The following is a 57,671-nucleotide window of genomic DNA, read 5'->3' on the forward strand; positions in this document are numbered from 1 at the left end:
CCATCTTTCTCGAATGATTTGGTAATGATAAACCCTTCTAATCCTGGTAAAGAAATGTTAGAATTCAATTGCACGCATCTCCTTTTTGTGGTTGTTTGTTTATTGGTCTAAACAAAGTCTAACAAAATTAGGAGATTGCGTGTTTTTATTTGTCTGAATTTTTTCTGTACCCCAACATATATTTTAGAGCCATATTTTAGAGCCTTTTTTTATTTTTTCGTCCAAATAAAAAGCCTGATATTAATGTCCTTTAAAAACATTAATATCAAGCCTGCACTATTTCCCCGACAGTAAATCAATCACACCTCTCGTCAACTGACTCGCTGCCTTATTTTCTTCCTGTATCATCTGATAAATCTCCTGCCTGTGGATATCCACATGTTTAGGAGCATCAATCCCAAGTTTGATCTGATCCCCATCCACGCCAACAACTTTAATAGTAATGTCATCGCCAATTTGGATGGATTCACCGATTTTCCGCGTGAGTACTAGCATGGGCCTGTCCCTCACTTTCTGGCTGGAGTGGGTGCTTCGTTTTATAATTTGTATCGGTTAGAACGACCTGTTTTCCCCTATTATTTTTCACATTGATGACTACAGGTGCCTGCAGATTCAAGGTGGAATTTTTCAGAGAATCATGTAATGTCACGATCGAATAAACGGTAACATCCTCTGGTTTTTCAATCTCTAATTGACTGACGGTTCCCTGATCTAAATCAAACTCGTAATCCTGATAAGTAAAATACGGAACGGTTAAAACAAACGCCAATTCCCGTGTATGTACAGACTGCAAAATTTGAAAGGCCTGATTGTCGGGCAGGTTTAATAGCGTATATTCCTGTTCGTCCTGGAATCCCGGCAGGCCATTTTCAAAAGTAATCACCTTTTCCTGATCAATATTTATTTCGCCAAAATATAACGTATCAATTTTCATTTTACACCACTTCTTTTATAGAATTTGAGCTCTTATCTCTAAACCTTAATGGAGACAAAATCAATTTGCAAATCCGCATGCTGTTTCAATTGTGTTTCCACTGAACCAGGCTGATAATTGATGATGGGCTTTTGCGGCTGCACTGATATACTTGGTTCGTTCCGTTTGAATTCTGTCGTTACCTCAGCTGGATCAAAGTTAATTTTCACTGCGTTATGTGATGGAATCCAGCCGATGTTGAATTCCTTCATCGGTTCATATGCATTTCGTTTGGCCTGACTGGCAATAGGGTTGCCACCATTTTCGATTTTCATAAGTTCATCGCCTTCACGGGCCCGGCGTGCGGTTCCTTCCATAGCTGCCTGACGTCCGTCCTGGCCCAAGTTTCTGGCAAATTCAACAGGATTCACCATGCCCATGTCCCGCCAGGCCTGTGTTTGATCAATTGAGAGCTTGCTTGGTGTTTTTTGAATTTGCATATCCGCTTTCGGCTGTTCAATCGACAGGGTCGCCTTTCGCTGTTCGATTGATTGTGCAGCAGGGGTTTTATTTAGCTGGATTTTAGCATCCTGTGATTGAATACGTATTTGTGGTATGTTCAAGTTTATCCCTCACAATCCCAATTCAGATATGGAAAAAGCTATCTGATCAAGGCAGATAGCTCTTATCTTAAGAAATCCATTAATGTCGGCTGAATGATCCGGGCCCCTGTGGATAAAGCTGCCCGATGGACACTTTCCTGCGACTTCAGGTTCATAATCACTTTTTCCACATCTACATCTTCATTGTCCGATAAAACCTGGGTAGTGGTGATTTCCTGTGAGTTCAGGCGATTCTCAATCATGTCAACACGATTCATCCGGGCCCCGAGACTGGCACGTTCATTGACCACCTGATTAATGAAGCCATCGATGTTTTCAATGTGGTCATCTAATTGGTCACCGGTTTCTCCGGTTTCTCCACTTTCCAAATCTGTGGCGAAGTTTTCCAGGGCTTCCATCATGGATTGACCACTCTCGGAATCAACGAAAATATTGGATGGGTTCGTATTGACGCGAATTTTCACACCATCTGATACTTCAATGTTTACCGCCGCACTGTTTGCATTTGCAGTATCCAGATTTCCGTCCTTATCAAACCGGGGATTCGTAGTGGATGTCCCATTAAAAATATGTTTGTCATTCACCTTTGTATTTCCTAAATCGATCAGATGCTCTTTTAATTGGCGCACCTCTTTGGCAATATTTGCACGCTGGCCTTCTTCATACGAATCATTACTGGCCTGAACAGCCAGCTCCCTTGTCCTTTGAAGGGCCTTCGTCATTTTGTCCATGGCCGCATCGGAGTTGTCCATCCACGTATGAACCTCACCTAAATTACGCTGATACTGCTGGACTTCCGTTAGCTCTGTGCGATAATTCATACCCTTCATTGCCACAACAGGATCATCCGAGGGTTTGGTCACCTTTTTACCTGTACTGAGTTGCTCCTGATATTTTCCCATTCGTTCATAGCTGTTGCTTACATTCCGTAAAAAATTACTGCTGAGCATCGATTGCGTTACGCGCATGGGTCATTCACCTACCTTCCTACCAGTCCCATTTGGTTAATAATTCTGTCCAGCATTTCATCCACTGCAGTCATATTCCGTGCGGCCGCGTTATAGGCGTGCTGAAATTTAATCATGTTGGACATTTCTTCATCCAGAGACACCCCGCTGACTGATTGGCGTCTCGTTTCAACGGCCTGCTGCAGGGTACTCGCATTATCCGCCATACGGTTGGCCTCCTGAGCCTGGACCCCTAAGTCACCAATCATACCTTCATAGTAGCTTTGGACGGATGTGTTTTCACCTAAGAATGCGTTCACTTTTCCTTTAACATCAGCCAGAGCCTGAGCATTTTCCCCATTACCGAAGTATGAGCCTGCCTCGACCTGGTCCGGTGCCAGAGGATTGCCACTTTCATCGACTAATAAAGCGGCAGCAATATTGTCTTCACTGCTTTTAACGTCTGATGTCAGATCCATTTCCGATGCATAGCCAATATAGTCATCTGTTGAATAGGATCCTGTGTCAAAAAAGGCTCCACCCTGCTTTGGTAATCCATCTGTATTTTCTGTCAAAGTGTATCCTTTCTGATGCTGAATGTTAAAAGAATCTGCGAAAGCATAGGCTATCTTATCAATATCCTCAAGCATAGATACATAGATTCCTTCTGCTTCCTTTTGTCCGCTGTCAGTTTCGATCTGATAACCATGAGATTCAATCAGGCCTTTTAACTTTCCGTTCGATGAAAAATCAGATGGCGTAAAATCTTCCTGACCGATTTTATTTCCATCCTTATCCATCTGGTTAATTTGGATATTCGTTACAAGCCTCTGCCCGCTGTCATTATTTTTCACGGCAACATCCAGCTGATTGGCCACATTGTCCTTTGTTAATAGCGCGCCACCTTCTATCGCCTTCACTTCACTGTTCTGAAGCGTGATGGAAGCTATCCCCTGTGCAATATCCTTCGCGCTGTCACTGCTGGAGTTATACTCTACATCAATATTCACCATATTGGAGAGCTCATCAATCAGACGGTCACGCTCATCATACAAGTCATTAGGGAGATATCCATGGGGCTCTACGGCCTTGATTTGATCGTTCAAATCTTTTATCTGGCTGACAACCGAATTAATATCCTTCGTTGTTACGTTAATCTCATTTTCCAGATCCTTTTGCACAGCTGTTAAGGAATCGGATATGTAGTTGAAAGTATCCGCGACGGCAATCCCGCGCTGCTGAACAACGGAACGGGCACCTGAATCTTCAGGGTTTCCGGCAAGGTCATTTAAAGACTGCCAAAACTGGTCCATAGTGTCCGATAAGCCTGTTTCACTCGGTTCATTCATAATCTGCTCCATTTGGCTTAAAGCGTCTGCCCGTGATTCCCAGTAGCCGGTTTTATTATTTTCGGCCCGATATTGCAAATCAATAAACTGGTCCCGCACGCGCTGAACCGATCCTGCTTCCACTCCCTGTCCAATCTGTCCTTCAATTTCCGGACGGTTTCTTCCCATCGCCGGATAAGGACTGGTCTGTTCAAAATTCACCCGCTGGCGGGAGTATCCGGGGGTATTGGCATTGGAGATATTATGGCCAGTTGTACTTAAGGCACTCTGCTGGGTAAATAAGGCACGTTTGGCGACCTCTAATCCACTGAATGTTGAAGACATGCAAATTTCCTCCTAAGCTTTCGAGTCAAATACGGATCGGTTCTGGGCCGGATTTCCGAATTTCTGATTATCACTGTAATTCATATTTTTCATGGTAGGCTGAAGCATATCCAGGGATAACTCCACAAACTGCAGGGACTGCTGTAGTAAATCCTTATTCAGCTGCTCCTGCTGCTTCAATTCCGCTACGGTTACAACCATATTTTCAAAGATGGCATTGAGTTCGTCCTTCTCCTCACCATCCTCCAAAGTTTTCAGCATTTCTGACACCGTGTGTTCATGGCCGGCCAGTCCCTGCTGTAAGAACCATTGCTCCGTTAAGGCTACTCGTTTTTCTTCAAGTTGACGGACAGCTTGTACATGTTTATTTTCATTGACCAATAGCTTCTGGAAGGCATCGATCTTTCCTTCCTTCAATAAATCTGTTTTTTCATAGGAAAGCTTTAATAGACTTTCATGCAATGACTTTAACTTTGACATGATGGTGATCACTTCATGTGCTGACAAGCTGTCGTCCTCCTTATCCGCGGTTCGTCCAGAAATCAATCATTTTCTGTGCGGTTTCCTGATAGTTGATTTTATAATTTCCTGTTTGTACGTCATGCTTAATCTGCTGCACCTGCTTCTGACGGGCTTCTTTTACCTCATTGCCCTTCAGCATATTCTGTGCCTGGCTGGAAATTTCCAGTTTATCAGCAGCTGGCTTTGCCTGATTCGTGGCTTGCTGCTGCTTCTGATACTGTTTTTGATACGGATTCAGATGAGTCGAGTTGGATCCGTTAATTTTCATACATTTCACCTCTTTAATTACCGTTCCGTTCTTCTATTCAGTATATCGGCTAAGACATGAAAAAGTTTAATTAATGGCGCCTGAATTTTTGGTCCACATTAAAATACGTCCGGGATTTATCTTTCCCCTGTTGTTCCTTTATCGATTCAGCTGCTTCTTCCCTGGCTAAATCCCGCTGCAATTCATCACGGCAGTTCCCGCAGATTTTCCCTTCCTGAATAGGGTTCCCGCATCGTTCACAATCATAAGCGAGGTTGGGAAATTGACTGGTATGGAGACGTCTTTCCTTTACAAATTTCATAATCAGACGTTCCTCTACACCTGTTGCCTCAGCTACTTCAGAGAGTGTAGCCCGGCGATTTTCTTTTTTTCTTATATAACTATAAACCTTTTCAAAGGCTGCTTCCTCTTCCTTATAACATTGATCACAGACGCTTCGTGCTCCTTTAACAAACAACGCTCCACAGTTTGGGCAATTCGCTAATTCCCCCATGAGCTCTCCCTCCGTTCATTTCTCTATCTCTATTATATCTATAATATCGTCAGGGAACAAAAAATTCTTTAGCTTCGAATTAAGGTAAAGCTGTACACCTCAGGAGTGCCGTTGGATTTCAGGATGAAAGCTGCCCAGTGCAGGGTCGCACCGGTTGTGTAAAGGTCATCAATGAGGAGGACGGGGGACTGAACCGTTTGAGAAATCTGAAAAGGATTGGGGGACTTCAGCCGTTCAGCACGGGATTTTTTCGCCTGTTTTTCATTTTTTATTCTTGTCAGGGCAGGAGTTTGGGGCAAGTTCAGTAAACCCGCAATGGCTTCCGCCTGATTAAATCCTCTTTCCTTTTGTCTGGCTTCACTTAACGGAATCGGCACGGCCGTCAACTCCTGCTTTTGTAATTTTTCCTTATAACGCTTCTGAATGCTGTTCTTAAACATATGGACCAGCTCATAATCGCCGCGATATTTCCACTTGGCCATCACTTCCTTCATAAAAGGAGAGTAGCTGTAGACGGATACATTCCGCTTTAACACCCCTGAAAGGTTCGGATGGGATCTCCATTTCAGGCAGTCCGGGCACAGGTTCTCCTTTTCAGAGGGCCTTGAACAACCAGGACAGACGGATCCTTCAATCAAAGGGAGTTTTTCCTGACAATCTGCACAAAGCGGAGGGGGTTCTGCAAAAAATCGGAAAACATTCCCCCACGTAATTTCCGGAATCATTTCTTCATGACACCATAAACAGTACATCTCACTTCCTCCTTGCCAGCCGGTTCATCATCGTAATCATCTTCCTGGCTCCTTTCATTCCTTTCGTTAATCCCTGATGGAAGAAGACCACATCCCCATCAGGGTCCGCTGCATTTCTGCCGGCACGTCCGGCAATCTGTACGAGTGCGGCTTCATCAAAGACGTTGTGCCCCGCATCAATCACAGCCACATCAATGGAAGGAAACGTCACCCCGCGCTCCAAAATTGTCGTTGTGATTAAAGCGTTCATCTCGCCCCTGCGATAGTTCTCAATTTTATTGATTCGATCAGGGTCGGCTGCATCCACACATTCGATGCCCCTCATTTTGGACAGGTTTTCAGCCATCTCAATGGTTGGGACGAATAACAGGAATCGTCTTTTCTGGCGGTGCTTTTCCTGAATCCAGGCTTGAATCGTCTTAGGAAGCTTATTTTTGGAAAGAAGCTTTGCGAAACGGAAGGTGGAAACAAAACGGGGAATCGGGAGCGGATGCCCATGATAACGGGCGGGAACAAACACGACAGGTACCCACTGCAGCCGGGCCTTCCATTTCAGCCCTTTTCTTGGAGTTGCCGTTAAGTAAATCAGACTGGAGGATGTGCGCCTCGCCCGCTCAGAAGCAAAGAACAGGGATTTATCCGCATGGTAGGGAAAGGCATCCACTTCATCAATGATCATTACATCAAAAGCCGCTTCAAACCTGAGCAGCTGATGGGTCGTGGAGATTACAAGCTGAGCACCCTCCCTTTTTTCTTCAGACCCGCCGTACAGGGCCGAAATGGCTACATCGGGAAATGCCTCCCTAAACCGGGGAACAAGTTCGCGGACGACATCAGCCCTTGGTGTGGCCAGGCAGATTCGGTCTCCTCTCGTGATGGCGTCCGTTAATCCTTCAAACAGCATCTCGGTTTTCCCGGCTCCACACACCGCCCAGACCAGCAGCTGCTCACGGTCGGCCATGGCTACTTTAATTTTTTCGGAGGCGGCTTCCTGGAATTTTGTCAGGCTCCCATCCCATTGACAAGGATTCTCAACCTTTGGACTTGGCATTTCCGGGCCTGTCCATCTGTATAAGGGCTCAAACGTACTGACACGCCCCATTTCTATACATTTACGACAGTAGACAGCCTGGATGGGCCCTTGAGGAATTTTTCCAAGCCAGTGACGGCTCTGATTGCCGCAGCGTTTGCACACATGTCCGGTTATTGTTTCCTCAATGCCCGGGATTTCCTGAATATATTGTTTTATTATGAGATCCTGGAATTCTTCATCTGAGGCGGGGATTTCCTGTCGCAGTAAGAGCTTGGATTGGCAAAATACGGTGATTGGATATAAAGGGTGATCTGAGGGGATTAGCTCCGGGGACTCAGGAGAGTGTTCTGGTACAATAGTATTCATTTTTCAACACTCCTTTTGGGGATATAAGAGGAAAAGGGTTATTTAAGTGACTGCGGAAAGTTTTTTGTATATCTTTTCAATGAGAGGATTAATAGCAGACCCTGAGACGCTGCTCAGAGTCTGCATCTTGAAAGGATAAATCATATAATTGCTATTTATTTTTCATACCAGGTCAGTCCGATGGCGCCTTCCCCTAAGTGGGTTCCAATAACAGGGCCAAAATAGCTGATTTTGCAGGTTACGTTCTCATATTTGCTCTCCAGATCCTGCTTCCACTGCTTAGCTTCATCCTCGCGCTGGGAATGAATCACACAGGCTTCAATCTGTTTACCGCTACTGGCGTCCTCATCAAAAAGCTCACGCACCCGGTTTAAGGCCTTTTTACGTGTGCGGATTTTTTCAAATGGTTCAATTTGTCCATCAACAAAGTGCAGGATGGGTTTTACCTGAAGGAGACTTCCCAGCATGGCCTGGGCTGTATTCAGGCGTCCTCCCTTATGTAAATTGGTTAAGTCATCCACCATAAAATAAGCTTTGTTTGAGGCTTTTACTTCATCTAGTCGGGCAATGATTTGTTCTGGAGGGGTGTTCTTTTCTGCAAGCTCAGCTGCTTCAAGGGCCATAAATCCCTGTGCCATACAGCTAATCTCAGAGTCATACGCATAAACATCTAGATTTTCAACTGTCTCTCCTGCCGCAACGGTTCCCTGCAGCGTTCCACTGATGCCGCTGGAAAGATGAACCGCAATGACCGCGTCAAAATCCTCACTCAGCTCCTCCAACTTTTCTCTCACTAAACCAATCGATGGCTGAGAGGTCTTCGGAAGCTCCTCCACCTCGCGCATCTTCTGGTAAAATTCATCTGTCTCAATATCTACTTCCTCCTGATAGGATTCATTGCCGAAAATCACATTCAGGGGAACCATATATATATTCCACTTATCACGGAGATCCTTGGGAATATAAGCCGTACTATCGGTCAGCACCGCCGTCTTCACCATATTCACTCATCCTTCCCATCTATTTTTAGAATTCTCTATCTCTCATTTCCATTTGTACGTTATACCTTTCTAATATTTTACACATATTCATTAGAAATTGCATTAATGAAGACGGAATTTTATTGGAAAATGTGGAATCAGGTGTGGGGTTAGGGCTGAGGCGGTGGGGATTAGGGGTGATTTGGAGGCTGGGGTTGAGGTTTGGATTATTAGTGAGATTTTGGGATGAATTGGATGGATTTGGGCTTAATTCGGAATGATCACGACAAACGCTGCACTTATTGGGTGAATTGGATGGGTTCCGGCTTAATTCTTAATTATCTCGACAGTTCCCGCTCTTCCTGGACGAATCGTACATTTACCGGACGAATTCTCTTCCTCCAGTATAAATTCTCCCATTTCTGGTTTAATCATTTACAAAATTGGTTCAATTATTTCAGAAACTGGACGAATTATTCTCATTTTAGGTTGAATAATTACTAAGACAGGATAAATCCCGATTTTATCGGTTTAATACTGCGAATCTGGCTTAATTCGACTCTAACAGGCCGAATACTTGTATACACACAGACTCACTCACGCTCCCAAGCCAAATCAGACGCTGGTCCCGCCCCGAATCCTGCAGCACTACCATCATTCAAGCACAACGAAAAAACAGACCCCAACAAAAGGGTCTGTTTTCCAATTGATCTCTATTTATATCTTACTGCACTTCCACCCAGCCGTTCTTAATAGCCTGTACAACGGCCTGGGTTCGATCGTTGGCGTCCATTTTCTGCAGAATATTAGATACATGGTTTTTGACGGTCTTTTCACTGATATACAGCGACTCAGCAACTCCCCTGTTGCTTTTTCCGTCTGCCAGCAGCTGCAGCACCTCACACTCACGCCTCGTAAGCAAATGAAGAGGCTTGCGGTGCTCGGCCCTTTTCAGAGCATTGGCCCCATTGTTTCCGTTCGCCAATCGACGGTATTCCTTTACAAGATTGTGAGTAATTTTCGGATGCAGGTAAGATCCACCGTTATAAACGACTTTTATGGCATCTATAAGCTCGTCCGTTTCCATCTCTTTTAGTAAATATCCCTGTGCTCCTGTTTTCAGGGCGTGTGTGACGTAATTTTCATCATCATGGATAGACAAAATAATAACTTTTAAATCTGGGAATTGATTCACAAGATTTTTAGTGGCTTCAACACCGTTAATCGAAGGCATATTAATGTCCATCAACACCACATCCGGATGATACGTACGAACTAAGTCTATTGATTGGTTTCCATCATCACCTTCAGCAACCACTTCGAAATCTTCTTCAAAATCCAGAATGCGTTTAATGCCTTCACGAAAAAGCTTGTGATCATCAATTAATACGATTCTTGCCCCCACTTCTCCTCGACCTCCTGACGAAATAAAGTAATTCCAATCCGGATATGTATATAACTAGCTTAACTGATTAGTTTTCTCTCTCTATCCTTTTATTATACATGAGTCTGTTCCAACAATCTAACCCTTATTTAAATCCTCAGTTAATTTTTTAGTGGAACCTGAATGATAATTTTCGTTCCTTTTTGTGGTTCGGTATTAATTTGAAGCGTTCCACCGAGCATTTCGATTCGTTCTCTCATTCCAATCAGACCAAAAGAGGATTTTTCCTTTTCCTCCAGGTCAAACCCTTTCCCATTATCAGCAATAAGAATGTTGACCTTATCTATTTTCATTTCCATATGAACCTGAATAAGGCTTGCCTCCGAATGTTTCACTGCATTTTGAACGGCTTCCTGCACTAAACGAAAGAAGGCTATTTCATATTTTGATGCCAGACGCTGCTCCTGACCTCTTGATGTAAATTTAATATGTATGCCACTATGCTCAGAAACGGAGTCTAAATACTTGTTCAGTGTAGGATAAAGCCCAAGATCATCTAATGCCATTGGTCGTAAATCATATATGATGCGGCGTACTTCATACAAAGCTGTTCGGACAAACTGTCGAACCTGCTGAACCTCTTTAATTGCCTCTTCAAGTCCGCGCTCACGGAACGTTCTTTCAATCAGATCTGATCGCAGCATGACATTGGCCAGCAGCTGTGCCGGGCCGTCATGAATTTCTCTGGACAGTCTTCTTCTCTCTTCTTCCTGAGCGTCAATGATTTTTAGTCCAAAAGTCTCTTTTTCCTTGGCGGTTTCAATCGTGTCATAGACGTCCTGCAGATCATCGGTCAAATAATTTAAAACAACAGAGATTTTCCCCAGTAAATTCTCTGCCCTCTCCACCGTATTGGATATGGAGATTAACCGTTGCTCCAATTCACTGCGACGTGTCTTTAACTGTTCTTCCTTTTCTCTTAAAACGAACAACTCTGATTGAAGTTTGTGGGTTTCATCATAAACCTCTTTCACTTCAGCTTCTGGGTATTGATGAAAATTTTTGCTCACTTCGGAAAGGCGAACGCGGGCTTTCTTCACCTGTTTTTCCAGTTCATCACCCTCGTCAATAACATTTACGGCATCCGCTTTGACCTGTTCCAATTCCTTTTCCACCTGTTCATACTCTTTACGGGATTGCTCGCCTATCTCAAAAATTTCATCCTTACTATTGGTCACAACTGAAACCATATCTTCCAAAACCTTGTTCAGAGCATTTGACTCGACTTTAGAGCTAGTCATTTCCATTCCTCCAATTACACATTACGATAGACCTATATCTTTTTGTGGGGATTGACTACAAAATTCTTTTTCATTTATATGTTTCCGTTCCTGTGCTATTCTTTTACTTAATCATACTTTTAAGTAAGACCTTTCTTTAAATAGCTTTTTTTCCTTTAAATATTTTTATAATAAATATTAGCGACCATTACCATTATATTCTAATTAAACAGGAGGTCTAAATCTTGTTAACTAAATATTTTACTATAAAACAGGAAGGCTCGCACGAAATCGTCATTCAGAAATCCCGTTTTATTGGCTATGTAAAGCGCACGGAAACAGAGGAAGAAGCACAGGCATTCATCCAGCAGATAAAGAAAAAACATCATGATGCGACTCATAACTGTTCCGCGTATATGATTGGAGAGCGGAATCAGATTCAGAAGGCTCATGATGATGGGGAGCCTAGTGGTACAGCCGGTGTTCCTATGCTGGAAGTTTTAAAGAAAAAAGACCTGAAAGATACAACCGTTGTGGTAACCCGATATTTCGGTGGGATTAAGCTTGGTGCAGGCGGACTTATTCGTGCTTATTCCAATTCGACATCAGAGGCGATTGACCATGTCGGTGTTGTTAAAAGACAGCTGATGAAGCAAATGAAGGTTACAGCTGACTATACCCTTTTAGGCAAGCTTGAAAACCAGTTACGTTCATCTGATTATTTGTTAGAAACCATCGATTATTTAGATAAGGTTACCTTCCACGTTTATGTAGAATCAGGAGAGGAAGAAGCATTTACAGACTGGATGGTCAATCTCACAAGTGATCAGGCCGACATCGCTGAAGGGGATGAAACTTATATGGAAATAGAAATTTGAGGCTGTTCGCAGGGTTAGTGCCACAGCCGATGATTTCAGGTTGATAATCAGTGGGAGATTTTCCACTGATTTTTTATTGTTAAGAAAGGTTAACGATTGATGACTTCCGAATAGAATTCAGGGATGAAATGGCCACGTGCGGTTCCATATTACACTCAACTCTGTGAGAGGCTGAATTAAATCGAAAAAAACCGACAATATTTCCCGGGAAATGCTGTCGGTTTATGTATGTTTAATTTTTCGAGTTTTTGTCGGCAAATGGTTTTCATTTCATAAAGTGAAACTTCCATCAGTGGGGGGGCTCCATCCCCCACTGATGGTTAGTTGAACTTATCAGGAATTTACTGGCCGTTTATCCCCAAATTAGTCTTGCTGGGGTATCCTCAAGACTAATTGGGGGGGTACGGCCAGTTAATGCGTGATAAAAAAAGGGCTGCCCTTGTAAAGGCAGCCAAATACAGTAGCGTCTAGTTATTCCATAAAATGATCGAGGATGTCTTTATTGTAATATACCAAACCCCTTCAGGCAATGGTTTCAGGGTTGAGAAAATCATGATGAAAGTGGCGGTTTTTTCATCATTTCAAGAGGCGATTTTCTCAACTTTATCCATTGTAAGGAAATAAAACACTATTTTTTCAAGTTATTTCATCTTTTTTCCTTTTCTTTTCCTTAAATAAACAGAAAACATGCCATAGATGAACACACCTGCCACGGCCCCAATCGTATCAATGATGACATCCCCTATATATGGAGTACGGTTTGGGGTGATTCCCTGATGAAATTCGTCGAACACTGCATAGAGTACAGTGAGCAGAAAGGACCAACTCACCATCCATTTTGCCGGAAGCGCTGTCGATTTTTGAAAAGCCAGTATAAACAAAAACACAAGGATGAAAAACACTCCAAAGTGGGCTCCTTTGCGAATGAAAAATTCGACAAACCCATTGATCCCCAGTGCTTGTACACTGACCTCACTGTGATGATAAACAAAGGAAATCCGGTCCACAATCGGAATTAAAAATGAGAAGTCCATATATTCACTAAAGAAAGGCTTAAGATTCTGTTGTTCATAAGGCTGTGATGACGAGAAGAAAATAATCCCCATCCATCCGACTGGAAATAGCCAGTACCACCATTTCCTCATTGTATCTAACTCCTGTCCCTGTTATTTCTTCATTTATTGTAGCAGATATTCCGCGACACCATGAAAACATTTCCACTTTTAATATTCATAACCGTCTTTAAATATTGCTTTCAGTGGTATAGACGACTGATTTGCTGTCCATAATGAAAGGTATATGAAATGATGATCGTGCAGGATGGTGGTTAGATGAAGAAAGTCATTTTCACTGGATTTTTGTTTATGTGTGGTGTGATTTTTTATTACGTAGATCCGATGCAGTTATTTTCTGTCGCAGATGATAAATTGAATGAAATTGTCGATGATGAGTTTGATCTGGATACACCTGAAAAGGAGGTTTCCAGTCAGCGGCAGGATCCATTCCAGCAAAATATTCAGAACAGGAAACTTAACGATACTGCATTGGACGAAGAGAGCTCAGCCCAATCCATTATTGATAACTATAAAGATACACTTCTTGATTTGAAAAAGCACGTAGAGGAAAAACTGAATCAATTACTGGAAGAGGCCCACCAGGAATATGAACAAGGAGATTCAGCCAATCTTCCCGGCTTATACCTGAAGTATAATCAGGCGATTCAGGAGTTGGAGCAAAAAACAGACCAATCCTTTCAGGAAGTTTACCAGCGGCTACAGGAGGAGTTAGAAGACAATGGCTATGATCCGGATAAAGCAGACGCAGTTAAAGAGGAGTATGAACAAATTAAAAAAGAAACACGCTCCGTAATGACAGAGCGTGTAATGGAGAAGTTTGAGGTGTAATCAAAGGCGGAAGCGCTCGGGGGTCTCTCCTGAATTTCCCGGCCACAAATCCTCCATCATTAAGAAAACCGCTGCGAAATGCAGCGGTTTTCCCATCAGGAGTCAGAATTAAAATCCTTGATCATATCATGAACCTTTTGCTGTTCTTCATCGGAAACCATTAAATACCAGATGGGACCAATAAACTGTCCGTCACCTTTTACCTGGTAATTGTTTATGTTTTTCCTTGTATTTCGGTAGTTTCTGAAAATATCCTTCATTTCATTGAATGTCATGTTGGTACTTACATTGTCTCCCATTACTTCCAGGATATCATCAATTTTTGTCACAGACCCTACACTTGCCCCTTTATCAATAATCGCTTCAATAACCAGGCGCTGGCGTAAGTTACGTCCGGCATCGCCATTCGGATCCTGCTTACGCATACGGGCATATCCCAGTGCTTCTGGTCCGTTCAGAGTGATTTCTCCTTTTTTATAGTGGTAGCCTTTGATGTAAGCTTTGCCATTATCAACCCATTCAATTGGATTATCCACGGTAATTCCACCAACCGCGTCGACAAGGTCACTCAATCCCTGCATATTGATTTTTACATAGTAATCAAGCTCGACATCCAGGAAATTTTCCACGGTAGCTACCGTCATATCTGCACCGCCATAAACATAGGAATGGTTTATTTTATCCTGTTTCCCGTAGCCCACAATCGGAACATACGTGTCACGGGGGATACTGACCATTTGCAGACTGTCGGTGTTTGGATTTAAGGACATAAGAATCAGTGTGTCTGCACGCCCGGTGTCATTCTCTCGTTCATCGACACCCATAAGCAGTATATTTAAAGTTTCCTGGCCTTCAGAAGCTTTTTTCTCTGAGGATTCATTGGATATACTTTCAACTTTCTCATGAATATCTTCTTTGACTGTATCTCTAACCTGATCATAAACATAAACAAAATAGACGCCAACAGCTAAAAAGACTGTTGCCAGCATCCATAAAAAGATTTTTAAGGGCCTTTTCCTGCGCTTTTTCGCCTGTATATATTCCGTACGTTTACCCATCTATCAGACACCTCATTTAAAAGTTAAACTGCAGTCTTCTACAAAATTAGACGAATAACTTCTTAATATGTTGCCATTTTTTTAATAATTAAGCAAGAAAATGTTCGACGCTTTAGCGCTTTAAAGCATGTGGGGACAGTCCCGAAAAAAAGCTCCCAGTGCGAGGGAGCTTTTTTCGGGACTTTATTTTTTCTGATTAAATTCGGTAATCATTTCATGGATTTTCTGACGTTCCTGGTCAGATACAATCAGGTAATAGATATCATCTATATAGGTTCCGTTCCCCTTCACCTGATAAGATGAACTGTTTTGACTGGCACTTCGGTAATCGGAAAAGAGATGTTTCATATCATCAAAGGTCATATTGGTTTCTACGTTCTTTCCAATGACATCGAGGAATTCATCGATTTTCGTAATGGAGCCAATCGATGCTCCTTTATCAATAATGGCACGGATAACCTCTCGCTGTCTTTCGTTACGGCCAAAGTCACCATTAGGGTCCTTATACCTCATACGGACAAAGCCCATTGTCTGCTCACCGTTTAACTCCAGTTCACCCTTGGCATAATGGAAGCCTTTCTCATAATAGCCAGAATCATACCAGTCCAGCTTATTTTGAACGGTAATGCCACCTAAAGCATCCACAAGTTCCACTAAGCCTTCCATATTCAGCTTCACATAATAATCCAGCTCAATATCAGCAAAGTTTTCCACCGTGGAAATGGTCATATCTGATCCGCCGAATGCATACGAGTGATTGATTTTATCCTTAAATCCCATGCCCTTTATCAGGGTACGACTGTCCCTCGGAATACTGATCATCTGCATTTTATTAATGTTAGGGTTGATGGACAAAATGATGAGCGTGTCTGCCCGTCCCTTGTCATGCTTTCGTTCATCTACCCCCATCAGCAGAATATTCAGTGTTTCCTCTTTGGTAATCTTTTCTTTTTGTTCCGGGGTGTGCTCAATACTGTCGACAGGCTTATGAATTTTCTTATCAACAGTGTCCTTTACATCATTCCAAATACTATATGCATAGGCACCTGTTCCGGCGAAAAGGACCAGAACAATGCCAAGAATTATTTTTAAATATTTTGATTTACGCGATTTCCTGCTTTTTTCACGCTTATCTTGTCTGCTCAATGAATTCACCTCATTCACCTCATCTAAGATTAAATGGGTAGCATGATAACTTAACTTACAATATAGTATTCTACCATTTTACAGGAATTGTAACAACATGCGCTTTAGCACTTTAAAGTATGTGGGGACAGTCCCGAAAATTTATGAAGGAATTTGCAAAAACATGTTGAAATGTATTAAAAAATGGAGGTGATGTTTTTTGCCGAGAAAGCTACGAGTTTGGCATCCGGGGGAAAATTATCATATTACGGCCAGGGGGAACCATAAGGAAAAAATATTTCTGGACACCCGGGATTATCGTAAATATTTGTCGTATCTCACCGATGCCCAAAAGAATTACCCTTATCGTCTTCACGCCTACTGCCTCATGCCCAATCATGTCCACTTGCTGATGGAGATGAGCGAAGTCCCACTCAGTCAGGTTATTAAAAACATCCATACACGCTATGCTATGTACTTTAATTTTAAGTATGATAAGGTTGGTCACTTATTTCAGGATCGCTTCAAATCCAAAATCGTTCATTCTTCAGATTATCTCCTGAAAGTCTCCGGTTACATTCATTTGAATCCTTCTAAAGCAGGGTTGCTAACTAAAGCAGAAAACTATCCCTGGAGCAGTTACTATTATTACCTTAATAATCCCCATCCATTATCTTCTCCACCATTGTTTCTTCCCGATATCCTGACGCAAAAAGTATTATCTTATTTCCCTGACAAAAATGGGCTCGATTATCATGGATTTGTAAATAGCCATTTAAATGAAGACAACGGTGAAGAACTTTTAATTGTAGAATAAAAAAGGTGGATGCGCCCGTTTGTCTAATTGCGGCCCCCAGTCAAGCAATCATCATAAGCATAAGCATAACTTCTCCTGGCTCAAAAGCAGCCTCTATGCTTATACCAAAGATAAGGCCGTTGCAATACCAGCAACGGCCTAAATAACACTTTAGCACTTTAACGCTGTATAAAATGTGGGGACAGTCCCCAACTATTAAACCCACCACATTTCCCCGACGGATTCTTTTACCATTACTGGCTTTAGGGTTTCGACAGCTTTGGTGAAGCCTTCATCCACTGACATTAGACCATCCTCATGTTCAATGCTCACCACATGGTCGTATCCGTACAGTCTTAAAGCACTTATCATATCGGACCATTCTTTAGAATCATGTCCAAATCCGACTGTGCGGAAATACCAGGCACGATCTTTCATTTCAGAATACGGTGTCATATCAGTAAGACCATTCCGATTCATATTGGGCTGATCAATAATGGTATCTTTTGCATGAAAATGATGAATGGCGTCTTCCCTTCCTAAAATTTTAATAGACTCAACCGGGTCAATTCCCTGCCACCACATATGACTCGGGTCAAGGTTAGCTCCTATAGCCGGACCACACGCCTCTCTTAATCGCAATAAAGTGGCAGGTGTATGTACCGAAAAACCTCCGTGTAATTCCAAGCCGATCTTCACATTATATTGTTCCGCCAAAACCGCTTTTTCCTTCCAGTAAGGGATTATCTTTTCTTCCCACTGCCATTTCAAAATTTCCTGATAATCATTAGGCCATGGAGATACAGGCCAATTCGGGTATTTAGCATCTTCATGGTCCCCCGGACATCCCGAAAATGTATTCACAACCTGCACACCTAATTTATTAGCAAGCTGTACTGTCTTATCAAACAACCGATCTCCCTCCAGGGCAATATGTTTTTGAGGGTGCAGAGGATTCGAATGACAGCTTAAAGCGCTTACAATTAAACCACGTTTCTCAATACTCTCCTGAAATTTCGCTAGCTTTCCCTCATCCTCCAATAATTCATCAACATTACAATGAGCATCTCCAGGATAACCCCCTGTTCCAATTTCAACAGCTTCAATTCCTTTACCTGCTACATAATCCAGCATTTCTTCAAAATTCTTATCAGAAAATAAAACAGTAAATACACCTAATTTCAAAGTAAGTCCCTCCTAATATTTTTCAGAATTGACTGAATTGTAATCCATTACATTATAGGTTAAAAGAATACTTGTAAAAAATCAATATTTTCTTCTTTTAAATTCAGTTCATCCGTACGTTTATGAAACATCAACCCCTCTCATCCCTTGATAATAAGGCTTATAATCCATTTGAGACTTTTTAAATACTCAAAATTCCTCACACCTGATTCAAAGAATTTTCAAAATTTTATTGACAAACATTCCGCTAAATTATATATTCGTGATGTAATCGATTACAATAATTTTCATTTTGTATGGATTCTGTGTATCTACATTACCACCTACATACTTAATAATCAGATGAAAAAAGGAAGGAAACATCATGGCAAATATTCAGGAAGTAGCACAGAAGGCTGGAGTTTCAGTAGCAACAGTTTCGAGAGTTCTTAATCAGCATCCAACTGTAACAGCAAAGACAAGACTTAAGGTTGAAACAGCAATTGAAGAATTAAACTACGAACCTAGCATGCTGGGCAGAAACTTACGGAATTCAGAGAGTAGGTTACTTCTTGTCCTTATTCCAAGTATTTCTAACCCGTTTTACACAGAAATTATTAATGGGATTGAGGACACAGCGATCACAAATGGCTATAATATTCTCTTATGCGATACCGACTCAAACCCGCAACGAGAGCATATCTATTTCAATATGGTCAAAAACAAATTAGCAGATGGAATTATTTCTATGGATCCCGCGGTAGATATGGAAAAATTAAATGGCTTAGCTATGCAATACCCTATTATTCAATGCAGTGAGTATGACGAAAAAGGAACGATTCCATATGTAACCATTGATAATCAACTTGCTGCTTACCGGGCTGTTAAGCATTTAATTAAACTGGGACATAAAAAAATTGCACTTATAAATTCAGACGAAAGGTTTCTATACGCAAGGGAACGCAGAGCAGGATACGAACAGGCCCTTCGTGAATTTAACTTACCTATACAGGAAAAATGGATCTACCACACAAATCACCTTGAATTTGAGTTCGGTCAGCAGGCGATGAGGAAGCTGTTACAAACCGACGAAAAACCTACAGCTGTTTTTTCAGTCTCTGACACTCTGGCTATTGGTGCTTTAAAAGAAATAAACGCGCATGAACTGAACGTCCCAGAAGATATCGCACTCGTTGGCTTTGATAAGATTAGCTTTTCAAATATGACCAATCCTACTTTAACAACTGTTTCCCAGCCAATGTACAAAATGGGATGTACCGCAGCAGACATGCTCATCAAGAAAATTCATAACAAGGATGTTGAAAGTGTCATTCTGGATCATGAATTAGTGATTCGAGAGTCGACCATGGGCTAATCCACGGTAAAACGGGTGTTCAAGAAACCCGTTTTTTAACAAAATAAAATGAAAACGATTACGTGGAAAACAAACATTTCTTAACTTTACAAAGGGGGAATTTTTCATGAAGAAATGGTTAACATTTTCATTAGCTCTTTTACTAACAATTGGACTTTTCGGTTGTTCTGGTGAAAGTTCAGGAGGTTCGGATGATAGCTCCGGTGATTCGGGAGATGATGAGGTTGTGCTTGGCATTGCCCTTCCTTCTGCAACACACGGATGGATGGGAGCACTCATTCAAAATGCCGAGGAAAAGGCACAGGAATTAGTGGATAATGGGACGATTGATGATTACGAATTTACGACTGCTGAAAACCCGGCAGATCAGGCAAATAATGTGGATGACTTAATTGCACAAGGGGTAGATGCTATTGTCATGCTTCCAATTGAGTCTGAAGCTTTGTCACCAGCAGGGCAAAAAATTGCTGATGAAGGAATACCATTAGTGGTTGTTGACCGTGAGCTTACCAATGATGCCGCTGATGTTCTTGTTAAAGGGGATAATACAGGAATTGGCGAAAACGCCGGTGAGTATTTTGTAGAGCAATTAAATGGAAGTGGTAAAGTTGTTGAAATCGCCGGGCCATCTAACTCTGTCACACAACAGCGCAGTGATGGTTTCCGACAGGCGATTGAAGGATCTGACATCGAAATTATAGCCTCTCAATCTGGAGAGTTTTCAAAAGAGACTTCCCTTCAGGTTATGGAAAACATTTTAACCGCTCAACCTGAAATTGACGCTGTTTATACTCAGGATGACGGGATGGCTCTTGGTGTTATTCAAGCTATTAAAGAAGCTGGCCGTGAAGACATTCAATTTGTAACAGGGGCTGCAGGAAGTAAGGAAGTTTATGAAAATATTAAAGAAGATGGATTAATTTCCGCAACCTTCCTCTACTCACCGCTAATGGTTAGAGACGGTGTAGAAGTTGGGGCAAGCCTCGCGAATGGAGAAGAACCAGAAAGTAGTGAAGTGATTCTCGAAGCCACACCTGTTACCAAAGAAAATGTTGATGAGCACTATGATCCTGATTCTGTCTTTTAAAAATAATAAATAGGTGAAATACGGTAGATTCTCTATGTCTATCGTATTTCCTATTTCTTTGATTTTAGGAGGAAACAACATGGCGCAAGAGACCATTTTGGAAATGAACGGCATCAAAAAGTCTTTTAATCAGGTTGAAGTACTGCATGGGATAGACTTCTCGCTATATAAAGGGGAAATCCATGCACTCCTTGGTGAAAATGGAGCGGGAAAATCCACACTTATGAATATCCTGGGGGGCATCCATCAACCAGATGAAGGACAGATCTATTTAAACGGCCAGCCCATGACGATGGATAGCCCTCGTACTTCACAGGAGCAAGGCATTCGTTTTATACACCAGGAGCTTAACGTAGTCACTGATCTAACGGTTTATGAAAATTTGTTTCTGGGTTCAGAGCTTCGAAATAAATGGGGGCTTTTAGATGTCAAGGAAATGTGCAGACAAACCAATGATGTTTTAGGGAAACTGGGCATCTACGTACATCCTAAAACTTATGTAAGAGATTTGGAAACCTCTTATAAACAAATGATTGAAATAGCTAAAGCACTGTTAAGAGATTCGCAAATCATTATTATGGATGAACCGACCACGGCCCTAACAGACAATGAGGCGGAGCGATTATTTGAATTTATGGAGTCCCTTAAAGAATCTGGTATTTCCATCATTTATATCTCCCACAAACTAAAGGAGATACAAGCTGTCTGTGATCGATATACCGTCTTACGTGATGGTTCCTTTGCGGGAAATGGCAACATCGAGAATACGAATTTAAATGATATTACAAAATTGATGGTCGGAAAATCTGTATCTACGGATGCACTCTATCATCAAAACTCGGTCGGGGAAACCATTCTTAATGTTCACCGCCTATCGAATGAAAGTGATTTTCAACATATTAATTTTTCCGTTTCAAAAGGTGAAGTCGTTGGGTTTACAGGCTTAGCCGGAGATGGGCGTACAGAACTGTTTGAAAGTATTTTTGGTCTCAGGAAAAAAAACGACGGAGAAATTCAAGTTAACGGAAAAACAGTTAAAATCAGCCATCCTAAAAAAGCTTTACAGGCAGGGATTGGGTTTGTCCCGAAAAACCGTAAAGAAAATGCAATCGTGAAAGACTTAAGTGTTATTGAAAATATGAGTTTATCCTCTATTGGCCACTTCGAAAAGAATGGATGGATTAAAACCAGGGATGAACGTAACAAATTTGCAGACTATCAGAAAGAATTAAATATTAAAGTTCACAATCCTAAAATCAACATTGACTCTTTAAGTGGCGGAAATCAGCAAAAAGTGGTCATTTCCAAATGGCTTGAGGTTAACTCAGATATTATTATTTTTGATAATCCTACTCAGGGGATTGACGTAGGAGCAAAGAATGAAATTTATCAGCACATTATGAATCTGGCAGAACAAGGAAAAGCCATCATTGTTCTATCTTCTGAAGCTCCTGAAATTTTACGGATATGTGACCGGATTCTCGTAATGTTCCAGGGTGAAATTACAGGTGAATTTCGTCGTGAGGATGCAACAGAAGAACTATTAATGGAATATGCAACCGGGGCAAAGAAGGGAGAGAAACAGATTGGCTAATATCAAGACGAATGAAAACCAGACTTCCTCTAAGGGAATAAACTTTGGATGGATATGGAGCGAATATAGTGTCATTATCGCATTTATTATTATCTTTGCAGCTGCAACGATTATGAATGACCGGTTTTTGTATTTTGAAAATCAAATGAACATTCTTATGCAAGTATCTACAATTGGCGTTATTTCATTAGGGATGACTGTCGTGATGTTGTCCGGGGGGATTGACCTGTCCGTGGGTTCTGTACTTGCGATGGCAGGTGTATTTTCCATTCTTTCCCTAAACGCCTCAGAGAGCATTCTAATTGGTGTGATGACAGCACTTGCAGTGGGAGCGCTGGCAGGCCTGATTAATGGGCTGCTGGTTGCAAAAGGAAGAATTGCATCGTTTATTGCTACCCTTGGAATGATGGCCGGAGCCCGTTCCATCGCTTTATATTATTCAGATGGCGGCAGTATAGCATCTGAAGTCAGTTCATTTATGTATATCTCCAATAGCGCTCTTGGACCTGTGGATACACCAATCATTATTTTCTTAGGCTTAACATTAATTATTTACATCCTTATGCAAAAGACCCGTTTTGGACGTTATGTTTATTCTTTAGGAAGTAATGAAAAAGCGACACTCTTTTCGGCTATACGAGTCGATCGAATTAAAATTGGCGTTTATACTCTATGTGGATTTTTAGTTGGTATCGCAGCTTTAATTGAAACGTCTCGTTTAAATTCCATTTCTTCCTCCAGTTCAGGTAATCTTTACGAGCTTGACGCGATTGCAGCTGTTATTATCGGCGGTACTAGAATGACAGGAGGAAAAGGAAAAGTTATCGGAACTTTCTTCGGGGTACTGTTATTGGGTGTTCTCAATAATATGATGAATCTAATGAACATCTCCCCGCACTTACAAGGTCTGGTCAAGGGACTCATTATTGTCATTGCTGTACTTTTCCAAAAGAGAGATTAAGGAGGATTGGCTATGAATACGATTAAAGTAGGAATTATTGGTTGCGGATCGATCACACGCTTTAGGCATGCGCCTGAATATGCTGAAAATCCTTATGTGGATGAAATCGTTTTTTATGACCGGCATGTTGAACGTTCAAAGGCTTTAGCTGAAGAATTCGGTGGACGTTTTGTCGTGTCTGTTGAAGAACTATGGAATGATCCTGAAATCACAGCCATTAGTGACTGCTCTTCAAATGAGAACCACCATCTCAATACGTCAGAAGCACTTAGAAACGGAAAGCATGTGTTATGTGAAAAACCATTGGCGGTCAGTGTAGACAAAGCTGAGCAGATCCTGGAAGCTCAGCAGAAATCAGGAAAGAAGCTGATGGTCGATCATAATCAGCGTTTTACAAAAGCACATCAAAAAGCAAAAGAATTGATTGCATCTAAAGAACTTGGGGAAGTATTGACATTTAAAACTTCATTTGGGCATCAGGGACCCGAGCATTGGGGAGTAAATAAATCCAATTCTACATGGTTTTTTAAAAAAGAACGTTCCCATTCCGGAGTAGCCGGAGATTTGGGTGTACATAAAATTGATCTTATTCATTATTTGCTGGATGATGAAATTACAGATGTGCATTCTTTTACAGGGGCTCTCGACAAGGTGGATGAAAACGGAAAGCCCATCGAAGTGTGTGATAACGTAGTCTGTGCGTTAAAGACACAAAAAGGCCGTTTAGGTACCGCCTCCTTTTCCTGGACTTACTATGGTTCTGAGGATAATACCACAACCATTTATTGTGAAAAAGGAATTTTAAAAATCTATCATGATCCTGAGAATCAATTAATTGTGGAGACTAAAGATGGAGAAGTTATTCAGTATCAACTGGAACCTATTCAAACCAATGATAACCAGACAAAAACCGGAGTGATCGATGCGTTTATTGATGCAATTATCCAGGATAAAGAGCCCGTAGTAACAGGGAAAGATGCCGTCAGTTCACTAAAGGTACTGGAAAAAATACTCCAATAAAAAACCGGACGCTTCATGCGTCCGGTTTTTTATTGGCGCTTTAGAACTTTAAAACATGTGGGGACAGTCCCTAGCCTTTCACCGACCCGGCAAGTAATCCGCGGACGAAGTATTTTCCGAGAATCATATAAACGAGTAAGGTTGGCAGGGCGGCGATAAATGCTCCGGCCATTTGAACGTTCCATTGGACAATCTGGCTTCCGGACAGGTTCTGCAAAGCGACCATAACCGGCTGCTGATCAGACTGGGTAATCGTTACAGCGAACAGGAATTCATTCCAGATATTTGTGAACTGCCAGATCGCTACCACCACAAAGCCTGTAATCGACAGGGGAAGAATAATATGCCGGAAGATTCCTAAAAACCCTGCACCATCGATCCGGGCTGATTCCAGCATTTCATCCGGTATATTCGCATAAAAGTTCCGGAACATAAGTGTCGTTATCGGAAGGCCATATACGACATGAACAAAAATCAGTCCTAAAATGGAATTATATAAACCGATCGTATCAAGAAACTGAATTAACGGGATTAAAATACTCTGGTAAGGAATAAACATCCCAAAAAGAATAACGGTAAATAAGGTTTCCGATCCTTTAAACTTCCATTTGGAAAGCACATAGCCATTCATAGCTCCCAGCAGAGCCGATAATAATGTCGCGGGAATGGCCAGATAAAAGCTGTTCAAAAAGTTCGGCCCTAATTCTTCAAATGCCTGTACATAACTGCTGAAGTCGATTGAGGTTGGGAGTGCCCACATTTGTGACAATGAAATTTCATCAAGGGGCTTCAGACTCGTGACCAGAATGACGTAAACAGGCATTAAGAAGAATAATGCCAGAACGATGAGAATGAAATATTTTAATAGTCTTGCAAAGTAATGGGATGGTGTCGTCATTATGAATCAGCCCTCCTATTGTTCCACAAGTAAGGAACGATGAAAATGGCAACCGCAAGCAGCATGATAATGGCAATGGCCGCTCCGTGTGCATAATAGTTCCCTCTGAATGTGGTCTCGAACATATACAAGCCAGGTACGTCTGTGACAAAGTTTGCTCCAGGACCTGTCATAGCATAGATCAAGTCGAATATTTTCAGTGAAATATGGGCCATCATAATAACCACACTGGCCGTAATCGGGCGTAACTGCGGAAGGATAATCTTCCGGTAAATCTGAAGCTCACTGGCCCCATCCATACGAGCTGCTTCTCTCAGCTCCTCAGGAATTCCGCGCAGTCCTGCCAGATACATTGCAAGCGCAAAGCCTGTCATCTGCCAGGCAGAAGCAATCACAATGGACAGAATAGCGACCGGGACACCGAATTCTATTTGTCCCCATTGGAAGCCGGCTAAAATATTTGTATCTGTATACCATAACGGCTCTATGCCAAAGGTCTTTAAAAAGTTATTCACCCCTGTAGAAGGGTTTAACAGCCACTGCCAGACAACCCCGGTAACGACGAACGACAGAGCCATCGGAAACAGGAAGATATTCCGGAAAAACGATTCTCCTTTGATTTTTTTATCCAGTAAAATCGCCAATCCTAATCCGAGGATAATAACCGCACCGATGAATAATATGGTGAAAAAGAGCATATTCCGTAAATCTGACTGGAAGCGGAAGTCACTGAATAAATACAGGTAGTTTTTCAGGCCGGCAAAGGAAAAGTCCGGAACGATGGTATTCCAGTTACTTAATGACACATATCCTGTCCAGCTGATAAATCCATAAACGAATACTAAAATTAAAAGAATGGAAGGCGCAAGAAATCCTATTGCCAGCCACTGATCTTTGCTGAATTTCTGTTTCGTTTTCTGTTTTGTTGCCATCACCTTGCCTCCTTAAGTGGAATCGGAATGAGCGATTCCAGACGAAACCTTCATGCCCATTCAAAAGTAGGAAAGAAACACCCCATTCCCATCAAACCATGGGATGGGGTGTTTATAAGAGCCGTAATCGTTCAGCTCATTAAAACTCTGAAGAAGCATTGACTAATGCACTGACTAACTGATTAACGTCACGTTGTGTAACAAAGATATTTACAGCCTGGTTCATCTTCGTCAGGAACCCTTCAGGTGCAGCGGAGCCGTGCGCGATACTTGGCGCAAGGGCATCTGCATTCTTGAAGTCATCCATGGCATCTTTACCATATTCGTCATACTTGGATTCATCTGCATCCACCCGGGCCGGAATGGAGCCTTTTAATGGATTAAAGGTGTCCTGTCCTTCAACAGAAGCCAAGACCTTCAAAAATTCCTTCGTTTCTTCTTCATTTTCAATTCCTTTAGGCAAGCCGAATGTGTCGGTGATGACCATAAACAACCCTTCAGTCTCCGGAGTTGTCACATAGCCAAAGTCTTCGTTAACCGTTAAGTTTAGATCATTACTAAAGTATCCTTTTGCCCAGTCTCCCATTACCGTCATCGCTGCTTCTCCTTCTGCTACGAGCTGTGCAGCATCCTGCCACACACGGGAAGCATGGTCATCATTAATGTAATCAAGCATTTGACCAAATGTTTCAACAGATTCTACAACTCTTGGATCATCAAAAGCGACATCACCAGAGAATAATCCTTTATAGTCATCCGGACCTAGTTTAGCCAGTAAAATGTTCTCGAGAATTTGTGTAGCCGGCCAGGAGTTCTTATCCCCTAAAGCCAATGGAGTAACCCCTGCTGCTTCCAGCTCATCAGCTGCTGCGAAGAATTCATCAAATGTAGTAGGTACTTCAATACCGTTCTCTGCAAACACAGCTTTATTGTAGAAAATTACATTACTGCGATGAATATTTACGGGTACGGAGTAAATATTTCCATCATCACTGACCAGGTCAATTAAGTCCTGAGGAAATTTATCCATTAAATCATTTTCCTCATAAAAGTCATTTAATGGTTGCATTTTACCTGCTGCCACCCAGCTGGCGTTCAGCTCTTCACCACCGTGCACCTGGAAAGTGGATGGTGGATCGTCCCCTTGCATACGGCTGGCAAGAACAGCTTTTGCATTCGTTCCTGCACCCCCGGCAACCGCTGCATTTTCCACCTCAATATCAGGATGCTTTTCCTTGAATAAATCAATTAATGCCAATAAACCATCCTCTTCACCTGCACCTGTCCACCAACTGAAAATTTCAACGGTCGTTCCTTCTTCGCCGCCCTCACCACCGTCTGATTCTTCATCAGAGCTTGCAGCATCATCGGAACTGCAGGCAGCAAAGATCAGGGCAGTCATAATCAGTACTGTTAATACCCAAATCTTTTTCAATTTGTGTTCCCCCTTCATCTTAATATATGATAACGTTTACAATTCCTATTATATAAATCTATGAAACAACCCAGGCATATAAATTCCTACACTATTTTATGAATTTCTTCATATTTTTAAGATTTGCTTCTGGAATTGTTTAGGGGAAAGCTGTTCATGCTTTTTAAACACCCGGCTGAAATAATTAGGGTCCTTGTAACCTACTTTGAAGCTGATTTCCTTCAGGCTTAATGTATTTTCTTTCAATAGTTGCTTGGCCTGCCGCAAACGAATATCTGTCACATAATCGATAAAGGTCTGCCCTGTCTCTTCTCTGAACATATTTGAAAAATAATTGGCACTAAGGTCCACATACTGAGCAACCTCTTCTAAGGATACAGGACGGTGATAATGCTCGCCGATATACTCCTTTGCCCGTTCAATATACCGGTAGGATTGATGGTGCTGCTGAATTTCAAGGCAGCAGTACCCAATAAATTTCTTCCATTCCGTCTCATTCTTATAATCTTTTAAACGGATCTCTTTTATATCAATTCCTGATGCTTCCAGCCTGTGCTTGACTTTAAAATAAAGCTCCTCCAAATCCTGTGGGGATTGAGTGAATAAAAGCTCTTCTATCACCATGGTTGCCTGCTGTTCATGGCCCATCTGAATGGCTGACAGGAACTGCTCAACCATTGCATCAGCATCCTCGGCCTGTTTTCCTTTAGGCAGGCCATAGCCGGACTTCTGAGAACTGAGCAATTGCTTGCATGCCTTCACCGATTCATAATAGGATTGGGAGAAATCCTTCAGCTGAGCATACGGAAAACCTGCTCCGATGGATACGCTGGAATCCAATTTCAGATAGAGCAGGCGGGCAAACAGCAATATGTCACTTTTCTGCAGCTGCGTTTCCGCAAGAAGAAGGATGACAAGCTGATCATTCTGCCTGTGCGTGATACAGGATTGTCCATTCATCTCCTCTACATAGTCGTCCACTTTATCCATCAAGTCATCATGGATGGGCTCCAGGATGAAAAAGCAGCCACTTTTCACATTCGGGAAATACTCCTTCTTAAGCCTCTTTAATGATTCATCATACTCATAGCGGGTGATTTTTAACAAAAAATGCTCCTTTGCGATCAGTTCTGACTCATCTTCCTTTTGTGCCCATTGCTTCTCCCGTTCGATTTCTTTCCGGATTCGGGAAATGGCCTTAATCGTTTCCTCCTTTTTACTCGGTTTTAAAATATATTCCTTAACCCCAAGCTTCATGGCTGTTTTGGCATAATCAAAGGAATCGTAGGCAGAGGCAATGATAAACTTCATCCGGGGAGCCAGCTGCTGAATGGCTTTTATCGTTTCTAGACCATCGATTCCAGGCATTCGAATATCCACAATCATAAAATCAGGGGACAGTTGCCGGGCCATTTCTATAGCTTTTCGCCCATTTGGAGCTTCCTCAACCGTTAAACCAGGAAAGCTTTCCTCTAAAAATTTTCGCATCGCCTTGCGCTCTAAGTATTCATCCTCGACAATGATTGTTTTCATGCACTTGCTCCCCCCTTTTCCCTGCTTATCGTGTTCGGAAGTTTTAAGCGAATCATCGTTCCAGCTCCCACTTCCGAATCAATTTCTACTATATCCTCCCGCTGGTAAAATAATTGCAAACGCCGCAGTACATTTTTCAGTCCGAGACCTGTGGAATGCCCCGTATGTTCATCCACTGGTTCCTCCTTCGACAGATTGATAAACGGTTCGATTTGTTCAGGGGACATCCCTGCACCATTGTCGGATATTTCTACCATGATATGATCCTGTTCTCGATAGACAGTTAAGGAAATCCTTCCACCCTCTTCCTTTTTCTCAATGCCGTGAATAAACGCATTTTCAATTAATGGCTGCAATGTGAGACGTGGAACAGGGATGTCAAGACAGGATTCATCCACCTTCTGTAAAAACGTCATTCGATCCGCAAATCGCGTCTGCTGGATATAAAAATATTCTTCTACCACCTGTACCTCATCCCGCAAAGCAACGGATTTATCCAGATCCCCTAAACTGTGACGGAGAATGGTGGAGATCGACTCAATTAATCTTGTTGTGGACGTTGCATTTTCCAGGTAGGACATCCGGGCAACCGTGTTCAGAGTATTAAATAAAAAGTGAGGATTGATTTGATTTTGCAGATGCTTTAACTCGAGTTCTTTTAACAGCTGGTCAAGCTCGGACTTCTCCTTGATTTCCTGAAACAGTCGCTGGATATTCGTGCGCATCTGATTAAAGGTATCCCCCAGTAGCTTCAGTTCATCATTGGACTTAATCTCAATTTCAGGACCATTCAGCTTTCCCTTTGAAACCTCTCTTGCTCCATGCCATAAGGAGCGGATGGGACGATTAATCCCTCTGGAAAACCAGAGAGCAGCTCCAATGGCCAGCAATACTGTCGTTAAGAACAGAAAGATGGTAAACGATTTAAACGCTTCATTCCGCTGGGCCAGTTCCTGATAGAGATCCTGATATTCGGTCAGTTCAAGATCGATTAATTGAAGGGTGGTTTCCTGAATATAATTGGACGTCTCCCGGGCTTCCTGCAGATGGAGGGTGTATTTCTCTATATCGTTTCTCAGCATAAAACCTGCTGTCATTTCGGTTTCCTGTACGAGCGTTTCAATCATATGGATATGCTTATTCAGCTGCACATCCTCCACCCCTGTCAGCTGTTCATTAAGCCGCTCCTTTTCCTGAACGATTTCTGACTTTGTCTTATAGAAGGCTTCAAAATCCTGCTCTTCACCGGTTAAGACAAACTGATTGACCTTATCATATAAGTCAATTGATTTCTGGGATACACGATTTAAAATTAAAAATCGTTCAATACTCGTATGATATTCATTCAGGAGCCGGTCACTGCTGAAATAAATCAGGACCGAAACGACGTTAAAGAGGAGCACAAATACAAAAAAATAAGCCATAAGTTTACTGCGAATTGATTTCATAGCTGTACTCCTCCCCATACTTGGCTTTATGGATGTCCTCTTTGTATAAAATGGATGAAGGTGTATATTGAACAGGCTCAACATACTTGCTGTTCCCCGCATCTAAAAGAAGGTTAATTCCGGTTTTCCCCATTCTGTACGGATGCTGAACGATGGTCGCATCGATGATTCCATCCCTCATCAAATCCAGCGTCTTCGGCAGGGTATCGAATGTAACAATATATGGGTTCTGCTTTCTGTTCGTCTGCGTGATCGCCTGGGAGATTCCAATCCCGGCCAATACGTTCGTTCCAAAGAAACCATTAATCTCTGAATGTTTTTTCAAAGCCTGATAGGTTGCCTGGGCAGCTCCAACAATGGAAATATTTGATTCCTCAATCGTTATCACCTGTACCCGCTCTTCATTATCAATCGCCTTCTGAAAGCCTTCAATGCGCTTTTGCTGATTAGGGGATTCCGAGCGTCCGATAATGATAGCAACGTTCTGTTTTCCTGTTGTCTCATTCACAAAGGCTTCTCCAGCCAGGTAGCCCGCACGAAAATTATCCGTGCCTACATAGGCATTCCGCTCACTTTTTGGATTATCCGCATCCACGGTAACGACAGGAATCCCTTTTTCCCGGGCCAGATGAACCAGTTCGACAAAGCGTTCTCCTTCCATTCCTTGTGTCAGGATTCCGTCCACCTTCGCATCAATCGCCTTATCCAGTGTCCGGAACTGCTCCTCCTCACTGGTCTGGGCACCTCCCACGTATTCCAGATAAGCATGATGCTGTTCGGCTGTCTCCATGGCTCCCTCTCTGACCAGATGCCAGTACTCACTTCCTTTTTCTTCAGGAATAAGGACAAAATGATAATCATAATTCTGGGCTTGGGATACCTCCATCTGATCTAAATGAAACGTCTGCTTGCCAAAGTACAGCGTATAGCCAAAACAAATAATAAATAGAAGAAAACCAATCGAATAGCCTAAATAAACGGAAATATCCTTCATCCTCATCACCTTTTAGTTCGTTAAAGCGTTTGCAAAAATCGCTGCAACGCACGCCTTCCTTCTGCATTCTTTTTAAAGACCCCGGCATGCTCGAGGACCGTCTGAAACACCTTACCTGTCTCATGCTTTAGCATCGTATGGATATTATCCAAACCGGACATATCATAGGTTTCCATAAGACGTCGTGCCCAATCGCTATGTTTTTGTGTATCTGGATCCTTCCTGATTTGGGAAAGGGCATCTGGTCCAGAAAGATAGTGGGCCAGTTTTTCCAGTTCACCCTTCAGGCGGCCAGGCAAAACAGCCAGACCCATCACCTCTATTAATCCAATATTCTCTCTTTTAATATGATGAACCTGCTCATGGGGATGAAAAATTCCTAATGGGTGCTCCTCACTTGTGCGGTTGTTGCGCAGAACGAGATCAAGCTCATAAAATTCATCTCTGCGCCGTGCTATAGGCGTAATCGTGTTATGACGCTCCCCATTCGTCTCCTTCAAAATTCCTGTCTCAGGATCCTCATAATCCACCCAGTTTTGCAAAATATGATCCGCTGCAGCTGTAAGGTCAGCCTTGGAGAATCCCTGGAGCCGAATCACAGACATCGGCCAATGAAGAATTCCCGCCTTCACTTCAGGAAATTTTTTGATGTGAAAAGTTTCTTCATATCCGGCTTCAGCCATTGGAAATTCATGCTGTCCCCCCTGATAATGGTCATGATTTAAAATGGAACCACCTACAATAGGTAAATCCGCATTGGACCCGAGGAAAAAATGCGGAAATTGCTCCACAAAGGCGAGCAATCTCCGGAACGTCGATGCTGATATTTTCATCGGACGATGCTCTGCCGAAAATACGATGGCATGCTGGTGATAATAGACATAGGGAGAATATTGAAGATACCACTGCTCCCCATTCAGTGTTACAGGGATCACCCGGTGATTCTGCCGGGCCGGGTGCTGACTGCGCCCGGCATAGCCCACATTGTCCTTACACAGCACACAGGCGGGATAGTTGGAATTATCTTTCTTTGCCCTGACAACATCCCGTGGATCCTTTTCCGGCTTGGACAGATTGATAGTGATTTCCAGCTCCCCATACGGCGTCCTGCTGAGCCAATGCTCGTTACGTTTCACACGATTGGTCCGAATATAATTGACATCCCGGCTCAGCTGATAAAAATAATCCGTAGCCCGTTCCATTCCAAGCTCTGAACGGATTTTCTCAAATTTGTGAATGACCGTGGATGGGTGAGGAACGAAAATTCCCATTAATCTGGTATCCAGAAGGTCACGTTCAGTAACCGTATCCGGCGAGAAACGTCCATGCTTAGCAGCCCAGTTCAGAATCGATTGCAAAACAGGGACAGGGTTGTCAAGCTGCTCATTCTCCACTTCAACCCTTTCCCAGTTCTGCAGGTCTAGAGCGTCCAGCAGCTGATTGCGGACAAATTCCACATCCCATTTTTCAATTAGTCCTTTTTCAAGTCCGTATTGGATTAAACGCTCCAGCTCTTTATAAATATGGATACTCATCTGAAGCCTCCCTTTCATGTGGGATTTTGCCAAATAGCTTCCTTCGCTTATTTACAAAAAAAGCCCCAAAATCACAGGGCTTCATTCCATGCCAGTTCTATCAAGTATTAATCCTCATAGCCACCAGGATGATTCCGGAACCAGTTCCAGGCAGAGCCGATCATCTCGTGCAGGCTCTCACGCTTTGGATTCCACCCGAGGATTTTCTTCGCTTTTTCTGATGAAGCCACCAGTTTAGCCGGGTCACCTGCACGGCGCGGAGCTACCTCAGCAGGAATCTCCTTCCCTGTTACCTCGCGAGCCGTTTCAATGACCTCTTTCACACTAAAGCCCTGGCCACTTCCCAGATTGAAGGCACCACTTTCACCACCGGCCTTCAAATTCTCCAGTGCAAGAATGTGGGCATCGGCTAAATCCGTCACATGAATATAGTCCCGCACACAGGTACCATCGGGTGTATCATAGTCATCCCCGAAAATGGAAATGCTGTCCCGATTCCCCAAAGCAACCTGCAAAATAATCGGAATGAGGTGGGTTTCCGGATGGTGATCCTCTCCCAGCAGTCCATTGGTATGAGCACCCGCCACATTGAAATAACGAAGCGCTGTGTACTTCAACCCATGAGCCTGAGCGGACCATTTCATCATTTTTTCGATGGCAAGCTTGGTCTCCCCATAAGGATTGGTTGGTTCAGTTGGATCCGACTCGAGAATCGGAATATGTTTCGGTTCGCCATAAACGGCTGCTGTGGATGAACAGACAATCGTATCCACGTTAAACTTTTTCATCGTCTGCAGCAGCTTTAAAGCACCATAAACGTTATTATCGTAATAGCTCAACGGCTGCTCGACACTTTCTCCTACAAGAGAGTTGGCTGCGAAATGAACGACGGCTTCTATTTCATTCTCCTCAAAAACCCTATGTAAAAAATTTTCATCACGGAGATCTCCACTGTAAAATTTTGCCTTATTCAGCACGGCCTTTTCATGACCCTTCTGAAGGTTGTCGATGATAATCACTTCATAGCCTTTATCCATAAGTTCAATAGCGGTGTGACTCCCTACATAACCAGCGCCACCAGTTACCAACACGGACATTTTCACATTCCTCCTGTTTATCGCAATCTTCATTCATCTATCTTTATTTTAGAGTTCACGGGCCCCGTCTGCAATGGCAACAGCGTAAAAGGATGGCTCCAGGCCGGTTTTTTCCCGATATTTCCGGAACACATTCCTGATAAATTCCTCCTGCCTGGATGATTCCACCACGTTCACCATACAGCCGCCAAAGCCCGCACCCGTCATTCGGGCTCCAAGCGCTCCATATTCCCAGGCTGCTTCCACTAATGTGTCCAGCTCCGGACCTGTCACTTCATAGTCATCCCGCAAAGATTGATGAGATTCGTTCATTAACTGCCCAAAACGTCCAAGATCCCCGTTCACGAGAGCATGATGGGCATTAAGGGTGCGCTCATTTTCTGAAATCGCATGGCGGGCCCGCTTCCGGTCTGTTTCATCGGGAATCATCTGCTCACACTGCCGGAATTCATCAAGAGTCAGGTCACACAGATTCTGAACATTATACGCCTGCTGCAGCGCCTGTAACGCCCGTTCACATTCCTGCCTGCGCTCATTGTATTTTGAATCAGCCAGTCCCCTTTGTTTATTCGTATTTGCAATCATTAAGGTCAGTCCATCGAGTTTGATTGGACTATAAGAATACGCAAGGGTCTTGCAATTTAATAGTACGGCATGATCCTTTTTCCCAAAACCTATCGAAAATTGATCCATAATTCCGCAATGAACCCCGACAAATTGATTTTCTGCCTTTTGAGCCATTTTCACAAGCTCCAGCATATCCAGGTTAAAGTGAAATAGCTGATTGACCAGCACAGCTGTGGCAAGTTCAATGGATGCTGATGAGGATAGCCCAGCACCATTGGGGATATTTCCTTCAAACACAACCTCAAACCCTGAATTAAGTGTGTACCCAGCCTGCTGAAACTGTGCAATGACACCTTTGGGATAATTCCCCCAGTCATCCTCGTCCCGGTAATATACATGTTCCAGGTCAAATTCGATCCGGTTCTGGTCGGGAAAATTAACCGAATACATTTGAACCCTTTGATCCGGACGCTTACGGACAGTTGCATAAGTCCCAATGTTTAAGGCACACGGAAATACATGGCCTCCATTGTAATCCGTATGCTCACCGATGACATTTACACGCCCGGGTGCAAAAAAACTGCGTGTGTCTTCCAGGCTCCCAAATAATCTCTGGAAAGCTGAATCTCGATTCTCCATGCTCCTCACCCGCCTTTTTCCATAGTAATTAGACCTCCGTCCATGATTATGGGAGGCTGTCTCCATTTTTTACGAATCAATGCGTTCTTCTGTTTCTTTGTCAAAGAAGTGAGCCTTACTCATGTCAAAGGCAAGCTGAATCGTTTCTCCACCCTGAAGATCTGTACGGGAGTCCACGCGAGCCACAAATTCCTGCTCCCCCACCTTTGAATATAAAATCGTCTCAGAACCCATCAGCTCTGCCACTTCAATATTTGCAGATATGGCTGTTTCAGGAGACGCTTCCAGAAAGGCTGTATCATCATGGATATGCTCCGGACGAGTACCCAGAATCACTTCTTTCCCCACAAGCTGTTTCTCTTTTAAAACGTCCAAGCGCTCTTGCGGAACTTTTATCTTTTTATCCTCCAACTGCAGAAATCCATCCTCTGTTAATGTACCTTCCAGAAAGTTCATGGCCGGCGATCCGATGAATCCGCCCACAAACATATTATTCGGCTTATCATAAACCTCTTTCGGAGAGCCCACCTGCTGAATGACCCCATCCTTCATCACCACAAGTCTGGTTGCCATCGTCATGGCCTCCGTCTGATCATGGGTAACATAAATGGTCGTCGTCCTGAGGCGCTGATGCAGCTTCTGAATCTCCGCACGCATTTGGACCCGCAGCTTAGCATCCAGGTTCGACAAGGGCTCATCCATTAAAAACACCTTGGCATCACGGACAATCGCACGACCTAAAGCCACACGCTGGCGCTGACCACCTGACAGAGCCTTAGGTTTCCGTTTTAAATAATCCTCAAGCCCCAGGATTTTGGCCGCTTCCTGGACACGCTCATCAATCTCTTTTTTATTAAACTTCCGCAGCTTTAATCCAAAAGCCATATTGTCATAAACATTCATATGGGGATAAAGGGCATAATTTTGAAACACCATCGCGATATCCCGGTCTTTCGGGGTCACATCATTCATGCGCTTATCATCAATATAAAGAACCCCATCGGTAATTTCCTCCAGACCCGCAATCATACGAAGAGTGGTTGATTTTCCACAGCCTGACGGACCGACAAACACAATAAACTCCTTATCCTGAATATCCAAATTAAAATCCTTAACTGCCTCTACATCTCCATCATAAACCTTATACACATGATCCAGTTTTACATCTGCCATAGGTTAACCTCCTCAATTATGTAAACGCTTTTTCATCTTATTATCAGTCTACTTAACTTCTTCAGGAAACGAAATAGACACTGTGCACAAAAATATCCGGCTTATTTGTGCAGGCTGCCTTGGCGGGGATTCTATTTAACAAAATTCCGGTACAGGAGGAGAGTGATATAAGCATGAGATTAGGGCAGGGTGTGAATTTCAAAATTGAGGGTATAGGCGGCTCGTATGACAACAAAAATCCCTTTCCGGCCATTTTATTAAATGATCAGAAAGGGATTACTCTTCGACCTTGTTTAATGTATCCATCAGAACCTTACTACCTCCATACTATCAATTTTTATTTATCATTGTTGATCACCTCAATTTAATAGTAGATGGTTTATAATCTTCTTGACTCAATTAAGCTTTCCATTTCATAAATATTCATTTCCATTCTCCTTTCTGTTTTAAATTTTTCCTAACGTTACTTGATCCGTTTTTCTCTGATCAGCCGTTCCAGTTCATAAATCGTATACTGCATGTTTCTCACCTCTTGTAACTTGATGAGTTCAGTATACGTTCTCCCCGCCTTTTGCTTAACGGCAGGCAGCACGAAATTCATTCAGCCTGAAGACCGATATTGTTATGAGACCATTGTCCGGAGTTTGTCAGGAATTTTACTGTTTCAGGCACTGGAGCGAGGGTAACGAAAAAAAGCCAAAAAAATACCGGATTAAACATCCAGCATTTTTAAGGCTAAATAACAGACGATTGCTCCCTGAAAGGTTTTAATATCAATCTGTGTCCGGTCTATAAATTTATCAATTCGGTATTGAAGACTATTCCGATGCATGTACATTCGTTTTGCCGCTTCCGTTATATTTGAATTTGCTTCCAGATAAGTCTGTACCGTTCTTAACAGCTCCTGATCATCCTTTGCTTCTTTCAGGAGGAGGGCGGCTACTCGTTCTCTTTCTTCTCTGGCAAGCTTTGAAACCAGTAATGGAGGAAGAACATCTGCAAGTTCCGACACGTATTCCGTTGAGTGCTGAAACGCAAAATCTGCGGTCTGCTTCATCCATGTAAATGATTTCCGGACATCGGTTCCATCCATCTCCGGCAATCGTTCCCCAACAAACAAATGAATATTGACGGATAAATCACTCATCAATAGTTCTATCACATTGTGCAGATCAACTACGTCTTCTCTTCCACCTTCAAATTCTTCAACAATCACACCGGACTGCTGATCCAGCCACAGCAGAGAGACTTCATGAGGAAAAATTCCTTTTAACCCTTCATCTATTAAGCTTGCGTCTATTTGTCCGGTATTCAGTCTGAAGAAAATAAACCGGAAAGGACGATCAGCCGGGGTACTTCCATTTCCCTCCCCGAGCAAAGTCTGACTCCAGAACCTTTCCTGCTCGGTTCGTTCCCGCTCTACTGCCTCAGCTCTTTTTAAAACAGAGGCTAACAGGATCTCGTCATGATCGGTCAATTCCTCCTTGCTTATCCCAAATACCTGACCCTTCTCCCCTTCAAACCAGGTATATCCATCAACATTCAGCTCCATATCCGGTCTCCACCTGATTAGCGACGGATACAACTCCTTCACCTTCTCCCAATTCATATAAATCCTCCCCCTTTTTCGGGACTGTCCCCACATGCTTTAAAGCGCTAAAGAACTTCAAATGTGATGAAATTCAATATTCATTGATGCTTTCAAGGCTTTTTTTGAGTTTCTTAGAAGGAAACTTTCATGTTTGAACACGCATACAAAGCAACGATCCTTTTTCACGAACTGTACGCCATGTACCGATCAATGATAAAATATAGAAAATAAACGTCACGAACTTAAATCCTGGTGTCTGATCTGTGTTTTCAATAGGAGGCCGCAAAACAATATGCTAAACGAAGCGACAAACGTATTAAATCAAACATTTGGGTACACCGAGTTCCGAACCGGACAAAAAGATATTATTCAGCAAATGCTGGATCAGCAAAACACACTTGGCATTATGCCGACAGGCGGCGGTAAATCCCTGTGCTACCAGATTCCGGCCTTAGTTCTTTCGGGGACAGCTATCATTATATCCCCCCTGATTTCCCTTATGAAAGATCAGGTGGACGCCCTGCATGCCAATGGAATCTCGGCTACATTTATTAACAGCAGCCTGACTGTTCCGGAGATTGATCAACGTCTGGAGGACATCCAGGCCGGTATGTATGAAATGGTGTTTGTGGCCCCGGAACGATTTGAATCCCGCTTTTTCCTGCAGACGATTCAGGAGACGGAGATTTCCTTAATTGCCTTTGATGAGGCCCATTGTATTTCCCAGTGGGGACACGATTTCCGGCCCAGCTACCGGTCTATTATTCCGGTCCTCAAAGAACTGAATCAGCGTGCACCTCTCCTTGCCCTGACAGCAACAGCAACAAAAGAGGTTGCCCGGGATATTACCGAATTACTCGACATCCCGCGTGAAAATGCCGTGTTTACAACCTTTGCAAGGGAAAATCTGTCTTTTCAGGTTATCAAAGGAGGCAATAAGCGGGATTTTATTCTTAATTATATCAAAAGACGTCCCAATCAATCAGGCATTATTTATACTTCCACCCGAAAAGAAACCGATCAGCTCTATGAATTCCTCCGTAAGCAAAATTTTTCTGTCGCGAAATATCATGCAGGACTTTCAGAAGAGGAAAAGAAGGAAGCCCAGGAGCAGTTTATTCTTGATAACATTTCGATTATGGTAGCGACAAATGCTTTTGGTATGGGCATTGATAAATCCAATGTGCGGTTTGTAATCCACTACAACATGCCCAGGAATATCGAATCCTATTATCAAGAGGCTGGAAGGGCTGGAAGAGACGGGGAGGATAGTGAATGCTATCTGATGTTTTCCCCGCAGGACGTTCAAATCCATAAATTTTTAATTGAGGAGAGCAATCTAAACGAGACGCAGCGGACACAGGAATACGCCCGCCTTCAGCAAATGGTGCAGTATTGCCATACTGAAAGCTGCCTGCAGTCCTATGTGCTAGAGTATTTCGATGATCCAAGTTCGTTCCATCGATGCGAAAAATGCAGCAACTGCACCGATCAACGGGAGCAGGTCGACATGACGAAAGAAGCCCAGATGATCTTTTCCTGTATTAAACGAATGAACGAAAGATTCGGGGTTACCCTCGTTGCCCAGGTATTAAAAGGGTCCAAAAATAAACGAATGAGAGAGCTCGGCTTTCAGAACCTTTCTACATACGGGCTTATGAAAAATCGCCGGGAAAAGGAAATCGTGGAGCTGGTCAATTATTTACTGGCGGAAGGGTATTTAAAATTAACCGATGGAAAATATCCCGTTGTTCAGCTTACACAAAATGTCCTACCTATCCTTAAAGGGGAAGCCAAGGTTTATAAGAAAATGACCATTGTTAAACAACAGCAGACGGAAGGTGATGAGGAGCTCTTTGAAAGATTACGAACTCTTCGGAAACAGCTGGCTGATGACGAAGGAGTTCCACCTTATGTCGTTTTTTCTGATGCAACCTTAAAGGAAATGACAATGTACTACCCGGAGGACCAAAACCGTTTGCTGGCGATTAAAGGGGTAGGACAGGCTAAGCTTGATAAATATGGAGAGATCTTTTTAGAAGCTATCCACTCCTATGTCTCGGAAAAGGATATGGATGCAGTAAGCAAATCGTAAATAGAACTTGGTAAACAGGAGGAGAGGAACATGGAAAATGAAATCCGGATACGTCCACTGGAAAAAGACGACATCCCTTTCATGCACAAATTGTATAACCAGAAAAGCATTATGGACTACTGGTTTTTGGAAGCTTATTACCCGCAGGACAGAATTACGAGTGGGTATGAACAGATGAAGGAATCGGACAGGCATCGACGTTTTGTCATCTGCAAGGATGAAGAGAACATCGGGCTGACCGGTCTTTATGATATTGAGCCGATCCATCGTAATACAAAATTCGGCATTATGATGGACCCTGCCTATCAGGGAAAGGGCTATGCAACAAAGGCTACGGAAATGATGGCAGACTATGCATTCCGTATCCTGAATTTACATAAAGTGAAACTTCCATCAGTGGGGGTTTTCTCCATCCCCCACTGATGGTTAGTTGAACTTATCAGGTTTTTACTGGCCGTTTATCCCCCACTTAGTCTTGTTAGGTTACCCTCAAAACTTGAATTGGGGGTATTACGGCCAGTTAATACGTGATAAAGTCCATCTGGTCGTAGCCAAAGAAAATAAAAAGGCGATCCACATTTATGAAAAAATCGGCTTTCATATAGAAGGAGAGATGAAAGAGCATTTCTATTTGAACGGAAGCTACCATGATGCCTATATGATGGCGATTTTTCAGGACGAATGGACTGGGAAAAGCTTGAATCAGTGAAGGCTTTCTATATCCCCCACTGATGGTTAGTTGAACTTTATCAGGAATTTACTGGCCGTTTATCCCCACTTAGTCTTGTTGGACTACCCTCAAGACCTGAAGTGGGGGTATGCGTGATAAAACCTGCTACTTAGAGGGGATTATGTTTTGTTTCACTAAAGTCATCTATTGCTAAGTACATACCATAATATATGGTTGAATTATTGATTATTCCTCACATCCTCACTGGATCTTTCATACTTTCCCGAATAAGCATTCTCATAAAAATCAACAATCCATTGGTTTTTATCAAGAATGAAATGACTGACTAACATGGCAAGAAAAAATGATATGGTCGGAAAGCTGGTTGTCAGTGTTCCTGCAACAACCCGGAATAAAAATACTGATAAAAATATAAGCGCAATGAAATAGACTAACCCTTTTTTCATGAATATCCCCTCACATCACATTTATTATTTATTAAATAAAAAGAACTCCTATTAAAAAACTACTAACTTTCTTAAAGATTAACCTCATTAGCGGATGAAAGGGGCCATAAAAGCATCAAAACTGAACAGGAAATCAGAAAAATACCGACTTTTTTCGGAAGTATTGCTTTTCCTTTCCCCTTATAAAATCCAGAAAATTGAAGTTTATTTCTATACAACACAAAAAGCAAAATAATAATTGCAAGCCCTGCTAACCAAGAGCCATTGGTGTTATTTAAACTTATCCCCATACTTGTATAAACAATCTTCAATAAACCTCCTATTGCAACACCGAAGAATAAGAATATAGCCATTATACGCAATAATTCTAAAAATACTCTAATCAAATTCTTCACCTCATTATGAGTTTACAGAAAAACTTTTCTTTTAATATCCTGCTTCGTTAACACAAAATCCTTTCCACTTAATTTTAACACAAAATTCTAACAACTTTTTGCAATAATTATGGGCCGACCTTTGTGATCCTGATTTTTTAAAATACCAAGAGTTAAATAAGAAACCCATTTAGAGCAAAAAAATAGCACCGCTTCTCCTGCTCAGCCACAGGAGAAGCGGCGCATTATCATTTTCGGAGTTATTCATGTTCGTTACAAATAATAGAAATGTCATACGCTGTCCTTAACTATGCACATGCTCCCGAATATGAACACATGCTTCTTCATCCGCAATAATCGTAACCTGCGGGTGCTGTTTCAATACAGAGGCCGGGAAGTCTTCACTGATTTCCCCATTTATTAATCTGGCCAGTGCCTCTGCTTTTTTTGCACCTGATACCAGTAATACGATTTCCTTACTTTCCATAATGGATTCAATGCCCATGGTGATGGCCTGCGTTGGAACATCCGCTTTTGATTCAAAAAATCTTGCATTCGCCTCGCGGGTGCTTTCATCTAAATCCACCACATGGGTCCTGCTTGAAAACGGAGTCCCTGGCTCGTTAAAACCGATATGGCCGTTTAACCCAAGTCCTAAAATTTGCACATCCACATCGCCGGCCTGCTTAATGGAAGCTTCATAATCCCGGCATTCCTGCTGAAGATCACCAGCTGCGCCATTAGGCAGATGCACATTTTCGATGGAGAGATCTACATGCTTAAATAATTTTTCATTCATATAATAATGATAGCTGTTCGGATCCTTCCTCTCCAAACCGACATACTCATCCAGGTTAAACGTTGAAACATCCTTGAAGGAAACCGCTCCTTCCTGATATTTTTCAATCAGCTGCTTGTACAGGCCTTCAGGGGTTGACCCGGTTGCCAGTCCAAGAACAGGCTTTTGGGCTGCCTGAATTTTATCTACAAGATACCCGCATGCTTTTTCACTCATCGTCTGATAATTCTTAACCCTAATTATATCCATCGCTCATTCTCCTTTATATGCAATCGTTCCCCGACACAGACTGTATTGAATATTCAAATCATCATCTATGAGTAAAATATCTGCATCTTTCCCCTTCGAAATGCTTCCTTTCCGGTCATAAACATCGACTTGTTTTGCCGGATTCACAGCCGTCATTTTAATGATGTCCCGGATGTCTGCATCATTAATCTCGAGCATACGCTTGGCAGCATCCCGCATTTTTAAGATACTACCGGCCAATGTCCCGTTTTCCAGCACTGCTTTCCCATTCGAAACGATGACAGGCTGGCCTCCTAATTCGTAATCACCATCCGGTAAACCTTTTGCCCGCATCGCATCGGTGATTAAAATTAACCGATCGCTACCGACATTCCGGTAAATTAATTGCAGCATTTCCGGAGCTACATGGACACCATCTGCAATCAATTCCGCTTGCAAATTCTCCAGCTGGAATGCGGCCCCTACAGCACCAATGTCCCGATGATGAATCCCATTCATTTGATTACAAAGGTGGGTTAATTGATGCAAGCCAAAAGGAATAGCTCTTTTTATTCCTTCAAAATTCGCATCTGTATGACCCGCAGAGACATTCACACCTTGGGAAGCCAATTCCTGCATAAACGAACCATCCGTATCGTGCTCAGGGGCCATCGTAATGGTTCGAATCGTATTTCCGGACATCTCCTGCCATTTCTTAAACTTTTCTAAATCCGGCTCTAAAATGTGTTCCTGAGGCTGAGCACCCGCTTTGGATTTCTCAACAAACGGACCTTCCAGATGCACACCAATCATCTCTGCATACCCGTCCTTCTGTTTATAATTCTCAGCATTGGCTAATGCTTTCTCAATGTTTTCTGTGGAGTTCGTCATCGTGGTAGCCAGAAAGCTTGTTGTCCCTTCTTTTGGTAAAAAGGACGCCATCGTATCCAATGCTTCCTCTGTGGAATCCATAGCGTCCGCTCCATATGCCCCGTGAATATGTCCGTCAATAAAGCCCGGAATCGCTGTCATTTCAGAGCCATCAATGATACGGGCATCTTCCGGTATGGTCTCACTTTCCTCGTTCATTCGATCAATTGATTGGATAACACCATTATTAATAAGGATGTTTCCATTAGAGATAGCTTCATCTTCTGTATAGATTGTTACATTTTTTATAAGCAAAGGTTGATTGCTCAATGTCATTCTCCCCTTTCAAACACTTCTAGTGGTCTAGACCTCAAGTTGTACATTTTTATAATTTTTTGATAAAATTTCTCATATTAAAAGACTTACATTAGGGGATGCTTAAGATGATTAATAAAAATTCACCCATACCTATTTATTACCAGCTGGAACAGGAAATAAAGACATTTATCGAAAGCAATATATACGCACCTGGAGATTTTCTTCCCTCCGAACGTGAACTGGCAGAAAAGTACGAGATCAGCCGTATGACTGTACGACAGGCGATCAATAACCTGGTCAACGAAGGACTTCTATACCGTGAAAAAGGCAAAGGTACCTTTGTTGCTGAGAAAAAATTTGAACAGGACCTGTCCGGCCTTACCAGCTTCAGTGAAGAAATGAATAACCGTGGCTTAACGCCATCAAGCCAGCTGCTGAATTTTCAGCTGATGTACGCAGATCGCAAAGTTGCTGCTGCCTTAAACATAGATTCATCCGATTTAGTATATGAAATGAAACGCATACGCTTTGCAGATGATGAACCTGTAGCCCTGGAATTCACTTACACACCGCAAAAAAGAATAGGTGAATTGACACAGGAAGATATTCATATGTCTTTTTATGAATTCATGGAAAATAAACGCCAGTTCTCCATTGCATATGGCGATCAGTCCATTGAAGCATCTCTTGCCAATGAAGAAGAAATTCAGCTGCTAAAAATTGATCATGGAGATCCAGTACTCGTTATTCAACGGACGACCTATCTGGAAGGCGAAAATACACCCATTGAATATACAAAATCAGTTTACAGGGCCGATAAATACAAGTTTAATATTCGAATGCCCCGGAGTTAGGTGGATTTATCCCTATCATCCGATTCGAATGTATGCTTGATTTGAAGGACTCATTTAGTAGCTTCCCCCATAAGTCCACTCCTACAATATCTTGTTTCATTTTTATTTTAACGCCTTACAGGTTAAAAATCAAACTAGAAGTATACATGTCTATACCAGTTATGTGATATCTCACTTTTTTTATAAGAAACTTCACTCACTTAATGTCATCTACCGGATGGTCTTATTACCAAAAATAGAGACGGTAATGATAAAACATTACCGTCTCTATTAAAGATGAAAACTTGCTTTACTTTAAAGAAGTAGTATTAATAGATTCCAACCTGATCAAAGCCATCTTTTACAGCCATTACTTCCTCGCTGCTCTCCCCATATAAATCTTCTGCTGACTGTACGATTGCCTTCCTTGCATCACTGAAGTTGGAAGTTGGTGTTAAATAGGTGGTCAGGGCACGATAATAAATGTGGCCGAGCTTGTCCTTTCCAAGCTGTTCACCAATGAGATAGGCAGCGTGATTAGTGATGGATGAATTAATATGAACCCCGCCATTATCAATATCAAGTGGCAGATCATAAAATTCATTCATATGTTCAGGATACTGGCCATCACCAAAAGGAGCGATGTCATCAGATACCGGATACTTATCAGGGTTACTTAAGCTGCGCAAAGATGTCCGGCCACTTTCTTTTGCTTCAGAAGCCATGATATCCTCCCCAACTTCCCAATCATCCGCATCAATAAGAGCGCCAAACACGTCGGCAAAGGACTCATTAAGAGCACCGGATTGATTACGATAATTCAGGTTAGCTGAGTGAGTGATGACTCCATGGGTCATTTCATGTGCGGCCACATCAAGACCTGCGGATAAAGGAACCATAAATTCACCATCTCCGTCACCATAAGTCATAAAGCGGCCATTCCAGAAAGCATTGTTATAGTTTTCACCAAAATGAACATAGGAGATAATCGGCATTCCTTCCCCATCCAGAGAGTTTCGGTCATGTTCATTTAAATAATAGTCATATACCTTTTCAGAATTATAGTGAGCATCCACGGCTGGGCTAGCATAATCAGACACCCATGCGTTACTATTATTTTCAAAAAGATCACCTGTATTATGGTCAAATGTGTAAATACCCTCTAAATTCTGATGAGTTTCGTCGTAGAGTTTAAAAACACTCTCCTGTCCAGATTGTGTTTCTTTTGTCGTATGAAGAGTTCGCTGTTCTCCATGAACCCCTTGTCCAATTCCATTTATCGCTTTTTTCTTCATGTCATCGGCATGCAATAACGCATTATACTGATCGACAACTTCTCCTGTATTCGCATCCACAAATACAAACCAGTTTCCAGGTTGATCACCGAGGAAGTTTAAGTTTACTTTGTACGTTAACGTATTTTGGCCTTCAAAGGTATAGACCACTAGTTCTGAAGTTGGCTTATAGGTTAGAGATTCAGGTGCTTTGACAGCTGACTTTGCAATGGTTACGGCTTCACTTGCTGTTAAATCGGCATTTGTTTTTACATCAGCATTTTTTACCGCCTGATTGTGATGCCCATTCACCGCAACCACTTCATTCTGTTTATTGAAGTGAACGATAATTTCCGTTCCCTCAACAGGTACATCCTTTTCTGTCTGCTGGAAGCGAACGTGAGTCATACCCAGCTTATCCTTTTGAACATTTTTCACCTTAAAATTTTTCTTCGGGTTCCTGATCCCCAGCTTTTTCTCATTTTCAGCCAAATAATTAAGAGCATGTTGCGAGGAGCTGCCTTTTTGCTTCTCAGCCAGTTTCTCTTCTACAAACAGGGGAACATTCGCATTTTGATTCCACACAGTCCCGCTTTCTGCCTTTGCTGTTTCCAGAGAGTTCTGCGGCTGAGCCAGTACACTATTCGCAGATCCTAAAACAACCGCTGACGATAGAATAATTGGTAGTACAAACCTTTTTTTCAAATAAATACCTCCTTTGATTTATGAACTATATTATAGAATAATAGTTTATCTATTGCATGATTATTTTGAATTGTTTTTATTTTACAAACTATTATAAATTTCCTGGTTTAATAGTCTTAGTAGAAGGTTAAGTGAATGCGCGTAGGATTTAGTAGTGGTGGGATGTGTGCGGGATCCTTAAAGTTATTCTGAAATATAATAAAGGAGGACAAAAAAATACACCTGCAAATTCAGGTGTACTAGAGAACCTTTGATCTTGTTAAAAATCGTTTGCCTTCAGGGCCCTCCAGAGAGAACATTCCCCCACGTCCATCAACCACGTCAATAATCAACTGGGTGTGCTTCCAGTACTCATATTGATCTTTGGAGATGTAAAAAGGGGTATCTCCAATCGTCCCTATTTTTACATCTGAATTCCCTGTTCGAAACTCATCCCGGGGATAGCACATCGGCGAACTTCCATCACAGCAGCCACCGGATTGATGAAACATCAGCGGCCCGTGCTGCTCTTTTAAGCTCTCAATCAGTTCAAGCGCGGCATCCGTGGCCACTACTCTTTCCTTCTCCGTCATTTTTCACATCCTTTCTTAAAGGATTTTATGGTAGCTGAGTTTTCAGGATAGGGGGAGCCACAGTCGACTCCCCCTGTTAAAGACACACAAGGTTAATTAAAATAATCCTTGAGCGTCCTTGCTATAGCTTACGAGCAGGTTCTTTGTTTGTTGATAGTGTGAGAGCATCATTTGGTGATTTTCACGCCCAATTCCGGACTTTTTATAACCGCCAAATGCTGCATGGGCAGGATAAGCATGGTAGCAGTTCGTCCAGACACGTCCGGCTTCAATTCCTCGTCCAAAACGGTAAGCCTTGTGGAAATCTCTTGTCCATACACCTGCACCAAGGCCATAAAGGGTGTCATTGGCAATATCAAGGGCTTCTTCATCATCTTTAAAGGTAGTTACGGATAGAACCGGTCCGAAAATCTCCTCCTGGAAGATGCGCATCTTATTGTTTCCTTTAAAAATGGTTGGCTTGACATAGAATCCTTTTTCAAGGCCTCCGTCCAGGTAGTTCCGTTCACCGCCAACAAGCACCTCTGCTCCCTCCTGCTTGCCAATATCCAGGTAGGAGGTGATTTTTTCCATTTGCTCTGTTGAAGCCTGGGCGCCCATCATTGTTTCTGTATCCAGTGGATGACCGATTTTAATTTCGTTCACCCGTTTTAATGCTTTTTCCATGAACTTATCGTAAATGGATTCGTGGATCAACGCACGGGATGGGCACGTACATACCTCCCCCTGATTCAGGGCAAACATAACCATACCTTCAATCGCTTTATCCAAGAAGGCATCGTCTTTATCCATCACATCGTCAAAGAAAATATTTGGTGACTTGCCTCCCAGCTCGAGGGTAACCGGGATAATATTCTCTGAAGCATACTGCATAATTAACCGGCCAGTAGTGGTTTCTCCGGTGAAGGCGATTTTTGCAATTCGATCATGTGAGGCTAATGGTTTACCAGCTTCCACACCAAAACCATTGACGACATTTACCACACCAGCTGGCAGCAGATCCTGAATCAGCTCTAAGAACACATGGATAGAGGCAGGGGTTTGCTCAGCAGGCTTCATGACTACACAGTTTCCGGCGGCAAGGGCAGGAGCCAGCTTCCACGTTGCCATCAAAAGCGGGAAGTTCCACGGAATAATCTGCCCTACCACACCGAGTGGCTCATGGAAATGATAGGCGACAGTATCATCATCAATCTGGCTAATGCCTCCCTCCTGGGCACGGATGGCACCTGCAAAATAGCGGTAATGATCCACGGCCAGTGGAAGATCAGCAGCCAATGTTTCTCGTACAGCCTTTCCGTTATCCCATGTTTCAGCTACCGCCAGCGTTTCCAGGTTCTCTTCCATGCGATCAGCAATTTTGTTGAGGATGTTGGCTCTTTCTGTTGGTGAGGTTTTCATCCAGCTCGCTGCCGCTTCATGGGCAGCATCTACGGCCATATCAACATCCTCTGCTGTTGAACGGGCGATTTCACAAAAAACTTCCCCAGTTACCGGCGATACATTTTCGAAATACTTCCCCTTTACCGGAGCCTTCCACTCACCCCCGATAAAATTGTCATAACGCTCCCGAAACTCAACGACTGCACCAGGATGATTCGGCGCTTCATACTTCATTAAAAATTCCTCCCTTTCCTGAAATCAGTTATAGATGTAATAACTTGGACAAAAGATGATCTATATTACATATATTAGAAAAGGGATGGAATTATTCGTAAAATCGTATGGTGCCTGTCACGCCCCGGATTTTGTCGAATAGCCTTATGGTGATGGTGCCTGTCACGCCCCGAATTGTGTCGAATAATATTTAAATGGCTGGGCAATGGGGTGTATAAAGGACAGAGCAATCCGGAAAAATTGAGGTAATGGCCTTCATAAAATCATTGAAGAACATCATAAGGCTTAAGTAAAGTGGAAGTGGCCTTAATCACATTGATGAAGGCCACTTCCATACAAAAACAAAAGAAATATGGTCTTCACTCCTGGAAAAACGACTGCATTGTGCTTTAATATCGGAACCAAAAATGCCTGGATCATTTGAAATCCAGGCATTCTTCATGGAATATTCTCAAGTCGACATTTATCGACAATATCCGGGTGGTGCCAGGCACCTACTCCAGCTGGCACCTACTCCACCCTCTTCAGCACCGCATCTTTCACTTGCTCAAGCCGCTGTTCACTTTCTTCTCGTGTTGCGCCTCTCACTCCAAAGTAAAACTTAATTTTAGGCTCGGTTCCTGATGGACGCAGACAGCACCAGCAGTCATCTTCCAGTAAAAACTTCACAACGTTGGATTTTGGTAAATCAATCGTTTCCACACTACGATCCGCTAAGTACGTACGCTCTGATGTCGCATAATCTTCAACAGCTTGAACCTTTAAATCACCCGCTTTTTCAAGGGGATGTTCACGGAAATCAGCCATCATCTGTTCAATCTGCTCTGTTCCGGAAATTCCCTTAAGCGTAATGGAATGTAGGTCCTCTAAGTAGTAGCCATGACGCTGATAAATTTCATCAAGAGCATCAAAAAGGGTTTTCCCTTTAGATTTCCAGTAAGCGGCCAGTTCAGCAGCCATCATCGCAGCCTGAACGGCGTCTTTATCCCGGGCAAAGTCACTGATTAAATAGCCGTAGCTTTCTTCATAACCAAACAGGAACTGATGGGCTCCTGTCTTCTCAAATTCGAGGATTTTTTCTCCAATAAATTTAAAACCTGTCAGAGTATCCAGCGTATCCACTCCATAATAGGCGGCCACTGCTCGTCCCAATTCTGAAGTCACGATTGTTTTAATCATTATGCCATTGTCAGGTAATGGGGTTTTATTGGCTAAAATATAGTCGAGCATGAGACTGCCCAGCTGATTTCCTGTTAAAACGGTATATTCACCATCAGAGCCTCTCACTGCCACACCTAATCGGTCAGCATCCGGATCGGTTCCAATTAAAATATCCGCATTTTCCTTTTTCCCATACTCAATCGCGAGTGTAAAAGCCTGGTGCTCTTCAGGATTGGGTGAATCCACCGTTGAAAACTCAGGGTCCGGTTTGGCCTGCTCTTCCACAATGGTCACCTGATGAAAGCCCAGCTGATCCAGACCCTCTTTTACAAATTGATAGGCAGTGCCATGTAAAGGAGTAAACACAATCTTTAAGTCATCCGCCTGACTCTGAATAACATCAGGATTTAACGTAATGGATTTTAAATGACTCAGATAGGCTTCATCAACAGCATCATCCATCCATTGGAGCAATCCCTTTTCCTCTAATTCTGACTGTTCGACAATTTCGATGGCTAACTCATTATCTACGGCATTAACTTCCTCTACAATGCTCTCAGCCTGTGCGGGAGGTACCTGCCCTCCGTCTTCATTGTAAACCTTAAACCCATTATATTCCGGCGGGTTGTGACTTGCCGTAATGACGACTCCTGCAGCTGTCCCCAGATGACGAACAGAAAAGGAAAGCACAGGAGTAGGACGTAACGACGTAAACAAATACGTTTTAATTCCATGGGCACCCATGACCTTAGCAACTTCTAAGGAAAATTCAGGTGACTGATGACGGGAATCATGGGCCACCACAACCCCTTGCTTTTTCGCTTCTTCTCCTTGGTTTTCTATGTATTTAGCTAGTCCTTCAGCCGCTTTACGAATGGTATAGATATTCATTCGATTAATTCCTGGGCCAAGCTCCCCGCGCATCCCGCCTGTCCCAAATGTGAGCGGTTTATAAAATGCTTCTTCTAAACGGGTCTCATTTGAAGATAATTCATCCAGCTGCTGACGCAAATCAGGATCAAGTTCCTTAAATTCCTTCCACCGCTGATAATCATCCTTCCACGCCATTTAATCTCCTCCTGTTAACAACTCAAGTATATGATTAATATGATAATTATTTTTATTTTAGCATCTATTGTAGACCACCACCACCCCTGGATAGAACGCTATAATAACTGAAATTTTGCAACATTCGGAAGACATAACCCCCAATTCATGCTACCATTAAACGTAGCATTAAATCATACAAAAGGAGGATGTCTAATGGCCAGTCGTACAGAAGCCATCGTTCAGTATTCATTGGATGCCTTGCTTGAAGATGAAACCTTTTTGCCAAATCTGACGGGAGATGCACGTAAACAGGCCTTCACCTCCCTGGCATCGATACTCTCCACACCGAACCATATACATAAAGCCTTTTTACGCGTTGCTCTGGAAAATAAAAAAGTGGTGCGCATACCCGCCTTTCGCGTCCAGCATAATAACACCCTTGGACCGTATAAAGGCGGCATAAGATTTCATGAATCGGTCAATGAGGATGAGGTAACGAATCTGGCAGCACTTATGACCTTAAAAAATGCTCTCCACGAAGTTCCTTTTGGTGGCGGAAAAGGTGGAGTCATCATCAACCCGAGGGATTTTTCCGAAAAAGATCTTCATAAAATTGCGGTGAAATATGTTCATTACTTTAGTGACGCATTAGGAACTGATAAGGATATTCCTGCGCCTGATATGGGCACGGGCGAAAGAGAAATGGACTGGATGATGGCCGAATATAAAAGCATCAAACCAGGTGAACCCTACCGGGGAAGCTTTACCGGAAAAAGTGTTGTTAATGGAGGATCCTTAGGCCGGCGGGAGGCAACAGGGAAAGGTGTCTATTTTACCTTCCGTTATTTAATCCATGATTTTGTTAACCAGCAGCATCAGCTTTTAACGAACACAGATAACCGCTTTGCCAAAACAGCACTTGAGACTGCCAACCGTCCACTCAAAATGGCTGTACAGGGCTTTGGGAATGTAGGCTCTGTTGCCGCTTTGGAAGCCTATCAGTGTACCCATTTGCAGAACAAGGTGGTTGCAGTCAGTGACCGGAATGTAACCCTTTATAATTCAGAGGGGCTGAATATCCCGGGGCTGATTGATTTTACCAGACAGAATCAGGGCGATCTCCCTGCCACAGAAGAACAGCTTGAAAAATCCGGTGTAAAAGCAAGTATCCTGGGCCGGGAGGAAGTTCTGTATTTAGAGGTGGATGCGTTAATTCTGGCTGCCCTTGAAGACCAAATACGTGAAGACAATGTCCATCAAATCAAAGCTCCTGTGATCGTGGAAGGGGCAAATGCTCCCGTAACAAGTGCGGCGGACAAAGTGTTAAGTGATCAGGGCGTGATCATTGTCCCTGATATACTCGCTAACGCTGGTGGGGTCATTGTATCCTACCTCGAGTGGCTGCAGGGGCGCGAAACCCAGTTTTACACAGAAGAACAGGTCTTTAAAATGCTTCACGATAAAATGCAGCATACCCTTGATGCGATTTTGCCACAGTTTTTTAATGACCCGTTTCCGTTACGGGAAAATTGCTACATCCATGCGGTTATGAAACTGTCTACCATTGTGTATCGTCACGGGAAATTTTATTAACGTGCATATAGGCCGGGACATGAATATTTTCGCTAAAGATAAAATGAAACTTCGATCAGTGGGGATTTTCTCCATCCCCCACTGATCGTTAGTTGAACTTATCAGGAATTTACTGACCGTTTATCCCCCCACTTAGTCTTGTTGGGGTACACTCAATTCTTGAAGTGGGGGTATTACGGTCAGTTCATGCGTGATAACGAAACTACTGACCGAATTGAAGATAAGCTTAAAAAACAGATTTTATCGGAACATTTATGTCAGCGCGGGTATAAGTTATAATAAGAGTATAGATTAATGGAGGTGCATAATATGTCTACTCCCGATAAAATTATTAAGGAAATTGACATGTTGAGTGAGGCAGAAAGGCAAAAGGTACTCGATAAAATTAAAGAAAAATATATGTCCAGAGATGTTATATTACTAAGTGAAAATTATGCCTGGTGGGATAATGAGGAGGATGACATCTACAATGAGCAGTAGGATGAAACAGGGTGATGTTTGGTTAGCGGATGTCCTTTTTAAAGGAACTCGTCAGACTAAGCAGCGCCCTGTTATTATTGTCGGAAATGAATTGGCACTGGATGTAGATGTCATTATAGCTCCAGTAACCAGTCAACAGCCGGGAAATCAGTTTGATGTTGTTTTGGAATATTGGAACGAAGCTGGATTGTTAAAACCATCTATGGCACGTACTTCGAAAATTATTTCTGTGCATGGACCTGAATTAAAACGCCAGATAGGTGAATTACATAAGCATGATCTTGAACGTGTACTTCATATGTGCAGGAATTAGACTTTTTCATCTCCCAAAAACCCTTAACAATATAAATCAAATTTCTTTGACATTCCTGATACAACAAAAAAGCAGAGGCAACAATCCTCTGCTATCCATGGAAAATCGATGATGAAATCGGAAGGGTCATCGAAGGGTTATGCCTCTCTCCTTAAACAACAATCTCTCTTCCTGTCATTTGCCGTACGATTTCCCTGCCTATTTCCAGGGATGCGGTTGCTGCGGGTGATGGCGCATTGCATACGTGCAGACTCTGCTTGCCATGTATGATCTCAAAATCATCAACAAGCGTGCCATCTGATCTCAGTGCCTGCGCCCGAACGCCGGCACCTCCTGATACGACATCCTCCAACTTTATCTCAGGAATTAACCTCTGCAGCTCTTTAACAAATTTTTCTTTGGACAGAGAACGGGCCATTTCACTAAGTCCTTCCCGCATATATTTTCGGGCAAGCTTCCAAAATCCTTTGTAACGCATAAACTCCCCAAAATCCCTTCGATCAAAATCAGAAAAAGTATATCCTTCACGCTTAAAGCTTAGCACCGCATTAGGTCCTGCTTCAACCTCGCCATCGATCATTCTCGTAAAATGTACTCCCAGGAACGGAAAATCCGGATTAGGGACTGGATAAATCAGATGGTTGACCAGCTCCCGTTTTTCAGGCTTTAATTTATAATATTCACCTCGAAAAGGAACAATCCTGAGATCGATGTAGTAGCCCGCCAAGTAGGCAATTCGATCACTGTGCAGCCCGGCACAATTGATCAGAAAACGTCCGTTAAAGGTATTCTTGTCTGTTTCGACGGTAACCTGGTCTGATTGCTCAGTGATCGACTGGACCGTTTCCCCACAGCGAATCTCACCATCCTGCATTCTAATCAACTCAGCCATTTGATTTGATACCTGCTTATAATCAACAATACCAGCAGAAGGAACCTTAATGGCCTCAATCCCATTAACATGTGGCTCTCGTTCCTGCAGTTGCCGGCGATTCAGCCTTTCTATGTTTAATTGATTTTCCATTCCTCTCTGATAGAGCTTTTCCAGCTGGGCCTGCTCATCACGATTCGTTGCGACAATCACCTTTCCGCAAACCTCATAATTGATTCCATGCTTCCGGCAGAACTCCACCATTGACTGATTTCCGCTTTTCGCCAGACGCGCCTTCAAACTGCCCGGTTTATAATAGATTCCGGAATGGATGACCCCGCTGTTATGCCCGGTCTGGTGAGCCGCAAGTTCCTTTTCCTTTTCTAAAATGAGTACTTTTTTGGACGGATGCTGTCTGGTTATTGCCAGGCCCACGGACAAACCAACAATGCCCCCTCCAACAATTATAAAATCGTACATGGGTTGATCAGCTCCTTTGCCAGGTTGTTATTTAAGAGTTTGTGAGATTGTTGCTTTGAATGGTTCTTTATGATGGATATGGTCTGCCACAATGGTTTAATACATGGAAATTCATTTTGTACGAGGCCCATGCAAATCTATTTATTCAACTGCCCATCCAAATACTCAACCACAGCTGCACGATCTCCTAAAACCTTCGCCTCCCGCTCTTCATCTTTTTTCAGCTTATTCTGTGCCTTCTCATAAACCTTTTCAATCCGGTCCTGGGGAACACATACCACACCGTCCTCTTCAGCTACAATGAGGTCCCCTGGATGCACCACCACACCGTTGAAGGAAATGGGCTCATTGATGCTTCCGTGTCCATGCTTAAATCCTGCAGCAGGTGTCGATCCTGCACAAAATACCGGAAAGTCCAGGTCCCGTATCTCTTGTATATCGCGGACAGCACCATTAATAATCGCACCTGTGAATCCCATTGTCTGTGCAAGTCCCATGATAAAGTCCCCCGCTGCTGCACGGTCCACGTAGCCACCTGCATCCACAATGAGTATTTCCCCCTCTTGTGCTTCACGAATCGCTTTCAGGACCAGCTGATTGTCTCCTGGTGGGATTTGCACAGTCTTCGCATAACCCACAGCTTTTTGAGTCTCCTTTACTGGTTTAATGGTTGGCCACAAATGATTATACTTATCCAACCCATCTGAAACCGCCGTAACAGGCAGATCCTGAAATTTCTCCAGCCAATTCGTCATTTGATCTTCACCTCTGTACATGATTTGTCTATTGTCAAATATATTCGCCAGACTTTTCTGAAAACCTCCTTGTATGAAGACAGTTTTTCACCTTATTCCATAATAAAAAAGAGACGTGCTGCCACGCCCCTGATCACTTATATTTATAAACATCCACATATTTATCTGCAGCCGTTATATACCACCCGCTGATAAGCTGATACATCGCATATCCGTCTACAATCAGCTTTCGTTTTACTGTGAAAATATAGTTCTCCTCGACAATCGGCCCTGTTTTATCCTCCCAGTCCGGAGTTCCATAAGTATGAAGACCTTCTCTTCTAATTTCTCCAATATCCTTGATTCGAATTTGCTTCACATTCGTTGGAATTTCACGAACCTGTGGCTTTCGCCGGTGAATGTTACCGGAAGAAACTCCTTCTAACTCCTTCGTTACGTCCTTTATAAAATGTGCAAAAGTTATCCCATGTTTATTTAACGCTTGATGAGGATCTGTCCTGCGTCCAGGATCCAGCGTGGCATGAGCAATAATATCCTTCCGGGGATTCAGACCAAATTTCCGGCAGAGATACGTATGATACCATACATACCGTTTGTAGGCTTCTTTGAAATCAATATTTCCGCCATAGCAGAGCTCGACTCCGATGGCCGCATCATTGGCATCCACTCCAAATTGATGATTATCCTTGCTTACATTATAGCGGACATGCCAGGCCTTTTCTCTTAGCGGAATGATTTCCAGTATTTTACGGTCATCGATAAACGTATGGGCCGATGCATTTGGCTGGGTATACTGAAAATAGCGCCGGTTTCCTGCTGCTGTGGAACCTGGATTTCCCGTATCATGGGCAACAATAAAGTGCACCTTCTGAATCTCCTCTCCGCTTCTGGCCGGCCCCTTTTGTATGTAATTTCTCGTAATGGAAAACTTCTTTTGATGAAAGGACATAAAAATCCCCCCTTGATTATTTTCTACTTCTATAATCGCAGGGAGGAAAAAAATAGTGTCTATTTTGCAGAACGTCTTTATTCCATACGAAACCGCTTAAAGCCTTTTTCCGTTTCTGATCGGGTCACTTCCATATTCTCCACACGAATAAATGGACTCAAACCCTTTTTAACATCTTTCAAGTAATCTTCAACGCTGTCCTCAGGGCCCTCTATTTCCATTTCCACAGTGCCGTCTGGAAGATTACGGGCATAGCCGTTCAGTCCGTATTCACTTGCCTTCTGCCAGGCAGTCGCCCGGAAACCAACACCCTGGACTCTGCCGCTGACAATGACGTGTGCATGCATGTCTATCACCTCGGTTTTTACTAGAAGTATAGGATAGAACAGTTCGTACATCAAGACAGATCCACCTGTAAAACTTATGGCTCAAATCCTAATCTATTCATCTGAAATATTACACGCCTCAGCTAATAATTCGACTAAATGGACGACTTCCATCTGGTCGCCTGCATTCTCCCGTTCTATCCCCAGTTTCATTTGCAAATGACAGCCGGGATTTGTCGTAACGATGACTTCCGGTTTCACCATTGTTGCATGCTTCATTTTTTTATCCAGAATATCCATCGATTCATCATAATGAACAAGATTATAAATTCCTGCAGACCCGCAGCATAAATCCTTTTCGGGCATTTCTATATAGTGAATACCAGGAATTTGTTTCAACAACTGTAATGGTTCGTGAACCCGTTTTTGCACATTTGTCATATGGCAGGACGGCTGATAGGTGACAGCTTTGGGTATTTCTTTTTGCAAGGGCAGCTCGAGCTCATTCAAAAGCACACTAATTTCAACATTTTTCTCTGCAAATGCCCGTGCACGATCCTTCCAGTCCGGATCACCCGCAAATAAATGGTCATATTCAATCAGCATAGCACCACAGCCGCCAATACTGTTCACAATATAGTCGAAGTCATACTGCTCAAAGGCCTCGATGTTCCGCCTGGCCAGTTCCTTCGTCGTTTCGGTCTCCCCGCTATGGTGTTGAATCGCTCCACAGCAGGTTTGCTCATCAATCATCGTTACTTTACACCCGGCTGCCTGTAATAGTTTCATCGACAATGTATTAATGGAGGAAAACATCGTATCCATAATACAGC

Annotated in this window: 56 protein-coding genes and 1 pseudogene (1 of these 57 running past the window's edge); 15 read left to right on the plus strand and 42 right to left on the minus strand. The window is 42.7% G+C overall.

The annotated features are described in order from the left end of the window. Positions 1 to 276: 276 nt before the first annotated feature. From csrA to ABD006_RS03865, 13 genes are all read right to left on the minus strand, one after another. Positions 277 to 495 (minus strand): carbon storage regulator CsrA, encoded by a 219-nt coding sequence (csrA, locus tag ABD006_RS03805; RefSeq protein WP_343837791.1) that lies wholly within the window; start codon positions 493 to 495, stop codon positions 277 to 279. Next, positions 467 to 934 carry a flagellar assembly protein FliW gene (gene fliW / locus ABD006_RS03810; RefSeq protein WP_343837793.1) on the minus strand — a complete coding sequence of 156 codons (468 nt, stop codon included), beginning with the start codon at positions 932 to 934 and terminating at the stop codon, positions 467 to 469. The genes csrA and fliW overlap by 29 nt, the downstream gene beginning before the upstream one ends. 38 nt (positions 935 to 972) lie before the next feature. Further along, positions 973 to 1,536, minus strand: coding sequence for a DUF6470 family protein (locus ABD006_RS03815; protein WP_343837795.1), 564 nt, complete (start codon positions 1,534 to 1,536; stop codon positions 973 to 975). 62 nt (positions 1,537 to 1,598) lie between these two features. After that, complete coding sequence (flgL, locus tag ABD006_RS03820; RefSeq protein ID WP_343837797.1) at positions 1,599 to 2,504, minus strand: flagellar hook-associated protein FlgL; 906 nt, start codon at positions 2,502 to 2,504, stop codon at positions 1,599 to 1,601. Positions 2,505 to 2,515: 11 nt separating this feature from the next. Continuing rightward, positions 2,516 to 4,156: a flagellar hook-associated protein FlgK gene (flgK, locus tag ABD006_RS03825; protein ID WP_343837799.1), complete on the minus strand. Its 1,641-nt coding sequence runs from the start codon at positions 4,154 to 4,156 to the stop codon at positions 2,516 to 2,518. 12 nt (positions 4,157 to 4,168) lie between these two features. Continuing rightward, positions 4,169 to 4,663, minus strand: coding sequence for a flagellar protein FlgN (locus tag ABD006_RS03830; RefSeq protein WP_343837801.1), 495 nt, complete (start codon positions 4,661 to 4,663; stop codon positions 4,169 to 4,171). Between the two features lie 13 nt (positions 4,664 to 4,676). Beyond that, positions 4,677 to 4,946, minus strand: coding sequence for a flagellar biosynthesis anti-sigma factor FlgM (gene flgM / locus ABD006_RS03835; RefSeq protein ID WP_343837804.1), 270 nt, complete (start codon positions 4,944 to 4,946; stop codon positions 4,677 to 4,679). Positions 4,947 to 5,016: 70 nt separating this feature from the next. Then, the gene (locus tag ABD006_RS03840; RefSeq protein ID WP_343837808.1) at positions 5,017 to 5,439 is read right to left on the minus strand and encodes a TIGR03826 family flagellar region protein; all 423 of its coding nucleotides are present in this window, start codon (positions 5,437 to 5,439) and stop codon (positions 5,017 to 5,019) included. Between the two features lie 68 nt (positions 5,440 to 5,507). Next, positions 5,508 to 6,191, minus strand: coding sequence for a ComF family protein (locus ABD006_RS03845; protein ID WP_343837811.1), 684 nt, complete (start codon positions 6,189 to 6,191; stop codon positions 5,508 to 5,510). Position 6,192: 1 nt separating this feature from the next. Further along, positions 6,193 to 7,590, minus strand: coding sequence for an ATP-dependent helicase ComFA (locus tag ABD006_RS03850; RefSeq protein WP_343837814.1), 1,398 nt, complete (start codon positions 7,588 to 7,590; stop codon positions 6,193 to 6,195). A gap of 155 nt (positions 7,591 to 7,745) precedes the next feature. After that, positions 7,746 to 8,588 (minus strand): DegV family protein, encoded by an 843-nt coding sequence (locus ABD006_RS03855; RefSeq protein ID WP_343838991.1) that lies wholly within the window; start codon positions 8,586 to 8,588, stop codon positions 7,746 to 7,748. Between the two features lie 706 nt (positions 8,589 to 9,294). Next, complete coding sequence (locus ABD006_RS03860) at positions 9,295 to 9,975, minus strand: response regulator (protein WP_044162986.1); 681 nt, start codon at positions 9,973 to 9,975, stop codon at positions 9,295 to 9,297. 140 nt (positions 9,976 to 10,115) lie between these two features. Further along, positions 10,116 to 11,255 (minus strand): sensor histidine kinase, encoded by a 1,140-nt coding sequence (locus tag ABD006_RS03865; protein ID WP_343837819.1) that lies wholly within the window; start codon positions 11,253 to 11,255, stop codon positions 10,116 to 10,118. Between the two features lie 224 nt (positions 11,256 to 11,479). Between ABD006_RS03865 and ABD006_RS03870 the strand changes: the two genes are divergently transcribed. Then, on the plus strand, positions 11,480 to 12,112 hold the full coding sequence (locus ABD006_RS03870) for a YigZ family protein (protein ID WP_343837822.1): 633 nt from the start codon (positions 11,480 to 11,482) through the stop codon (positions 12,110 to 12,112). A 641-nt stretch (positions 12,113 to 12,753) separates the two neighbouring features. On the opposite strand, the gene ABD006_RS03875 is transcribed toward ABD006_RS03870, so the two are convergent. Further along, positions 12,754 to 13,257, minus strand: coding sequence for a VanZ family protein (locus ABD006_RS03875; protein ID WP_343837826.1), 504 nt, complete (start codon positions 13,255 to 13,257; stop codon positions 12,754 to 12,756). A gap of 186 nt (positions 13,258 to 13,443) precedes the next feature. On the opposite strand from ABD006_RS03875, the gene ABD006_RS03880 reads away from it, so the two are divergent. Further along, a complete protein-coding gene (locus ABD006_RS03880; protein WP_343837828.1) occupies positions 13,444 to 14,016 on the plus strand; it encodes a hypothetical protein in 573 nt (190 codons plus the stop codon). Between the two features lie 95 nt (positions 14,017 to 14,111). Here the strand turns inward: ABD006_RS03880 and ABD006_RS03885 are convergent, their stop codons facing one another. Both ABD006_RS03885 and ABD006_RS03890 read right to left on the minus strand, forming a co-directional pair. Then, positions 14,112 to 15,074, minus strand: coding sequence for an LCP family glycopolymer transferase (locus tag ABD006_RS03885; protein ID WP_343837830.1), 963 nt, complete (start codon positions 15,072 to 15,074; stop codon positions 14,112 to 14,114). A gap of 183 nt (positions 15,075 to 15,257) precedes the next feature. Next, on the minus strand, positions 15,258 to 16,220 hold the full coding sequence (locus ABD006_RS03890; RefSeq protein ID WP_343837832.1) for an LCP family glycopolymer transferase: 963 nt from the start codon (positions 16,218 to 16,220) through the stop codon (positions 15,258 to 15,260). A gap of 199 nt (positions 16,221 to 16,419) precedes the next feature. Here ABD006_RS03890 and ABD006_RS03895 point away from each other — a divergent pair, with 199 nt between their 5' ends. Continuing rightward, positions 16,420 to 17,016, plus strand: a complete 597-nt coding sequence (locus ABD006_RS03895; protein ID WP_343837834.1) for an REP-associated tyrosine transposase — start codon at positions 16,420 to 16,422, stop codon at positions 17,014 to 17,016. 195 nt (positions 17,017 to 17,211) lie between these two features. On the opposite strand, the gene ABD006_RS03900 is transcribed toward ABD006_RS03895, so the two are convergent. Then, entirely contained in the window at positions 17,212 to 18,180 is a 969-nt protein-coding gene (locus tag ABD006_RS03900) for a sugar phosphate isomerase/epimerase family protein (RefSeq protein WP_343837836.1), read from the minus strand. Positions 18,181 to 18,544: 364 nt separating this feature from the next. Between ABD006_RS03900 and ABD006_RS03905 the strand changes: the two genes are divergently transcribed. From ABD006_RS03905 to ABD006_RS03925, 5 genes are all read left to right on the plus strand, one after another. Further along, entirely contained in the window at positions 18,545 to 19,534 is a 990-nt protein-coding gene (locus ABD006_RS03905; protein ID WP_343837838.1) for a LacI family DNA-binding transcriptional regulator, read from the plus strand. Between the two features lie 106 nt (positions 19,535 to 19,640). Then, a complete protein-coding gene (locus ABD006_RS03910; protein ID WP_343837840.1) occupies positions 19,641 to 20,621 on the plus strand; it encodes a substrate-binding domain-containing protein in 981 nt (326 codons plus the stop codon). A gap of 79 nt (positions 20,622 to 20,700) precedes the next feature. After that, positions 20,701 to 22,215 carry a sugar ABC transporter ATP-binding protein gene (locus ABD006_RS03915; protein WP_343837842.1) on the plus strand — a complete coding sequence of 505 codons (1,515 nt, stop codon included), beginning with the start codon at positions 20,701 to 20,703 and terminating at the stop codon, positions 22,213 to 22,215. Continuing rightward, entirely contained in the window at positions 22,208 to 23,176 is a 969-nt protein-coding gene (locus tag ABD006_RS03920; RefSeq protein WP_343837844.1) for an ABC transporter permease, read from the plus strand. Before ABD006_RS03915 ends, ABD006_RS03920 begins: the two co-directional genes overlap by 8 nt. A gap of 12 nt (positions 23,177 to 23,188) precedes the next feature. Next, entirely contained in the window at positions 23,189 to 24,196 is a 1,008-nt protein-coding gene (locus ABD006_RS03925; RefSeq protein WP_343837847.1) for a Gfo/Idh/MocA family protein, read from the plus strand. A gap of 70 nt (positions 24,197 to 24,266) precedes the next feature. Here ABD006_RS03925 and ABD006_RS03930 read toward each other — a convergent pair whose 3' ends face one another. The 12 genes from ABD006_RS03930 to ABD006_RS03985 form a co-directional block, all read right to left on the minus strand. After that, positions 24,267 to 25,094, minus strand: coding sequence for a carbohydrate ABC transporter permease (locus tag ABD006_RS03930; RefSeq protein ID WP_044162967.1), 828 nt, complete (start codon positions 25,092 to 25,094; stop codon positions 24,267 to 24,269). Next, on the minus strand, positions 25,094 to 26,026 hold the full coding sequence (locus ABD006_RS03935; protein WP_343837850.1) for a carbohydrate ABC transporter permease: 933 nt from the start codon (positions 26,024 to 26,026) through the stop codon (positions 25,094 to 25,096). The genes ABD006_RS03930 and ABD006_RS03935 overlap by 1 nt, the downstream gene beginning before the upstream one ends. 139 nt (positions 26,027 to 26,165) lie before the next feature. Next, positions 26,166 to 27,479 (minus strand): ABC transporter substrate-binding protein, encoded by a 1,314-nt coding sequence (locus tag ABD006_RS03940; protein WP_425542182.1) that lies wholly within the window; start codon positions 27,477 to 27,479, stop codon positions 26,166 to 26,168. A 90-nt stretch (positions 27,480 to 27,569) separates the two neighbouring features. Then, the gene (locus ABD006_RS03945) at positions 27,570 to 28,994 is read right to left on the minus strand and encodes a response regulator (RefSeq protein ID WP_343837852.1); all 1,425 of its coding nucleotides are present in this window, start codon (positions 28,992 to 28,994) and stop codon (positions 27,570 to 27,572) included. After that, a complete protein-coding gene (locus tag ABD006_RS03950) occupies positions 28,991 to 30,442 on the minus strand; it encodes a sensor histidine kinase (protein WP_343837855.1) in 1,452 nt (483 codons plus the stop codon). The genes ABD006_RS03945 and ABD006_RS03950 overlap by 4 nt, the downstream gene beginning before the upstream one ends. Then, positions 30,423 to 31,436, minus strand: coding sequence for a sugar-binding protein (locus ABD006_RS03955; protein ID WP_343837858.1), 1,014 nt, complete (start codon positions 31,434 to 31,436; stop codon positions 30,423 to 30,425). Before ABD006_RS03955 ends, ABD006_RS03950 begins: the two co-directional genes overlap by 20 nt. Before the next feature lie 20 nt (positions 31,437 to 31,456). Continuing rightward, the gene (gene galT / locus ABD006_RS03960; RefSeq protein ID WP_343838995.1) at positions 31,457 to 32,965 is read right to left on the minus strand and encodes a UDP-glucose--hexose-1-phosphate uridylyltransferase; all 1,509 of its coding nucleotides are present in this window, start codon (positions 32,963 to 32,965) and stop codon (positions 31,457 to 31,459) included. A gap of 113 nt (positions 32,966 to 33,078) precedes the next feature. Continuing rightward, complete coding sequence (gene galE, locus ABD006_RS03965; protein WP_343837861.1) at positions 33,079 to 34,068, minus strand: UDP-glucose 4-epimerase GalE; 990 nt, start codon at positions 34,066 to 34,068, stop codon at positions 33,079 to 33,081. 48 nt (positions 34,069 to 34,116) lie between these two features. Next, positions 34,117 to 35,274, minus strand: a complete 1,158-nt coding sequence (locus ABD006_RS03970; protein ID WP_343837863.1) for a galactokinase — start codon at positions 35,272 to 35,274, stop codon at positions 34,117 to 34,119. Between the two features lie 69 nt (positions 35,275 to 35,343). Further along, positions 35,344 to 36,447, minus strand: coding sequence for an ABC transporter ATP-binding protein (locus ABD006_RS03975; RefSeq protein ID WP_343837866.1), 1,104 nt, complete (start codon positions 36,445 to 36,447; stop codon positions 35,344 to 35,346). A 463-nt stretch (positions 36,448 to 36,910) separates the two neighbouring features. Continuing rightward, a complete protein-coding gene (locus tag ABD006_RS03980; protein ID WP_343837868.1) occupies positions 36,911 to 37,048 on the minus strand; it encodes a hypothetical protein in 138 nt (45 codons plus the stop codon). 111 nt (positions 37,049 to 37,159) lie between these two features. Then, on the minus strand, positions 37,160 to 38,056 hold the full coding sequence (locus ABD006_RS03985) for a PucR family transcriptional regulator (RefSeq protein WP_343837871.1): 897 nt from the start codon (positions 38,054 to 38,056) through the stop codon (positions 37,160 to 37,162). A gap of 274 nt (positions 38,057 to 38,330) precedes the next feature. On the opposite strand from ABD006_RS03985, the gene recQ reads away from it, so the two are divergent. Genes recQ through ABD006_RS04000 form a run of 3 tightly spaced genes read left to right on the plus strand, consistent with a single transcriptional unit; the run spans position 38,331 to position 40,842 of the window. Beyond that, entirely contained in the window at positions 38,331 to 40,133 is a 1,803-nt protein-coding gene (gene recQ, locus ABD006_RS03990; protein WP_343837873.1) for a DNA helicase RecQ, read from the plus strand. 30 nt (positions 40,134 to 40,163) lie between these two features. Further along, positions 40,164 to 40,556, plus strand: coding sequence for a GNAT family N-acetyltransferase (locus tag ABD006_RS03995; protein WP_343837875.1), 393 nt, complete (start codon positions 40,164 to 40,166; stop codon positions 40,554 to 40,556). 7 nt (positions 40,557 to 40,563) lie between these two features. Beyond that, complete coding sequence (locus tag ABD006_RS04000; RefSeq protein WP_343837878.1) at positions 40,564 to 40,842, plus strand: GNAT family protein; 279 nt, start codon at positions 40,564 to 40,566, stop codon at positions 40,840 to 40,842. Between the two features lie 200 nt (positions 40,843 to 41,042). On the opposite strand, the gene ABD006_RS04005 is transcribed toward ABD006_RS04000, so the two are convergent. The 4 genes from ABD006_RS04005 to nagA all read right to left on the minus strand — a co-directional run bounded on the left by ABD006_RS04005 (position 41,043) and on the right by nagA (position 43,877). Continuing rightward, positions 41,043 to 41,270, minus strand: a complete 228-nt coding sequence (locus tag ABD006_RS04005) for a short-chain dehydrogenase (RefSeq protein WP_343837880.1) — start codon at positions 41,268 to 41,270, stop codon at positions 41,043 to 41,045. A 71-nt stretch (positions 41,271 to 41,341) separates the two neighbouring features. Then, positions 41,342 to 41,623 (minus strand): hypothetical protein, encoded by a 282-nt coding sequence (locus tag ABD006_RS04010; RefSeq protein WP_343837882.1) that lies wholly within the window; start codon positions 41,621 to 41,623, stop codon positions 41,342 to 41,344. A 325-nt stretch (positions 41,624 to 41,948) separates the two neighbouring features. Continuing rightward, entirely contained in the window at positions 41,949 to 42,692 is a 744-nt protein-coding gene (gene nagB, locus ABD006_RS04015) for a glucosamine-6-phosphate deaminase (protein ID WP_343837884.1), read from the minus strand. A 3-nt stretch (positions 42,693 to 42,695) separates the two neighbouring features. Further along, a complete protein-coding gene (gene nagA / locus ABD006_RS04020) occupies positions 42,696 to 43,877 on the minus strand; it encodes an N-acetylglucosamine-6-phosphate deacetylase (RefSeq protein ID WP_343837887.1) in 1,182 nt (393 codons plus the stop codon). Positions 43,878 to 43,984: 107 nt separating this feature from the next. Here nagA and ABD006_RS04025 point away from each other — a divergent pair, with 107 nt between their 5' ends. Then, a complete protein-coding gene (locus tag ABD006_RS04025; RefSeq protein WP_343837890.1) occupies positions 43,985 to 44,713 on the plus strand; it encodes a GntR family transcriptional regulator in 729 nt (242 codons plus the stop codon). Positions 44,714 to 45,021: 308 nt separating this feature from the next. Here ABD006_RS04025 and ABD006_RS04030 read toward each other — a convergent pair whose 3' ends face one another. The 4 genes from ABD006_RS04030 to ABD006_RS04045 form a co-directional block, all read right to left on the minus strand. Beyond that, a complete protein-coding gene (locus tag ABD006_RS04030; protein WP_343837893.1) occupies positions 45,022 to 46,671 on the minus strand; it encodes a M4 family metallopeptidase in 1,650 nt (549 codons plus the stop codon). 239 nt (positions 46,672 to 46,910) lie between these two features. Further along, positions 46,911 to 47,243, minus strand: a complete 333-nt coding sequence (locus tag ABD006_RS04035; RefSeq protein ID WP_343837895.1) for a DUF779 domain-containing protein — start codon at positions 47,241 to 47,243, stop codon at positions 46,911 to 46,913. Between the two features lie 96 nt (positions 47,244 to 47,339). Further along, positions 47,340 to 48,860, minus strand: a complete 1,521-nt coding sequence (gene adh / locus ABD006_RS04040) for an aldehyde dehydrogenase (RefSeq protein ID WP_343837898.1) — start codon at positions 48,858 to 48,860, stop codon at positions 47,340 to 47,342. Positions 48,861 to 49,370: 510 nt separating this feature from the next. After that, the gene (locus ABD006_RS04045; RefSeq protein ID WP_343837900.1) at positions 49,371 to 51,089 is read right to left on the minus strand and encodes a phospho-sugar mutase; all 1,719 of its coding nucleotides are present in this window, start codon (positions 51,087 to 51,089) and stop codon (positions 49,371 to 49,373) included. Positions 51,090 to 51,284: 195 nt separating this feature from the next. Between ABD006_RS04045 and ABD006_RS04050 the strand changes: the two genes are divergently transcribed. The 3 genes from ABD006_RS04050 (at position 51,285) to ABD006_RS04060 (ending at position 53,457) form a co-directional block, all read left to right on the plus strand. After that, on the plus strand, positions 51,285 to 52,664 hold the full coding sequence (locus tag ABD006_RS04050) for a Glu/Leu/Phe/Val family dehydrogenase (protein ID WP_343837903.1): 1,380 nt from the start codon (positions 51,285 to 51,287) through the stop codon (positions 52,662 to 52,664). Between the two features lie 309 nt (positions 52,665 to 52,973). Continuing rightward, positions 52,974 to 53,144 carry a hypothetical protein gene (locus ABD006_RS04055; RefSeq protein ID WP_343837905.1) on the plus strand — a complete coding sequence of 57 codons (171 nt, stop codon included), beginning with the start codon at positions 52,974 to 52,976 and terminating at the stop codon, positions 53,142 to 53,144. Position 53,145: 1 nt separating this feature from the next. Beyond that, positions 53,146 to 53,457: a type II toxin-antitoxin system PemK/MazF family toxin gene (locus tag ABD006_RS04060; protein WP_343837907.1), complete on the plus strand. Its 312-nt coding sequence runs from the start codon at positions 53,146 to 53,148 to the stop codon at positions 53,455 to 53,457. Positions 53,458 to 53,608: 151 nt separating this feature from the next. Here ABD006_RS04060 and lhgO read toward each other — a convergent pair whose 3' ends face one another. The 5 genes and pseudogenes from lhgO to ABD006_RS04085 all read right to left on the minus strand — a co-directional run. Continuing rightward, positions 53,609 to 54,808, minus strand: a complete 1,200-nt coding sequence (lhgO, locus tag ABD006_RS04065; protein ID WP_343837909.1) for an L-2-hydroxyglutarate oxidase — start codon at positions 54,806 to 54,808, stop codon at positions 53,609 to 53,611. A gap of 137 nt (positions 54,809 to 54,945) precedes the next feature. After that, complete coding sequence (locus ABD006_RS04070; protein ID WP_343837911.1) at positions 54,946 to 55,584, minus strand: RraA family protein; 639 nt, start codon at positions 55,582 to 55,584, stop codon at positions 54,946 to 54,948. A 412-nt stretch (positions 55,585 to 55,996) separates the two neighbouring features. Further along, positions 55,997 to 56,512 (minus strand): annotated as a pseudogene (locus tag ABD006_RS04075) (peptidoglycan recognition protein family protein); the annotation flags it as partial. Positions 56,513 to 56,589: 77 nt separating this feature from the next. Next, positions 56,590 to 56,910 (minus strand): acylphosphatase, encoded by a 321-nt coding sequence (locus ABD006_RS04080; RefSeq protein ID WP_343838997.1) that lies wholly within the window; start codon positions 56,908 to 56,910, stop codon positions 56,590 to 56,592. 42 nt (positions 56,911 to 56,952) lie between these two features. Then, positions 56,953 to 57,671: the 3' portion of a (Fe-S)-binding protein gene (locus tag ABD006_RS04085; RefSeq protein ID WP_343837914.1), read on the minus strand. The gene runs 571 nt beyond the window's last position; the window shows 719 of its 1,290 coding nt (coding positions 572-1,290); its start codon lies off the right edge, out of view; it ends in the stop codon at positions 56,953 to 56,955.

The organism is Salinibacillus aidingensis (genome assembly GCF_039522525.1).
Lineage (GTDB): Bacteria > Bacillota > Bacilli > Bacillales > Alkalibacillaceae > Salinibacillus > Salinibacillus aidingensis.

Bases quoted from the DNA above. Each gene is read 5' to 3' on its own strand.
- csrA (WP_343837791.1), bottom strand. From the start codon at position 495: ATGCTAGTACTCACGCGGAAAATCGGTGAATCCATCCAAATTGGCGAT.
- fliW (WP_343837793.1), bottom strand. From the start codon at position 934: ATGAAAATTGATACGTTATATTTTGGCGAAATAAATATTGATCAGGAA.
- flgL (WP_343837797.1), bottom strand. From the start codon at position 2,504: ATGCGCGTAACGCAATCGATGCTCAGCAGTAATTTTTTACGGAATGTA.
- flgK (WP_343837799.1), bottom strand. From the start codon at position 4,156: ATGTCTTCAACATTCAGTGGATTAGAGGTCGCCAAACGTGCCTTATTT.
- flgM (WP_343837804.1), bottom strand. From the start codon at position 4,946: ATGAAAATTAACGGATCCAACTCGACTCATCTGAATCCGTATCAAAAA.
- ABD006_RS03840 (WP_343837808.1), bottom strand. From the start codon at position 5,439: ATGGGGGAATTAGCGAATTGCCCAAACTGTGGAGCGTTGTTTGTTAAA.
- ABD006_RS03845 (WP_343837811.1), bottom strand. From the start codon at position 6,191: ATGTACTGTTTATGGTGTCATGAAGAAATGATTCCGGAAATTACGTGG.
- ABD006_RS03850 (WP_343837814.1), bottom strand. From the start codon at position 7,590: ATGAATACTATTGTACCAGAACACTCTCCTGAGTCCCCGGAGCTAATC.
- ABD006_RS03865 (WP_343837819.1), bottom strand. From the start codon at position 11,255: ATGACTAGCTCTAAAGTCGAGTCAAATGCTCTGAACAAGGTTTTGGAA.
- ABD006_RS03875 (WP_343837826.1), bottom strand. From the start codon at position 13,257: ATGAGGAAATGGTGGTACTGGCTATTTCCAGTCGGATGGATGGGGATT.
- ABD006_RS03880 (WP_343837828.1), top strand. From the start codon at position 13,444: ATGAAGAAAGTCATTTTCACTGGATTTTTGTTTATGTGTGGTGTGATT.
- ABD006_RS03885 (WP_343837830.1), bottom strand. From the start codon at position 15,074: ATGGGTAAACGTACGGAATATATACAGGCGAAAAAGCGCAGGAAAAGG.
- ABD006_RS03905 (WP_343837838.1), top strand. From the start codon at position 18,545: ATGGCAAATATTCAGGAAGTAGCACAGAAGGCTGGAGTTTCAGTAGCA.
- ABD006_RS03910 (WP_343837840.1), top strand. From the start codon at position 19,641: ATGAAGAAATGGTTAACATTTTCATTAGCTCTTTTACTAACAATTGGA.
- ABD006_RS03915 (WP_343837842.1), top strand. From the start codon at position 20,701: ATGGCGCAAGAGACCATTTTGGAAATGAACGGCATCAAAAAGTCTTTT.
- ABD006_RS03925 (WP_343837847.1), top strand. From the start codon at position 23,189: ATGAATACGATTAAAGTAGGAATTATTGGTTGCGGATCGATCACACGC.
- ABD006_RS03930 (WP_044162967.1), bottom strand. From the start codon at position 25,094: ATGACGACACCATCCCATTACTTTGCAAGACTATTAAAATATTTCATT.
- ABD006_RS03935 (WP_343837850.1), bottom strand. From the start codon at position 26,026: ATGGCAACAAAACAGAAAACGAAACAGAAATTCAGCAAAGATCAGTGG.
- ABD006_RS03940 (WP_425542182.1), bottom strand. From the start codon at position 27,479: ATGAAGGGGGAACACAAATTGAAAAAGATTTGGGTATTAACAGTACTG.
- ABD006_RS03945 (WP_343837852.1), bottom strand. From the start codon at position 28,994: ATGAAAACAATCATTGTCGAGGATGAATACTTAGAGCGCAAGGCGATG.
- ABD006_RS03950 (WP_343837855.1), bottom strand. From the start codon at position 30,442: ATGAAATCAATTCGCAGTAAACTTATGGCTTATTTTTTTGTATTTGTG.
- ABD006_RS03955 (WP_343837858.1), bottom strand. From the start codon at position 31,436: ATGAAGGATATTTCCGTTTATTTAGGCTATTCGATTGGTTTTCTTCTA.
- galE (WP_343837861.1), bottom strand. From the start codon at position 34,068: ATGTCCGTGTTGGTAACTGGTGGCGCTGGTTATGTAGGGAGTCACACC.
- ABD006_RS03970 (WP_343837863.1), bottom strand. From the start codon at position 35,274: ATGGAGAATCGAGATTCAGCTTTCCAGAGATTATTTGGGAGCCTGGAA.
- ABD006_RS03975 (WP_343837866.1), bottom strand. From the start codon at position 36,447: ATGGCAGATGTAAAACTGGATCATGTGTATAAGGTTTATGATGGAGAT.
- ABD006_RS03980 (WP_343837868.1), bottom strand. From the start codon at position 37,048: ATGAATTTCGTGCTGCCTGCCGTTAAGCAAAAGGCGGGGAGAACGTAT.
- ABD006_RS03985 (WP_343837871.1), bottom strand. From the start codon at position 38,056: ATGAATTGGGAGAAGGTGAAGGAGTTGTATCCGTCGCTAATCAGGTGG.
- recQ (WP_343837873.1), top strand. From the start codon at position 38,331: ATGCTAAACGAAGCGACAAACGTATTAAATCAAACATTTGGGTACACC.
- ABD006_RS03995 (WP_343837875.1), top strand. From the start codon at position 40,164: ATGGAAAATGAAATCCGGATACGTCCACTGGAAAAAGACGACATCCCT.
- ABD006_RS04005 (WP_343837880.1), bottom strand. From the start codon at position 41,270: ATGAAAAAAGGGTTAGTCTATTTCATTGCGCTTATATTTTTATCAGTA.
- ABD006_RS04010 (WP_343837882.1), bottom strand. From the start codon at position 41,623: ATGGCTATATTCTTATTCTTCGGTGTTGCAATAGGAGGTTTATTGAAG.
- nagB (WP_343837884.1), bottom strand. From the start codon at position 42,692: ATGGATATAATTAGGGTTAAGAATTATCAGACGATGAGTGAAAAAGCA.
- nagA (WP_343837887.1), bottom strand. From the start codon at position 43,877: ATGACATTGAGCAATCAACCTTTGCTTATAAAAAATGTAACAATCTAT.
- ABD006_RS04025 (WP_343837890.1), top strand. From the start codon at position 43,985: ATGATTAATAAAAATTCACCCATACCTATTTATTACCAGCTGGAACAG.
- ABD006_RS04035 (WP_343837895.1), bottom strand. From the start codon at position 47,243: ATGACGGAGAAGGAAAGAGTAGTGGCCACGGATGCCGCGCTTGAACTG.
- adh (WP_343837898.1), bottom strand. From the start codon at position 48,860: ATGAAGTATGAAGCGCCGAATCATCCTGGTGCAGTCGTTGAGTTTCGG.
- ABD006_RS04045 (WP_343837900.1), bottom strand. From the start codon at position 51,089: ATGGCGTGGAAGGATGATTATCAGCGGTGGAAGGAATTTAAGGAACTT.
- ABD006_RS04050 (WP_343837903.1), top strand. From the start codon at position 51,285: ATGGCCAGTCGTACAGAAGCCATCGTTCAGTATTCATTGGATGCCTTG.
- ABD006_RS04055 (WP_343837905.1), top strand. From the start codon at position 52,974: ATGTCTACTCCCGATAAAATTATTAAGGAAATTGACATGTTGAGTGAG.
- ABD006_RS04060 (WP_343837907.1), top strand. From the start codon at position 53,146: ATGAAACAGGGTGATGTTTGGTTAGCGGATGTCCTTTTTAAAGGAACT.
- lhgO (WP_343837909.1), bottom strand. From the start codon at position 54,808: ATGTACGATTTTATAATTGTTGGAGGGGGCATTGTTGGTTTGTCCGTG.
- ABD006_RS04070 (WP_343837911.1), bottom strand. From the start codon at position 55,584: ATGTACAGAGGTGAAGATCAAATGACGAATTGGCTGGAGAAATTTCAG.
- ABD006_RS04080 (WP_343838997.1), bottom strand. From the start codon at position 56,910: ATGTACGAACTGTTCTATCCTATACTTCTAGTAAAAACCGAGGTGATA.